The organism is Mesorhizobium sp. M0037, from assembly GCF_040323635.1.
GTDB lineage: Bacteria > Pseudomonadota > Alphaproteobacteria > Rhizobiales > Rhizobiaceae > Mesorhizobium.
Genome location: NZ_JAMYVB010000008.1, coordinates 112,706 through 168,337 on the forward strand (window position 1 = coordinate 112,706; position 55,632 = coordinate 168,337).

At 63.0% G+C, this 55,632-nt stretch carries 54 protein-coding genes, 1 tRNA gene and 2 pseudogenes (2 of these 57 only partly in view); 36 read left to right on the plus strand and 21 right to left on the minus strand.

The features are described 5' to 3' along the window. From NKJ78_RS14530 to NKJ78_RS14550, 5 genes are all read left to right on the plus strand, one after another. Window positions 1-331, plus strand: the 3' portion of a protein-coding gene (locus NKJ78_RS14530; protein WP_023667408.1) for a dihydrofolate reductase. It extends 188 nt beyond the left edge of the window; 331 of the gene's 519 nt are visible here — the last part of the coding sequence; its start codon lies beyond the left edge, outside the window; the stop codon is at window positions 329-331. Between the two features lie 145 nt (window positions 332-476). After that, on the plus strand, window positions 477-1,592 hold the full coding sequence (gene hflK / locus NKJ78_RS14535; protein ID WP_023749643.1) for an FtsH protease activity modulator HflK: 1,116 nt from the start codon (window positions 477-479) through the stop codon (window positions 1,590-1,592). Continuing rightward, window positions 1,592-2,569, plus strand: a complete 978-nt coding sequence (hflC, locus tag NKJ78_RS14540) for a protease modulator HflC (RefSeq protein WP_023668332.1) — start codon at window positions 1,592-1,594, stop codon at window positions 2,567-2,569. The genes hflK and hflC overlap by 1 nt, the downstream gene beginning before the upstream one ends. Before the next feature lie 4 nt (window positions 2,570-2,573). Further along, window positions 2,574-2,759 (plus strand): DUF2065 domain-containing protein, encoded by a 186-nt coding sequence (locus NKJ78_RS14545; RefSeq protein ID WP_023668333.1) that lies wholly within the window; start codon window positions 2,574-2,576, stop codon window positions 2,757-2,759. A 238-nt stretch (window positions 2,760-2,997) separates the two neighbouring features. After that, the gene (locus NKJ78_RS14550; RefSeq protein WP_023682088.1) at window positions 2,998-4,515 is read left to right on the plus strand and encodes a DegQ family serine endoprotease; all 1,518 of its coding nucleotides are present in this window, start codon (window positions 2,998-3,000) and stop codon (window positions 4,513-4,515) included. Between the two features lie 43 nt (window positions 4,516-4,558). Here NKJ78_RS14550 and NKJ78_RS14555 read toward each other — a convergent pair whose 3' ends face one another. Together NKJ78_RS14555 and serB are read right to left on the minus strand one after the other, a co-directional pair. After that, on the minus strand, window positions 4,559-5,131 hold the full coding sequence (locus NKJ78_RS14555; RefSeq protein ID WP_023744631.1) for a GNAT family N-acetyltransferase: 573 nt from the start codon (window positions 5,129-5,131) through the stop codon (window positions 4,559-4,561). Beyond that, complete coding sequence (gene serB, locus NKJ78_RS14560; RefSeq protein WP_352460255.1) at window positions 5,128-6,015, minus strand: phosphoserine phosphatase SerB; 888 nt, start codon at window positions 6,013-6,015, stop codon at window positions 5,128-5,130. Before serB ends, NKJ78_RS14555 begins: the two co-directional genes overlap by 4 nt. Between serB and miaA the strand changes: the two genes are divergently transcribed. Together miaA and NKJ78_RS14570 are read left to right on the plus strand one after the other, a co-directional pair. Then, on the plus strand, window positions 6,005-6,988 hold the full coding sequence (gene miaA, locus NKJ78_RS14565; protein WP_352460256.1) for a tRNA (adenosine(37)-N6)-dimethylallyltransferase MiaA: 984 nt from the start codon (window positions 6,005-6,007) through the stop codon (window positions 6,986-6,988). The two genes, serB and miaA, sit on opposite strands and share 11 nt — an antisense overlap. A gap of 131 nt (window positions 6,989-7,119) precedes the next feature. Continuing rightward, the gene (locus NKJ78_RS14570) at window positions 7,120-7,911 is read left to right on the plus strand and encodes a GGDEF domain-containing protein (RefSeq protein ID WP_023690907.1); all 792 of its coding nucleotides are present in this window, start codon (window positions 7,120-7,122) and stop codon (window positions 7,909-7,911) included. A gap of 277 nt (window positions 7,912-8,188) precedes the next feature. On the opposite strand, the gene NKJ78_RS14575 is transcribed toward NKJ78_RS14570, so the two are convergent. Continuing rightward, complete coding sequence (locus NKJ78_RS14575) at window positions 8,189-10,021, minus strand: ATP-binding protein (RefSeq protein WP_352460257.1); 1,833 nt, start codon at window positions 10,019-10,021, stop codon at window positions 8,189-8,191. A gap of 173 nt (window positions 10,022-10,194) precedes the next feature. On the opposite strand from NKJ78_RS14575, the gene NKJ78_RS14580 reads away from it, so the two are divergent. Continuing rightward, window positions 10,195-10,740, plus strand: coding sequence for a helix-turn-helix domain-containing protein (locus tag NKJ78_RS14580; protein WP_352460258.1), 546 nt, complete (start codon window positions 10,195-10,197; stop codon window positions 10,738-10,740). 326 nt (window positions 10,741-11,066) lie between these two features. Continuing rightward, entirely contained in the window at window positions 11,067-11,588 is a 522-nt protein-coding gene (locus NKJ78_RS14590; RefSeq protein ID WP_352460259.1) for a GNAT family N-acetyltransferase, read from the plus strand. On the opposite strand, the gene NKJ78_RS14595 is transcribed toward NKJ78_RS14590, so the two are convergent. Together NKJ78_RS14595 and NKJ78_RS14600 are read right to left on the minus strand one after the other, a co-directional pair. Next, window positions 11,585-13,387 carry an NAD(P)/FAD-dependent oxidoreductase gene (locus NKJ78_RS14595; RefSeq protein WP_352460260.1) on the minus strand — a complete coding sequence of 601 codons (1,803 nt, stop codon included), beginning with the start codon at window positions 13,385-13,387 and terminating at the stop codon, window positions 11,585-11,587. The two genes, NKJ78_RS14590 and NKJ78_RS14595, sit on opposite strands and share 4 nt — an antisense overlap. A gap of 138 nt (window positions 13,388-13,525) precedes the next feature. After that, the gene (locus NKJ78_RS14600) at window positions 13,526-14,416 is read right to left on the minus strand and encodes a LysR family transcriptional regulator (RefSeq protein WP_352460261.1); all 891 of its coding nucleotides are present in this window, start codon (window positions 14,414-14,416) and stop codon (window positions 13,526-13,528) included. A 122-nt stretch (window positions 14,417-14,538) separates the two neighbouring features. On the opposite strand from NKJ78_RS14600, the gene tmpA reads away from it, so the two are divergent. The 3 genes from tmpA (at window position 14,539) to NKJ78_RS14615 (ending at window position 17,093) form a co-directional block, all read left to right on the plus strand. Continuing rightward, entirely contained in the window at window positions 14,539-15,690 is a 1,152-nt protein-coding gene (gene tmpA / locus NKJ78_RS14605; protein ID WP_352562489.1) for a 2-trimethylaminoethylphosphonate dioxygenase, read from the plus strand. Further along, window positions 15,687-16,271 (plus strand): (R)-1-hydroxy-2-trimethylaminoethylphosphonate oxygenase, encoded by a 585-nt coding sequence (gene tmpB, locus NKJ78_RS14610; RefSeq protein ID WP_023707734.1) that lies wholly within the window; start codon window positions 15,687-15,689, stop codon window positions 16,269-16,271. The genes tmpA and tmpB overlap by 4 nt, the downstream gene beginning before the upstream one ends. A gap of 393 nt (window positions 16,272-16,664) precedes the next feature. Then, entirely contained in the window at window positions 16,665-17,093 is a 429-nt protein-coding gene (locus NKJ78_RS14615; RefSeq protein ID WP_023750905.1) for a hypothetical protein, read from the plus strand. A 49-nt stretch (window positions 17,094-17,142) separates the two neighbouring features. Here the strand turns inward: NKJ78_RS14615 and NKJ78_RS14620 are convergent, their stop codons facing one another. The 3 genes from NKJ78_RS14620 to NKJ78_RS14630 form a co-directional block, all read right to left on the minus strand. After that, window positions 17,143-17,790, minus strand: coding sequence for a LuxR C-terminal-related transcriptional regulator (locus NKJ78_RS14620; RefSeq protein WP_023682079.1), 648 nt, complete (start codon window positions 17,788-17,790; stop codon window positions 17,143-17,145). Then, window positions 17,787-19,178 carry a sensor histidine kinase gene (locus NKJ78_RS14625; RefSeq protein ID WP_023690914.1) on the minus strand — a complete coding sequence of 464 codons (1,392 nt, stop codon included), beginning with the start codon at window positions 19,176-19,178 and terminating at the stop codon, window positions 17,787-17,789. The genes NKJ78_RS14620 and NKJ78_RS14625 overlap by 4 nt, the downstream gene beginning before the upstream one ends. Before the next feature lie 163 nt (window positions 19,179-19,341). Next, a complete protein-coding gene (locus NKJ78_RS14630) occupies window positions 19,342-19,644 on the minus strand; it encodes a DUF1236 domain-containing protein (protein ID WP_023731684.1) in 303 nt (100 codons plus the stop codon). A gap of 582 nt (window positions 19,645-20,226) precedes the next feature. Here NKJ78_RS14630 and NKJ78_RS14635 point away from each other — a divergent pair. The 3 genes from NKJ78_RS14635 to ilvN all read left to right on the plus strand — a co-directional run bounded on the left by NKJ78_RS14635 (window position 20,227) and on the right by ilvN (window position 23,970). Continuing rightward, complete coding sequence (locus tag NKJ78_RS14635; RefSeq protein ID WP_023668350.1) at window positions 20,227-21,189, plus strand: DUF1236 domain-containing protein; 963 nt, start codon at window positions 20,227-20,229, stop codon at window positions 21,187-21,189. A gap of 330 nt (window positions 21,190-21,519) precedes the next feature. Further along, window positions 21,520-23,316: an acetolactate synthase 3 large subunit gene (locus NKJ78_RS14640; protein ID WP_023668351.1), complete on the plus strand. Its 1,797-nt coding sequence runs from the start codon at window positions 21,520-21,522 to the stop codon at window positions 23,314-23,316. 81 nt (window positions 23,317-23,397) lie between these two features. Next, a complete protein-coding gene (gene ilvN / locus NKJ78_RS14645) occupies window positions 23,398-23,970 on the plus strand; it encodes an acetolactate synthase small subunit (RefSeq protein ID WP_023668352.1) in 573 nt (190 codons plus the stop codon). 11 nt (window positions 23,971-23,981) lie between these two features. Here the strand turns inward: ilvN and NKJ78_RS14650 are convergent, their stop codons facing one another. Next, window positions 23,982-24,362, minus strand: coding sequence for a metalloregulator ArsR/SmtB family transcription factor (locus NKJ78_RS14650; protein WP_352460266.1), 381 nt, complete (start codon window positions 24,360-24,362; stop codon window positions 23,982-23,984). Between the two features lie 156 nt (window positions 24,363-24,518). Here NKJ78_RS14650 and NKJ78_RS14655 point away from each other — a divergent pair. From NKJ78_RS14655 to NKJ78_RS14690, 8 genes and pseudogenes are all read left to right on the plus strand, one after another. After that, window positions 24,519-25,476: pseudogene (locus NKJ78_RS14655) on the plus strand (acyl-CoA desaturase). A gap of 122 nt (window positions 25,477-25,598) precedes the next feature. Further along, on the plus strand, window positions 25,599-26,195 hold the full coding sequence (locus NKJ78_RS14660) for a LysE family translocator (RefSeq protein ID WP_352562490.1): 597 nt from the start codon (window positions 25,599-25,601) through the stop codon (window positions 26,193-26,195). Between the two features lie 225 nt (window positions 26,196-26,420). Then, entirely contained in the window at window positions 26,421-27,716 is a 1,296-nt protein-coding gene (locus NKJ78_RS14665; protein WP_352460267.1) for an efflux RND transporter periplasmic adaptor subunit, read from the plus strand. Next, window positions 27,713-30,877: an efflux RND transporter permease subunit gene (locus NKJ78_RS14670; RefSeq protein WP_352460268.1), complete on the plus strand. Its 3,165-nt coding sequence runs from the start codon at window positions 27,713-27,715 to the stop codon at window positions 30,875-30,877. The genes NKJ78_RS14665 and NKJ78_RS14670 overlap by 4 nt, the downstream gene beginning before the upstream one ends. Window positions 30,878-30,941: 64 nt before the next feature. Next, entirely contained in the window at window positions 30,942-31,565 is a 624-nt protein-coding gene (nthA, locus tag NKJ78_RS14675) for a nitrile hydratase subunit alpha (RefSeq protein WP_352460269.1), read from the plus strand. After that, entirely contained in the window at window positions 31,562-32,221 is a 660-nt protein-coding gene (nthB, locus tag NKJ78_RS14680; protein ID WP_352460270.1) for a nitrile hydratase subunit beta, read from the plus strand. The genes nthA and nthB overlap by 4 nt, the downstream gene beginning before the upstream one ends. Further along, window positions 32,208-32,555, plus strand: a complete 348-nt coding sequence (locus NKJ78_RS14685; protein ID WP_023712484.1) for a nitrile hydratase accessory protein — start codon at window positions 32,208-32,210, stop codon at window positions 32,553-32,555. The genes nthB and NKJ78_RS14685 overlap by 14 nt, the downstream gene beginning before the upstream one ends. Before the next feature lie 348 nt (window positions 32,556-32,903). Further along, entirely contained in the window at window positions 32,904-34,031 is a 1,128-nt protein-coding gene (locus tag NKJ78_RS14690; protein ID WP_352562491.1) for an ATP-dependent DNA helicase, read from the plus strand. 34 nt (window positions 34,032-34,065) lie between these two features. Here NKJ78_RS14690 and NKJ78_RS14695 read toward each other — a convergent pair whose 3' ends face one another. Further along, a complete protein-coding gene (locus NKJ78_RS14695; RefSeq protein WP_023682069.1) occupies window positions 34,066-34,485 on the minus strand; it encodes a SpoIIAA family protein in 420 nt (139 codons plus the stop codon). Window positions 34,486-34,597: 112 nt separating this feature from the next. On the opposite strand from NKJ78_RS14695, the gene NKJ78_RS14700 reads away from it, so the two are divergent. The 4 genes from NKJ78_RS14700 (at window position 34,598) to NKJ78_RS14715 (ending at window position 40,465) form a co-directional block, all read left to right on the plus strand. Continuing rightward, window positions 34,598-35,338: a pyridoxine 5'-phosphate synthase gene (locus tag NKJ78_RS14700; RefSeq protein WP_023690926.1), complete on the plus strand. Its 741-nt coding sequence runs from the start codon at window positions 34,598-34,600 to the stop codon at window positions 35,336-35,338. A gap of 76 nt (window positions 35,339-35,414) precedes the next feature. After that, entirely contained in the window at window positions 35,415-37,328 is a 1,914-nt protein-coding gene (locus NKJ78_RS14705) for a potassium transporter Kup (protein ID WP_023823130.1), read from the plus strand. A gap of 141 nt (window positions 37,329-37,469) precedes the next feature. Beyond that, window positions 37,470-39,389 (plus strand): potassium transporter Kup, encoded by a 1,920-nt coding sequence (locus NKJ78_RS14710; RefSeq protein ID WP_286442487.1) that lies wholly within the window; start codon window positions 37,470-37,472, stop codon window positions 39,387-39,389. A 35-nt stretch (window positions 39,390-39,424) separates the two neighbouring features. Then, complete coding sequence (locus NKJ78_RS14715) at window positions 39,425-40,465, plus strand: SDR family oxidoreductase (RefSeq protein WP_023741659.1); 1,041 nt, start codon at window positions 39,425-39,427, stop codon at window positions 40,463-40,465. A 50-nt stretch (window positions 40,466-40,515) separates the two neighbouring features. On the opposite strand, the gene NKJ78_RS14720 is transcribed toward NKJ78_RS14715, so the two are convergent. Further along, entirely contained in the window at window positions 40,516-41,406 is an 891-nt protein-coding gene (locus NKJ78_RS14720; protein ID WP_023741658.1) for an SDR family oxidoreductase, read from the minus strand. Window positions 41,407-41,544: 138 nt separating this feature from the next. Between NKJ78_RS14720 and NKJ78_RS14725 the strand changes: the two genes are divergently transcribed. Then, window positions 41,545-41,952, plus strand: coding sequence for a winged helix-turn-helix transcriptional regulator (locus tag NKJ78_RS14725; protein ID WP_023690335.1), 408 nt, complete (start codon window positions 41,545-41,547; stop codon window positions 41,950-41,952). Between the two features lie 73 nt (window positions 41,953-42,025). Beyond that, window positions 42,026-43,354 carry an FAD-dependent oxidoreductase gene (locus tag NKJ78_RS14730; RefSeq protein ID WP_245270887.1) on the plus strand — a complete coding sequence of 443 codons (1,329 nt, stop codon included), beginning with the start codon at window positions 42,026-42,028 and terminating at the stop codon, window positions 43,352-43,354. Here the strand turns inward: NKJ78_RS14730 and NKJ78_RS14735 are convergent. Together NKJ78_RS14735 and NKJ78_RS14740 are read right to left on the minus strand one after the other, a co-directional pair. After that, window positions 43,248-43,964: pseudogene (locus NKJ78_RS14735) on the minus strand (glutathione S-transferase family protein); the annotation flags it as partial. The gene NKJ78_RS14730 and the pseudogene NKJ78_RS14735 overlap by 107 nt on opposite strands. A 1-nt stretch (window position 43,965) precedes the next feature. Then, on the minus strand, window positions 43,966-44,271 hold the full coding sequence (locus NKJ78_RS14740) for a Rieske (2Fe-2S) protein (RefSeq protein ID WP_023731256.1): 306 nt from the start codon (window positions 44,269-44,271) through the stop codon (window positions 43,966-43,968). Window positions 44,272-44,366: 95 nt separating this feature from the next. On the opposite strand from NKJ78_RS14740, the gene NKJ78_RS14745 reads away from it, so the two are divergent. From NKJ78_RS14745 to ilvC, 3 genes are all read left to right on the plus strand, one after another. Continuing rightward, a complete protein-coding gene (locus tag NKJ78_RS14745; RefSeq protein ID WP_023741655.1) occupies window positions 44,367-44,825 on the plus strand; it encodes a MarR family winged helix-turn-helix transcriptional regulator in 459 nt (152 codons plus the stop codon). A 142-nt stretch (window positions 44,826-44,967) separates the two neighbouring features. Continuing rightward, entirely contained in the window at window positions 44,968-45,633 is a 666-nt protein-coding gene (locus NKJ78_RS14750) for a TetR/AcrR family transcriptional regulator (RefSeq protein ID WP_245260243.1), read from the plus strand. Between the two features lie 23 nt (window positions 45,634-45,656). Continuing rightward, entirely contained in the window at window positions 45,657-46,676 is a 1,020-nt protein-coding gene (gene ilvC / locus NKJ78_RS14755; protein ID WP_013531065.1) for a ketol-acid reductoisomerase, read from the plus strand. 81 nt (window positions 46,677-46,757) lie between these two features. Here the strand turns inward: ilvC and NKJ78_RS14760 are convergent, their stop codons facing one another. Together NKJ78_RS14760 and NKJ78_RS14765 are read right to left on the minus strand one after the other, a co-directional pair. Beyond that, complete coding sequence (locus NKJ78_RS14760; RefSeq protein WP_023685169.1) at window positions 46,758-47,042, minus strand: PilZ domain-containing protein; 285 nt, start codon at window positions 47,040-47,042, stop codon at window positions 46,758-46,760. 169 nt (window positions 47,043-47,211) lie between these two features. Next, window positions 47,212-47,805, minus strand: coding sequence for a BA14K family protein (locus tag NKJ78_RS14765; RefSeq protein ID WP_352460273.1), 594 nt, complete (start codon window positions 47,803-47,805; stop codon window positions 47,212-47,214). 157 nt (window positions 47,806-47,962) lie between these two features. Between NKJ78_RS14765 and NKJ78_RS14770 the strand changes: the two genes are divergently transcribed. After that, window positions 47,963-49,075 (plus strand): endonuclease/exonuclease/phosphatase family protein, encoded by a 1,113-nt coding sequence (locus tag NKJ78_RS14770; RefSeq protein ID WP_023706152.1) that lies wholly within the window; start codon window positions 47,963-47,965, stop codon window positions 49,073-49,075. 5 nt (window positions 49,076-49,080) lie between these two features. Next, window positions 49,081-49,800 (plus strand): NUDIX hydrolase, encoded by a 720-nt coding sequence (locus NKJ78_RS14775; protein ID WP_023668380.1) that lies wholly within the window; start codon window positions 49,081-49,083, stop codon window positions 49,798-49,800. On the opposite strand, the gene NKJ78_RS14780 is transcribed toward NKJ78_RS14775, so the two are convergent. From NKJ78_RS14780 to NKJ78_RS14795, 4 genes are all read right to left on the minus strand, one after another. Further along, the gene (locus NKJ78_RS14780; protein WP_023690325.1) at window positions 49,797-50,039 is read right to left on the minus strand and encodes a hypothetical protein; all 243 of its coding nucleotides are present in this window, start codon (window positions 50,037-50,039) and stop codon (window positions 49,797-49,799) included. The two genes, NKJ78_RS14775 and NKJ78_RS14780, sit on opposite strands and share 4 nt — an antisense overlap. A 129-nt stretch (window positions 50,040-50,168) precedes the next feature. Then, the gene (locus NKJ78_RS14785) at window positions 50,169-51,386 is read right to left on the minus strand and encodes an ABC transporter permease (protein WP_023685173.1); all 1,218 of its coding nucleotides are present in this window, start codon (window positions 51,384-51,386) and stop codon (window positions 50,169-50,171) included. Further along, window positions 51,383-52,087: an ABC transporter ATP-binding protein gene (locus NKJ78_RS14790; RefSeq protein ID WP_352562492.1), complete on the minus strand. Its 705-nt coding sequence runs from the start codon at window positions 52,085-52,087 to the stop codon at window positions 51,383-51,385. Before NKJ78_RS14790 ends, NKJ78_RS14785 begins: the two co-directional genes overlap by 4 nt. A gap of 4 nt (window positions 52,088-52,091) precedes the next feature. Further along, window positions 52,092-53,378 carry an efflux RND transporter periplasmic adaptor subunit gene (locus NKJ78_RS14795; RefSeq protein WP_023685175.1) on the minus strand — a complete coding sequence of 429 codons (1,287 nt, stop codon included), beginning with the start codon at window positions 53,376-53,378 and terminating at the stop codon, window positions 52,092-52,094. A 113-nt stretch (window positions 53,379-53,491) separates the two neighbouring features. Here NKJ78_RS14795 and NKJ78_RS14800 point away from each other — a divergent pair, with 113 nt between their 5' ends. Together NKJ78_RS14800 and NKJ78_RS14805 are read left to right on the plus strand one after the other, a co-directional pair. Then, complete coding sequence (locus tag NKJ78_RS14800; protein ID WP_023685176.1) at window positions 53,492-54,400, plus strand: PhzF family phenazine biosynthesis protein; 909 nt, start codon at window positions 53,492-53,494, stop codon at window positions 54,398-54,400. Between the two features lie 106 nt (window positions 54,401-54,506). Next, window positions 54,507-54,582 (plus strand) — tRNA-Lys (locus tag NKJ78_RS14805). Between the two features lie 169 nt (window positions 54,583-54,751). On the opposite strand, the gene NKJ78_RS14810 is transcribed toward NKJ78_RS14805, so the two are convergent. Next, a complete protein-coding gene (locus tag NKJ78_RS14810) occupies window positions 54,752-55,024 on the minus strand; it encodes a hypothetical protein (RefSeq protein WP_155923538.1) in 273 nt (90 codons plus the stop codon). 250 nt (window positions 55,025-55,274) lie between these two features. Then, window positions 55,275-55,632: the 3' portion of a nicotinate-nucleotide--dimethylbenzimidazole phosphoribosyltransferase gene (cobT, locus tag NKJ78_RS14815; protein WP_023685178.1), read on the minus strand. The gene runs 653 nt beyond the window's last position; the window shows 358 of its 1,011 coding nt (coding positions 654-1,011); its start codon lies beyond the right edge, outside the window — the gene reads right to left on this strand; the stop codon is at window positions 55,275-55,277.

The following is a 55,632-nucleotide window of genomic DNA, read 5'->3' on the forward strand; positions in this document are numbered from 1 at the left end:
GACCCGCGACAAGGCCTGGCGCGCCGAGGGCATCGAGGTAGCGCACTCCCTGGAGGCCGCGATCCAGCTGGCCACGGTGCGCGGGCGTTGCATGGCCGGCGTCGACGAAATCTGCATCATCGGCGGCGGCGAGATCTATGCGCAGGCGCTGCCGCTGGCAGACCGGCTGCACGTCACCCATGTGCTGGCGGCGGTCGATGGCGACGCGCATTTTCCCGACATCGATCCGGATTTGTGGCGCCTTGTCAGCGCTCAGGACGTTCCGGCCGGTGAAAAGGACAGCCATGCGACGCGCTATTCGGTTTACGAGCGACGCCGCGGCGTGCATTGAGACGATAAAAGGGTCGCGAACGTCCAAAACGGACATGCTCGGCAGCGGATCGCGTTGAAAGCGCATCGCGGCATCCCTATAGAAGAACAACTGGATTTTGCGCCGCAACGCCGGCGCCGAGGGAATTCCAAGCGAAAGGACATTCATGCCCTGGAACGACAAGAGCGGCGGTGGCGGCGGCCCATGGAGTGGCGGCGGCGGCAACAATCAGGGACCTTGGGGGCAGGGACCGAAGGGGCCTAGCGGCCCGCCGGGGTCACCTCCCGATCTCGAAGACATCATCCGCCGCGGCCAGGACCGGCTGCGGCGCGCGCTGCCCGGTGGCGGCGGCGCCAGCCCGGCCGTGTTTGCGCTGATCGCAGCGGCTCTGATCGTGCTGTGGGCGTTCAAGGCGGTCTACACCGTGCAGCCGGACGAGGTTGCGGTCGAGCTGCGCTTCGGCAAGCCGAAGGCGGAGCTGTCGCAGCCAGGTCTGCATTTCCATTGGTGGCCCGTCGAAACCGTCGAGACGGCCAACATCGCCGAACAGCTCGTCGATATCGGTGGTGGCGGCGCGACGAGCGGCAACTCGTCGGGGCTGATGCTTACCGGCGACCAGAACATCGTCAACGTCCAGTTTTCGGTGGCCTACCAGGTCTCCGATCCCCGGGCCTATCTGTTCGACGTCTCCGACCCAGAAGGCATGCTGCAGCAGGTCGCAGAGAGCGCCATGCGCGAAGCGGTCGGCCGGCGACCGGCCCAGGACATCTTCCGCGACGACCGTCAGGGCATTGCGGCGTCGGTGCGTGAAATCATCCAGACGACGCTGGACGGCTACAAGGCCGGCCTGAACGTCAACGCAGTTTCGATCGAGGACGCGGCGCCGCCGCGTGAAGTGGCCGACGCGTTCGACGAAGTGCAGCGCGCCGAGCAGGACGAAGACAAGTTCGTCGAGCAGGCCAACCAGTATTCCAACCAGAAGCTCGGCCAGGCGCGTGGCGCCGCGGCGCAGATCCGCGAGGACGCGGCAGCCTACAAGAACCGTGTCGTCCAGGAAGCCGAAGGTGAGGCGCAGCGCTTCATCTCGGTCTATGACGAATACGCCAAGGCGCCCGATGTGACGCGCCGGCGGCTTTATCTGGAAACGATGGAAAAGGTGCTGAAGGAATCCAACAAGGTCATCGTCGAACAGGGCAATGGACAAGGGGTCGTTCCCTATCTGCCGCTGCCGGCACTGCAGCCGAAGGCGCCGCCGCCTGCGACCACGGGAGGAGCCCAGTGATGGCCAATCGTCTTCCCATCATCGCGGTCATCGCGGCCGTGCTTCTGTTCCTGCTCTACTCCTCGGTCTTCGTGGTCAACGCGCGCCAGCAGGCGCTCGTGCTGCGGTTCGGCGAGATCGTCGACGTGAAGAATGAACCCGGCATCTATTTCAAGGCGCCTTTCGCCTTCTTCGACGCCGACAGCGTGCAGTTGATCGAAAACAGGGTGCTGCGCTTCGATCTCGATAACATCCGCGTCCAGGTTTCGGGCGGCAAGTTCTATGAGGTCGACGCTTTCATCGCGTACCGCATCTCGGATCCGCGGGTGTTCCGCTCAGCCGTGTCCGGCCAGATCACACTGGCCGAAGCACGACTGAGGACGCGTCTCGATGCGGCGCTGCGCCGTGTCTACGGTCTGCGCGACTTCGAGGCGGCGCTCTCGGAAGAGCGGGCCGTGATGATGCGAGAAGTGCGCGATCAGCTTCGGCCCGACGCCACCTCGCTCGGCCTGCAGATCGAGGATGTGCGCATCCGCCGAACCGATCTGACGGCTGAGGTTTCGCAGCAGACCTTCGACCGCATGAAGGCCGAACGTTTGGCCGAGGCCGAACGGCTGAGAGCGCGCGGCAAAGAGGCCGCGCAGCGCATTACCGCCCGCGCCGACCGCGAAGTGGTGGAAATCGTCGCCGAGGCGCGCAAGGAATCGGAAATCCTGCGTGGTGAAGGTGAAGCCCAGCGCAGTGCGACCTTTGCCGACGCCTACAAACGCGATCCGGCGTTCTTCGACTTCTACCGGTCGATGAATGCCTATGGCACGGCGCTGGACAACTCCGGGACGACGATGGTGCTTTCGCCGAACTCGGAGTTCTTCCGCTTCTTCCGCAATCCGGACGGTACGGACGCGAAGCCGGCGACACCTGCGGCTCCGGCGACGGCACCTGCCGCGCCGGCGACGGCACCTGCCGCGCCGGCTGCACAACCTGCACCCGCCCAGTAGGGCGGTGCAGGATTTCCTTGCGGCCATAGGCCTGGTCCTCGTTGTCGAGGGCCTGGTCTATGGCGGCTTTCCCGGCCTTGCCAAACGTCTTGCCGGCGAAGTGCTGTCGACGCCGGAAATTGCGCTGCGCATCGTCGGGCTGGTGGCGATCGCCATCGGCGTCGGCATCGTCTGGTTGGTGCGTGGCTGAGGACCGCTGATCTGCAATTCCAGGAAAGTGTGAGCGGTTTTCCGTCCGGAATTGCGTAAAAGCAAAGGGATTGAACTGTTCGCCGTTTCCGCGAAACGGCGAACCGCTCTAAGGTGTAACGGAGGATTTATCCTCCTGATGTGGCCATAGCCGCAAACGTGCCGTATTTCTTGCCAACATGACGCGACGCGGCGTTTTGCCGAAGCGCTTTTTCTTTTCAGATTCCGGGAGGCTTTCGATGACATCCAACACCCTTCTGCGCGCGGCGCGGCGGACGTTCATCGCAGGTGCTGCGGCACTTATGGTCGGCGCGCTTGCCGTTCCCGCTTTCGTGACGCCGACGGTGGCCGCGGACGGACCGGCTTCGGTTGCCGACCTCGCCGAAGGCCTGCTCGGTGCGGTGGTCAACATCTCGACCTCGCAGACCGTGAAGGGCACGGAAGGTCCGGGCGCGGTGCCGATGCCGCAGCTGCCCGAGGGTTCGCCGTTCCAGGATTTCTTCGACGACTTCTTCAAGAACCGTGGCGGCGACAAGGATGGCGGCGCGCAAAAAGTGCAGTCGCTGGGCTCCGGCTTCGTAGTCGACGCCGAGCAAGGCATTGTCGTCACCAACAACCACGTTATCGCCGATGCAGACGATATCGAGGTGAATTTCTCCGACGGCGTGACGCTCAAGGCGACGCTGGTCGGCACCGACACCAAGACCGACGTGGCGGTGCTCAAGGTCGACCCGAAGGGCCACAAGCTGACGGCGGTGAAGTTCGGCGATTCCAACAAGATGCGCGTCGGCGACTGGGTGATGGCGATCGGCAATCCGTTCGGCCTTGGCGGCACGGTGACGGTCGGCATCGTCTCGGCCCGCAACCGCGACATCAATTCCGGCCCCTACGACGACTTCATCCAGACCGACGCCGCCATCAACCGCGGCAATTCCGGCGGGCCGCTGTTCAACAGCCTGGGCGAGGTCATCGGTATCAACACGGCGATCATCTCGCCGTCGGGCGGCTCGATCGGCATCGGTTTCTCCATCCCCTCGCAGCTTGCCTCGGGCGTCGTCGACCAGCTGCGCCAGTTCGGCGAGACCCGTCGCGGCTGGCTCGGCGTGCGCATCCAGCCGGTGACCGACGACATCGCCGAGAGCCTCGGCATGGCGACCGCCAAGGGCGCGCTGGTGGCCGGCGTCATCAAGGGCGGACCGGTCGACAACGGCACAATTCTCGCCGGCGACGTCATCATCAAGTTCGATGGCAAGGACATCCATGAAATGCGCGACCTGCCGCGCGTCGTGGCGGAAAGCCCGGTCGGCAAGGCGGTCGACGTGATCATCGTGCGCAAGGGCGTCGAGCAGACGGTGAAGGTGACGCTCGGCCGGCTTGAGGACGGCGAGAAGGTCGCTGCCGGTGAGGACGGCACTACCGATGAGGACAAGGGCGGCGACAAGGCGCCCGCGGTCTCCACGGCCTCGGTGCTCGGCATGACCGTCGGCGAGCTCAATGACGACACACGGAAAAAATTCGGCATCGCGGCCGACGTCTCCGGCGTCGTCATCACCGACGTCACCAAGGATTCGGCCGCCGCCGAGCGCGGCATCCAGGCCGGCGAGGTGATCACCGAAATCGCCCAGGAATCGGTCGCGACCCCGAAGGACGTGATGGACCGGATCGGCGCGCTGAAGGAGCAGGGCCGCAAGAATGCGCTCTTGATGCTGGCGTCCAAGACAGGCGAGTTGCGCTTCGTGACGATCCGGATGGATTGAGTCCGGAAAGCCCCATAACCGATTGTCTTCAGGGAAAGGGCGGCTAGCGAGCCGCCCTTTTTCGTGCCTGCCAGTCCGTGCGTGACAGTTTGTAGAGGACATGCCGCTTGAGGTGCGGGTGGCTGTCAGGGATGGATGGGTGGTCGAAATCGCGAGCCGGGTCAGGGCTCATGCCAAGACGCTCCATGACGGCCGTCGAGCGGCGGTTGGCTGCGACGGCGAAGGAGACGATCTCGTCGCGGTCAAGCGTTTCGAAGCCAAAGGCGAGCCAGGCTTCGGAGGCCTCCGTGACATAGCCCTTGCGCCAGAATTCCGGCGCCAACCGCCAGCCGATCTCGATCGTATCGGAAGGCAGGGACGGCACGTGATCGGTCTTTAAGAGACCGACGAAGCCGATGCATTCCCCAGTCGCGGCGATCTCGGCGGCGGCAAAACCAAAGCCGTCCTCGGCGATCCAGCCCCGAAACTCGTCCATCTTGGCATCCGTCTCGGCGCGGTCGCGGCGGAACGGAAAGAATTCCATCACCCGCTCGTCCGAATTGATGCGGTGGAAGAGTTCGCGGTCGCGGTCTTCCCAGTTGCGCAGGATGAGGCGCTCGGTGCGCATCGGTTTCATTGGGCGAACTCTTCCTGGCGGTAGCCCTGGAGATAAAGCAGCGCGGTGAGATCGCCATGGTCGATGCGGACCTTGGCTTCGGCAGCAACGGCCGGCTTGGCGTGGAGCGCGACACCGGTGCCGGCCAGGCGGATCATGTCGAGGTCGTTGGCGCCGTCGCCGACCGCAATCGCATCGAATGGCGTCAGGCCGAGGCGGGCCGAGATATCGTTCAGCGCATCGGCCTTGGCGGCGCGGCCGAGGATCGGCTCGGCGACCAGGCCGGCAAAGCGCCCGTTCTCCTCGATCAGGCGGTTGGCACGGTTTTCCTCGAAGCCGAGCATGGCGGCGACACGGCTGGTGAAGACGTCGAAGCCGCCGGAGACAAGCGCCGTCCAGGCGCCATTGGCGCGCATCGTCTGCACCAGGGCGTGGCCGCCCGACGCCAGCGTCAGGCGGTTCGCGATGATGCGGTCGACAACGGCGGCATCGAGGCCTTTCAGCAGCGCCACGCGTTCACGCAGCGCCGGCTCGAAAGCGATCTCGCCGTTCATCGAGCGTGCGGTGATGGCGGCAACGCGGTCCTTGACGCCGATCTCGTCGGCGAGTTCGTCGATGCATTCCTGGTCGATCATGGTTGAATCCATATCGGCAAGCAGGATTGTCTTGCGGCGGCTTTCGGCCTGCTGAACGATCACGTCGACCGGCTCTGAACCAAGTGCTGTGCGCAAGGCCGCACTTGCCTCAGCGGCTTCTGCCCCCTCGGGCAACACCAGATCGCAGGCGACGCCTTCGCCCAGCCAGCGAACAGCGCTTGCACCGACCGACCGTGAGGCCATATTCGCAAGCGAGGCCGACATCGCGCGGCTGAGGGGGTGGGACACAAGCGTGGCAATGAGCGGCATCGAAACTTCCAAGCAGCTAGGCGAGGGCGGGCAGGCGGGCGAGGGCCGCGTGAAGAACGCGATCCTGATAGCCGGGCCGACAGCCAGCGGCAAGTCGGCGCTGGCGCTCGATCTCGCCGAGCGCAAGGGCGGCGTTATCGTCAACACCGATTCCATGCAGGGCTATTCGGTGCTCGATGTGCTGACGGCGCGGCCGAGCGCTGCCGACCTCGCCCGCGCGCCGCACTTTCTCTATGGCCACGTGCATCCCTCGACCGCCTATTCCACCGGCGCCTGGCTGCGGGACGTGATGAAGCTGATCGATAACGGCACGCTCGCCCGACAGCCCGATGACGCCGGCTTTGAACGTCCGGTGATTTTCGTCGGCGGCACCGGGCTCTATTTTCGCGCACTTGCCGAGGGCATTTCGGAAATGCCCGACATTCCGCAGCAGGTACGCGACCGCTGGCGCTACGAGTTAAAGGAGCAAGGCGCAGCCAAGCTGCACCGCATCCTGATGCATGAGGATTCGGCGGTCGCCATGCAGCTGAAGCCGACCGACGGCCAGCGCATCGTGCGGGCGCTGGAGGTGCTCGACGCATCCGGCCGCTCCATCCTCGAATGGCAGGCAGCGCGCGGCCGGCCGCTGATCGACCGCGACAGCGCTCGGTTCTTCGTTATCGAGCCGAACCGCGCCGCCCTTGTCGAGCGGATCGAAACAAGGTTCGACCGCATGCTCGATCTCGGCGCGCTCGATGAGGTCAAACGGCTTGCGGCGCTTGGCCTCGATCCCGACCTGCCGGCGATGAAGGCGATCGGCGTTCGCGAACTTTCGGCCGCGATGGCTGGTGACACCAGCTTTTCCCAGGCCATCGCGCGCTGCAAGGCAGCGACGCGGCAATATGCCAAACGGCAAACGACGTGGTTTCGCCATCAGCTGGGACCGGAATGGCTGAGATTGCAGCCCGGCGACGGCCTGCAAGCCGTGATTTGATTTTCGTGCTGCTAATACAATTAAAGAAACAGAAGTAGGAATGAACATTCCCGCTCCGGTTGTCTGGATTAACCGTCCGTAAGGCGCCGGCATGCCATAGATCCGGGGGGTACTTTTCCAACGGGGAGCAGATGCGTTTCCACAAGGCGGAATCCGCATTTTTCGTCTTTATTTTCGTGATCCTGGCCGCAGGCCTGGTGACGCTTTATGCCTATGGTCAATTGCAGTCCATCGCGGTCGGTCACGATACGACTTCCCGGGTCGAGAGGATCGCCTATCTCAACACGCTGCTGTTTGTCACCGGGGTGCTGCTGGCGACAGCGCTGTTCTTCGGCGTGTTCTTCATCTACCCGCTGATTCGTAGGCAGGCCACGGAAGAGGGCAAGCTGCGCGCCATGACGGTTTCGCTCAGCGCCCGCTCGGAAACGCTGCAACATGCGGCATTGACCGACGGCCTTACCGGCATGCAGAACCGGCGCTATTTCGATGATGCGCTGAAGGAATATCTCGAGGAATTCCGCCGCATCGAAAAGCCCGTCGGGCTCATGATCCTCGACCTCGATCATTTCAAGCAGGTCAACGACACGCATGGCCACGATGTCGGCGACGAGGTGCTTAGGGCAGTCGCCAATTGCCTCAAAGGCATGACGCGCTACCACGATGTGGTGGCGCGGCTTGGGGGCGAGGAGTTCGCCGTCGTTACGCCCAACATGGATGCGGAGTTGTTGGGGAAGTTCGCCGAACGCATCCGCAAAGCGATTGCCAACATGTCGGTGCTGTCGGGCAATGTCCGCCTCAAGATCACCACCAGCGTCGGACTAGCCGTCTGGGATCGGAAGGAAACCGCCGAGGAATTCTACCGCCGCGCCGACCGCCAGCTCTACGAGGCGAAGAGGCAAGGCCGCAACCGCGTCTGCGCCTGAAATCCCGGCATTAAATTCGTGAGGCTGGCCGTTTGATGCCGTCTTCTGCGCTTCCGGCCTTCGCCGGCCGAAGCACTCATGAGGTGGTGGCGGCAGCTATGGCTACGGCCGGCGTAGGCCGGTGCTCACGGACTCAATGTCCGCTCCGCTCCGGTTCTCGAAGTCGACACCGACCGACTCAGCCTGACGAATTTTCTGGCGTGATTTACCCAAGCTGGCTGACGAAGCTGATCTCGGAAGTTGACGCGGCTTGCCGGTGGCCAGAAGGGTGTGCAGGCTAATCGTTCTGCGGGCGCATGCCGAAGGTTGTGGGCTTGAGGCCGTAGCGCAGGTCGAAATCGTCGTCCGGCTGGACGCGCTGGGCGGTCGCCGGCTTGCGGTAATCGGGATCGCCGGCCTGGCGGCCGGAGTCCACGACCTCGGCGAAGGCCATCTGCTGCTGCGGTTTCGGCACGTTGCGCAGCCGCTCGACGATGGCGGCGAGATCGACGTCGTTGCCGTCCTGCGAGAACTCGTCCTGCTCTCGCTTGGCGGTGCCGGGGATCAGGTTCTCCGCCAGTTTCTCGAACTTCAGCCGCATGGTCGTCGCCACGCCTTCACCGAAGGCGATGGCTTCGCGCTGGCCCATGGAGGACAGGAAGGCCAGCGTCGAGGCGGAGGAATCGGCGATCGCCGAGCGGATGATCGCCTGGTCCTGCTCGTTGGCCAGCCGCATGGCGAAGAAAGTCGAGCATTGCGACAGGATGGTCGGATCGAGTTCACCCGGGCGCTGGGTGACGACGCCGAGATAGCAGCCATATTTGCGGCCTTCCTTGGCGATGCGCGACAGTGCATGCCTTGTCGGGGCGAAGCCAAGGCGTGGATCGGCCGGCATATAGCGGTGTGCTTCCTCGCACAGCAGCAAGAGCTTCAGCCGGCCCTCGCTCCACAGCGCAAGGTCGAAGGCGAGCCGAGCCAGCACCGAACAGACGGAGTTGACCACTTCGGACGGCATGCCGGCCATCTCGAAGCAGGTCACCGGGCGGCCATGATGCGGCACACGGAAAATATTGCCGATCGTCTCGTGGATCGTGTCCTCGATCAGCCGCGAATTGAACATGAAGCGATAGCGCGGGTCGGACGCGGCGGACTCGATGCGCGTCTTCAGCGATTTCAGCGTCGGGCGGTCGTTCTTGCTTTCCAAGAGGCCCATGCGCTCGTCGATCTGCTTGATGAGATCGACCATGCGGTAGGGCACCGGCGTGTCGGCGGTCAGCGCATCGCTGCCGCGGCGCACGTAAGAGCCTGAATTGGGATTGCGATAGAGGTTCTTGGCGGCGGGGATCAGGTCGCGCAGGACATCGACTTCTTCCGGCACGACCTCTCGGCCGCGAAACAGCACTTCGGCGAATTCTTCAAGCCTGAACATCCAGAACGGCAGGTCAAGCGTCTTGGAATCGACCCGGACGCAGAACTCAGGCAGCGACGCCGCGAATTCATTGTGCGGATCGAGGATGAGGATTCGCAGATCGGGCCGGGCCGCGATCGATTTGCGCAGCAGCAGCGAGACGGCGGTGGATTTGCCGACGCCGGTTGTGCCGACAACGGCAAAATGGCGCGCCAGCGTGTCGTCGATAGCGATGTTGGCGTCGATCGACTCATCCTGCGACAGGGTACCGATGGTGATCGAATGACGCCCGGCGAGATCGTAGACCGCCTGCAGATCACGGGTACGGATGCGGTGCGCTATGGCGCCGATATGAGGATAGGTGGTGATGCCGCGGTCGAACACCGGTTTGGCCCCCGGTTCGGCGCCGTCGCGCACTTCGCCGATCAGCTCGACGCTGACCTCGATGGGGTTTTGTCCCTCATTGCTCCAGGCGCGATCCGACTTGCCGATCTCGTAGACCAGACCAACGGTGCGCGATGTCCCGAGATTGATGGAGATCATCTTGCCGACGGTCCACAGGCCGGTGACCGCTCCTTCGACGTCGTCGGCATAGGCGCTGATGGTGGCGCGCGCACCGTCGCACTGCACGACGTTGCCGAGAATGCGCTTGTCGCTCTGCTCTGCGCGGCGGCGCTCCTGCGAGGTCGGTTCGCCGACGGAGGCTTCGCGCTCGACAAACATACGATCCGATCCCCATTCCCGTGGAGCCTCGATCCTACACAGACGGGGTTAAGGTGGCGTGATGCGGGATGGTGTAGCAGGGGTTAACCCGTCAGCGAAAATTCAACCGGCCGGCCTCTTCCCGCAATCCGAAGATTCGATATATTGGACGAACGACTGATATAGCGAATGACATGTCGGCTACGATCGGCAGACGGATCCATGCCGAAAGAGCCTTGCGGGACTGGTCGTTGGCCGACCTGGCGAACCGCTCCGGCGTCTCCAAAGCCATGCTCAGCACTATCGAGCGCGGCATGACCAGCCCGACGGCGGCGCTGCTGGTGCGCATCGCCGCTGCCTTTGGCATGACGCTGTCGACGCTGATTGCGCGCGCCGAGCAGCAAGGTGGCGGCCTGCTGCGCGAGAGTGAGCAGCCGGTTTGGCGCGACCCCGGTACGGGCTATGTCCGCCGGCATTTGTCGCCGGTTTCCGACACGCCGCTCGAATTGATCCGGGTGCAGTTGCCGGCGGGCGCCAGTGTGAGCTTCCCGGCGGCGTCCTATGCCTTCATCAAGCAGCAGATGTGGCTGATCTCCGGGCGGCTCGAATTCACCGAGGGTGATATGGTGCATAGTCTCGAGCCCGGCGACTGCCTGGCGCTCGGCGCGCCGTCGGACTGCACGTTCCATGCCGTCGGACCGCAGCCAGCTGAATACCTGGTCGCGCTGGTCAGGGGCTGAAATCGTGGCAAGACGTCCCAAGCGCTCCGACAATGGCGGACCGCCGCTCGATGATTACAAGGGTCCGCCATGGGGCAAGGGCGATCCCTACATCTTCCTGGCCTGGCAGGCAGCGCATGCCAAGGCGTGGAAGGCGCCAAGCCGTGACGTGATGCTGATGCGCATGGAAAAGGCCGAGCGGCTTGGCCTGACCTATGAGGAATACACGCTCGAAATCCTCGAACGCGGGCTGCATCTGCAGCCGAAAGACACCGATCGCATCGCCGCGATCAAGGCGAGACGAAAGGCGCCGCGTCGCGCGTCTGGATTAGGAAGGGAAAGTGCAGGTGAGTCCCATCGAAATCAGGTCGCTGACTGCGGAAACACGCGACATGCTGGCCGACCTCCTGATCGAGACGGTCGCGGCCGGCGGCTCCGTCAGCTTCATGCATCCCTTATCCAGGCAAGCGGCGGAAACCTTCTGGAGCAACTCGTTGATGGCAGCAGAGAGAGGCGAAAGAGCGGTGCTGGGCGCTTGGTATGGCGACGCGTTGGTCGGCACCGTCACCTTGCTGCTCGACTTCCCGGTCAATCAGCCGCACAGGGCCGAGATCGCCAAGCTGATGACCCGCGTCGAACACCGCGGCAAGGGCATAGCGAGCCGGCTGATGCGGGCGGCCGAAACGCTCGCCGTCGAGAAAGGCCGCACGCTTCTGGTGCTGGACACCGCAACCGAGGAGGGCGCTTCCGGCCTTTACGAAAAACTCGGCTTCACGCTCACTGGCGAAATACCGGACTTTGCCCTGAAACCGCATGGCGGGCTGACCGGCACGCTCATCTACTGGAAGCGCATCGGCGGCGCTGCCTAACCCTTGTGATGAACCTCTTGCAGCGCGTAGACCGGCGTCGCGATGCCTTCCATGCGCGCCTTCAGCTGCAGCGCCAGGAACTGGGAGTAATGGCGCGACTGGTGCAAATTGCCGCCATGGAACCACAGCGCCTCCTGCTGCGTCGGCTTCCACATGTTGCGGAGCTCGCCTTCCCAGGGGCCTGGGTCCTTGGTGGTGTTGGAGCCGAGGCCCCAGCATTTGCCGACCTTGTCTGCGACCTCCCGTGAGATCAAATCGGCCGCCCAGCCATTCATCGAACCGTAGCCGGTGGCGTAGACGATGAGATCGGCCGGCAGTTCCGATCCGTCGGAGAGCAGAACGGAGTGCGCCTTGATCTCCTTCACGTCGACACCGCTTTTCAGCTTGATCGACCCGTCGATGATCAGGTCGGATGCGCCGACATCGATGTAATAGCCCGAGCCGCGCCGCAGATATTTCATGAACAGGCCGGAGCCGTCATCGCCCCAGTCAAGCATGAAGCCGGCCTTCTCCAGGCCCTTGTAGAATTTGTCGTCGCGCTTCTTCATCTCGGCATAGGCCGGGATCTGGAATTCGTGCAGGATCTTGTAGGGCAGGGAGGCAAAGACGAGGTCGGCCTTGGCTGTGGTCATACCGCTCGCGACCGCCTTTTCCGAATAGAGCGAGCCCAGGCCGATCTCCATCAGCGTGTCCGACTTGACGACATGCGTGGTCGAGCGCTGCACCATGGTGACGTCGGCGCCGGCCTCCCAAAGGGCTGCTGCAATGTCGTGGGCGGAGTTGTTCGAGCCGATGACGACAGCTTGTCTGCCGACATAGGCATCGGGTCCCGGATGCTTCGAGGAGTGATGCTGGTCGCCCTTGAATGTGTCCATGCCCTTGAAGTTCGGCATGTTGGCCTTGCCGGATTGCCCCGTGGCCAGCACCAATTGTTTCGGCATCAGCGTGATGTCCTTGCCGTCGCGGCGCACCAACACCGTCCATTCCTTCTTCCCTTCGTCATAGACAGCGCTCATGGCCTCGGTCGACGACCAGTAGTTCAGCTCCATTACCTTGGCGTACATTTCCAGCCAGTCGCCGATCTTGTCCTTGGGCGCGAAGACCGGCCAGTTCCTGGGAAAGTCGATATAGGGCAGATGGTCGTACCAGACCGGATCGTGCAGGCAGAGCGATTTGTAGCGCTTGCGCCAGCTGTCGCCGGCCCGTTCGTTCTTCTCGACGATGATGGTCGGCACGCCGAGCTGCCGCAGCCGCGCGCCGAGCGCGATGCCGCCCTGGCCGCCGCCGATGATGAGCGTATAGGGCTGCGTCTTGAAGCCGAGCTCGGCGGCCTCCTTCTCGCGCTCCTCCTTCCAGGTCGGGCGGTTCTTGCCATGGCCGTGCTTGGCGCCGAGCGGGCGGTCGAAACCGGCCGGCTCCTCATGGCCCTTCAGCTCGACCATGGTGGTGAGCAGCGTCCAGATCTTGCCGTCCTTCAGCCGGACGTGGCCGAAGCCGCGCGCCACGGACGTCTCGAAACTGATCCAGCCGTCGAGCACGCCGTCGCTTTCCGTGGCACCCTCGCCCCTGGCGATCGCCCAGTTCGACGGTTTGGTCCTGGCCAACTGGCTGACCAGCATGTCGCGCACCTGATCGCGGCCTTCCATCGTCTTGATGTTCCAGGTGAAGGTAACAAGATCGCGCCAAAAACAATCCTCCTGGAAGCAGGCGACCGCCTTGTCGATGTCGCCGGCGGTGAGTGCCGCGCCGAAGCGATCGAGCAGGTCGGAAAGCTTCTTGTTGGGGGCCTTGTCGAGCATTGAATTTCCTCCGCGATTTTTCCTGGCCGCCTGTAGCGAGCGGAACCCTGCCGAAGCTTGACGTCCGGCCTGTCGCAGTATCGCGGCAAATTATGCGCCGCGTCACGTCGTTCAATAGTTTGCCGCGTATTCAGGGGCTTATCGGGAAATCGGGACGCCGAAGACCGTTGCGAACCAGCGGCGGACCGCTTCCTCGGCCGGGCTCAGATGCGCGCCCGAAGGTGCGGTCAGATAGTGGCCGGAACCGCTCGACAGAGCGAAGCCGGAAAGCGTGACAAGCGATCCTTCGCGCAGTGCCGCGTCGGCCAACGGTCGCGATCCCAGCACCATGCCGGCGCCGTGCTTCGCCGCCTCCAGCGCGGTAACGAAACTGTCGAATTTGTGCGTGGGCCCGAGCGCCGGCTTCATCCGGGCGACGGCGAACCACTCGCCCCACATTTCCCGCGCGCCGACCACTGTAAGTCTCGGCAATCCTGTCCAATCCTTGGCCTTGGCGAGATGTGGCGACGCCATCGGCGTCAAGGTTTCGCGGGTGAGGCGGTCGGCCTGCCGTCCGGCAAAGGAGCCGGAGCCAATGCCGAATCGGATGTCGAGACCCACAAAGCGCTCGCCATAATCGGCCGGTGTGTGGATGGTCTCGATCTGTAGCTGGACGAAGGGCAGGTCCTTGGCCATTTGCGGCAGCTTTGGCGCGATCATCAGCACGGCAAACGAGATCGGCGAGCGTATCGTCACGCTCTGGACGGTCTTGGGCTCAAACAACTCGCGCGTGCTGTTGGCGATCACCGCGAAGGCCGATTGCAGATGCGGCAGGTAGGCGGCACCCTCCGGCGTCAGTTCGACGCCGCGCGCCAAGCGGATGAACAGCGGCTGCTTCAACCGCTCTTCGAGAGAACGGATGTGCTGGCTGACCGCAGCCTGGGTCAGGCCAAGCTCGGCCGCGGCGGCGGTGAAATTCGACAGCCGCGCGGCGGCCTCGAAACTCCGCAGCCAGTCAAGCGGGGGCAAGGGCAGGGTTGTTTCAGTCATAAACCGTTTAGGGCCTTTGGCTGCAAAATGATAATTTGAGTTATGCCTTCGACATCATCACGATTGCAACCGGAAACCCTGCGGAGTTGGCTGCGGGGCGCAGCGGACAGGAACGGATCCCCATGCTTAGCCAGGTGCTGATCGGTGACGAAGGAAGAACGATCGACCTCGGGTGGAAGGACGGCGCGCGCACTCGCTTTCACGCAGTGTGGTTGCGCGACAATGCGCTCGACGACAAGACGCGCAGCGCCGGCAACGGCCAGCGGCTGATCACCATTCTCGACATTCCCGTGCAGACATGGATCGGCGCAGCCGCGATCAAGGGCGATGCGCTTGAAGTCAGTTTCGAACCGGAGGGAAAGACGGTGCGCTTTCCTGCGGCATGGCTGAGCGCCAATGCCTATGACCGCGATGCCGCCCGACAGCCCGGCTGGACAGGCGAGGGCACCGTGCGATGGACCAGGGCCTCTATGCAGAATTCGGTGCCGCGCGCCGGCTATCTCGCTGCCAGCCGCGACCGCGCCGTCTTGCGGCAATGGCTGTCGGCGGTGAAGACCTACGGCTTCGCGGTGATGGACGATCTGCCGGCCGAATCCGGGGCGCTGTGCAAAGTGTCCGATCTGTTCGGCTATATCAGGGAGACCAATTACGGCCGCTGGTTCGAGGTGCGCGCCGAGGTCAATCCAACCAATCTGGCCTACACCAATCTTGGCCTGCAGGCGCACACCGACAACCCCTATCGTGATCCGGTGCCGACCTTGCAGATCCTGTCCTGCATCGAAAACACGGTGGAGGGCGGCGAATCCAGCGTCGTCGATGGTTTTGCCGTGGCGGCCGCGCTGCAGGCCGAAAACCCCGAAGGCTTCCGGCTGTTGAGTTCATACCCGGCGCGCTTCGAATATGCCGGCTCGTCGGGCGTGCGATTGCAGGCCAAGCGGCCGATGATCGAGCTCGGGCCGGATGGCGAACTCATCGCCATCCGCTTCAACAACCGCTCGCTGGCGCCGACCGTCGATGTGCCGTTCGCGGAGATGGAGGCCTACTACGCCGCCTATCGCCGGTTTGCCGAACTGATCGAGGATCCGTCCTTCGAAGTGACCTTCAAGCTCGAGGCGGGCCAGGCCTTCATCGTCGACAACACCCGCGTCATGCATGCCCGCAAGCAGTTCTCCGGCGCCGGCAAGCGCTGGCTGCAGGGCTGCTACGCCGACAAGGATGGCCTTTTGTCGACGCTGTCGGCGATCGAACACGAATTCAAGGAAGCAGCGGAATGAGCAGCCAGGATTTGAACGCGAGCAACATCGTCGAATTCATCGCCGATATTTTCGAACGCCGAGGGGCTGAATCCTATCTCGGCGAACCCGTCACCATGTCGGAGCACATGTTGCAGGGCGCCTGGTTCGCCGAAAAGGACGGCGCGCCCGATGTGCTGGTGGCGGCAGCACTGCTGCACGATATCGGCCACTACACCAGCGAGTTCGGCACCTATTCGCCCGACGATGTCGAGGACAAGCATCATGACGAAGCCGGCGGCGAGGTGCTGGCGCCGTTCTTTCCACCGGTGATCGTCGAATGCGTCAGGCTGCATGTCGCGGCCAAGCGCTACCTCTGCGCTACCGACCCCACCTATTTCGGCAGGCTGTCGCAGGCCTCGGTCCACACGCTGTCGCTGCAAGGCGGGCCGATGAATGCCGAAGAGGTGGCCGAGTTCCGCAAGAACCCGTTCCACGAGGAAGCGGTTCGGGTCCGCATCTGGGACGAGGCCGGCAAGATCGCCAACATGAAGACCCGGGCATTTCGCGACTACATGCCGCTGCTGCAACGGGTTGTCCGCGACTTCGCCAATCGCGCCTGATCATAATCCGGGGGAGGAACGGCATGTGCTACCGCTTCGACGGCGAGCATGCGCAAACTGTATGCCGGAGATCTGCCGCAAGAGTCTGCGTGCCCGCAGGCGCTCGCGCCTCGCTGCCGATCCCTACCGGTGACGAGCCTTGTCACCGCGGATTTTATTGCGACATCCGTCGGCGCGGCCAAGATCAGTAGGTCAGACTTCGGTGTATATTTGACTCAGACGAAGGTCTGAGAATCGAGCTGAAAGCACGAAAGGAGAGTTTCCTCAGCGTTTGTAAGCCGCAATTTTGAGCTGTTCATTCTTGAATACCGTGACACATCATGATGTGATGGTGGCATGAATGGAGAAAGGCAGCCCCTGTTTTCATCCGTGCGTCGCCGGGCGTACTTTAGCTTGCGCGTATTCGCGGCGGTTGCGGTGGCGATGCCGGTGCTTGGTCTGCGGTTGAGCCATGTCGACGGCTACAAGATCGAATTCGCCGCTGCCAGCGCCAAGAGCGGAAACAATGGCAATGGTAACGGTGGTGGCAACGGTAGTGGTAACGGTAATGGCTCAGGCGGCAACGCCGGGAATGGCAACGCCAACGGAAAGGGAAAAAATGGTGCCGGCGACAACGCCCCCGGTAGCCAAGCTCCCAGTAGCCAAGTCAATGCCGCTGGCGACACGGTGACGGTACAGGGCGCCAAAATCCAGGTCGTGCATCGCGATGGATTCAGCGAAAGCATCGAGGCCGGCCGCTTCACTATGAAGGATCCGCTTGGAAGGACAATTGTCGAACGCGCCGTAAGGGCCTCCGACATTGCTCGTCTGAAAGGGCTGTAACTGTTGGTTCGCCAACCAGCATCCGACCTTCAGACAAGCCCCGATCTCCCTATACAAGACCCGTTTTGGGCGCGTGCATAAGAATGGCTGCTTCGGTGCGGTTTCGCACCTTTAGCTTTTGAAATATCCGAGTCATGTGGTGTTTTACCGTTTTCTCCTGAAGGTTGAGACGTTTGGCGACTTCTTTATTGCTCAGTCCTTCGCCTACCAAGGAGATTATCCCAAGCTCGCGTCCCGAGAGATTGGCAACGAGATCGGTTGTGCGCTTTTCCGGCCGGATCAGTTCATTCAAAAGCTGCGCTGACAGGGTCGGCGAAACATATTTTTTTCCTGCGGCTATATAAGTCAGCACCTCGGCCAGCGATGCCGCCCCAATCCCTTTCAGCACATATCCGCGTACGCCCAGCCTGAGCGCCGTTGCCAGATCGGCGTTCGCCTCCGAGACGGTGAGCATGACGATCTTGCAGTCAGGCTGAGTTGCAAGAATATTTTCCGCTGCCGCCAGACCCCCTCCCGGCAAACTGATGTCGAGCAGCAATATGTCGGGATTTGCCAAGGCCGCAAGCTGTTCGGCATCCGCCGCGGTTTCGCCCGCACCAACGACTTCGAAGCCGCCGATTTCGGCGAGGCTGCGAGCCACACCCTCGCGAAACAGCGGATGATCATCAACAATGGCAATCCTTATGGGAGCGGTCATTTCTGGTCCTCGATGTTGAGCGTTATGGTCAGCCGGGTCCCCCTGGGGCTCGAAAAGGTCTCGAAGTGACCTCCGATACTTTCGATACGTTCCCTCATACCGGCGAGTCCAAGTCCTTCACACGATCCCGACTGGAATCCAGGGCCGTGATCAAGCACTTGAATGAGGAGCTTGCCCTGCGTCACTCTCGCCTTGACAGCCTGCCCCTTGCCCAGACCGTGTCGCCAGGCATTGTTTAGCCCCTCCTGCGCGAAGCGAAAGATGCTTATTTTCTCGGACGTCCCCAGGTCGGGCAGGCGAGATGGCAGTGAAAGCGATACGGAAGAGGCTGTACGGCGTTCATGTTCGGCAACCGCAAGCCGCAATATCTCCGCGACTGTCGAAGCTTCGATCTGTGGCAGCACGAGGCCGGTGCAGATGGCGCGGATCTCCCGCATCGCCTCATCCAACGTATGATGGATATCGGCGATCTCGGTCTTGCGGTGGCTTGGGGATGCGGCGGGATCGAGCAGCAGAGGGCTGTCCATGCGCAGCGCAGCCAGTGCGACGAGCTGAGCTGGACCGTCATGCAAATCAGACCCGATGCGACGCAAGTAACGTTCGTTGATTGCCGTTGCGCGGCGCGACGCCTGCTGGACGCGCTCCCGCAAAGCGGAATTCTGCTCCAAAAGCAACTGAAGCTCCGCCACTTGTGTCTCAAGCGCTGAACGCTGCGTTTCGATAGTGCTGCTGCCGCGAAGCACGATTCCCGAGAGCATCGCCAAGGCGACCGCGGTCGCGCCAGCCACGAGCAGCCAGCTCGACCATAGTGCCGAGTTTAAAGTGCCCTGAAGATCGTCGGCTATCTCGTAGAACTCGGAAACGGCCACAACATCGCCCGACCACGGCTCTCGAACCGGATTGTAGATCTCGAGCAGCGAGGCGGTGGGGCTCTTCCGTTCCTTCCTTTCATTTTCGTCCAGATCATTGAATTGCGCCACCACGTTTCCGCCGAACGCATGCAGCAAGTTCGCATTTGGCTCGAAGGTCTGGCCAATAAGAGCCGCGTCTTTGGCGTACAGCACCTTGCCATCACGCCGCCAAAGCACGAACGACGCCAGTTTTTTTCCGAGAGCACCCTGGTCCAGGGTTTCATCGAGTGCCCGTTTAACGGTGTCGCTGAGCTGCTGGCTTTTGCGCATATCCGGCAGGATTGGCGCGATGACACTGTCGACGTAAAGCGCGGTCGTGCTTGCAGAGTTGCGGATCACTCCATCTCGTATTTGCGAGGTGACCCATAGGCCGACGACCAGCATCAGCGACAGCAGCCCAATGCTTCCGACTATGATGAACTGCCAAGCCAACGATAGCCTGTTCCAGTTTTGATAGAGACTATCAATGTAGCGCACGTCTCAACCGACCCCGCGAGCTTTGGCCGTGCCAAAATGCCTAAGCCATCCTACATCTAGAACGGTCGATGGTGCGAGCAAGCGCCAGGTTGAATGCCGGGGAAACCGCAATTTCAAGGCATGATCCCACCGCCACCCGCGGGGAACGGCGGTGGGATCAGCGTTACTGTATGATCTTGACGATCTTCCGCGTGCCGGGGTCGACCAGCACGGTTCGCCCGTCGACCACAACGTAGCGATACTTGACGCTCGGCACTTCATGCAGTTCCACCGTGTCGGGAATGGCGGTCCCCACGTTCAATTCGACACCTGGAATCTTCACCGACGCAAGGGGCTGCTTTTTCACGTATTCGCGCACAACCGTTTCCTGCTCCGGCGCGATGATGACGTCTTGAGCAGCAACTACGCCCGCGCTCGCGAGCAGCAAGAATCCGGCAATTGCGGTCGACTGGTACATGGTCGTCATGATTCTCTCCTTCATGCGAGCAACGCTCATGCATCTTGCGCGAGCTCGATTCCGATACGGGTGGTGTTGATGAGGTTGATGCACACCGGGAGCCGAACGGGCTTTTCGCGGCTGCGTTCCCGTGTGGGGCTTCGGTCCGGGCGTCATCGGGCCAATGGACGATAGGGGGAGGGACCAAAGTCTGGTGCCAGGCTGTAGAGGTCCTAGAGCCTCCTCAGGGCGGAACACAGGGTTCTCGGCATCGTTGAGATCAGCACTTGTGGGAGGCGTTAATGGACAACAGCGTCCATCAGGCACGATGGTTGCTCTTGCCTGTTTTCGGGGTAGCCATCCTGGTCATGACGACGGGAGTATTTCTAAGCTTGTGAGGCTGGTGTCATCGCTATGGGATCGCAAGCTCAGGAAAAAATAAAATGTTGCGTTGCATTAATTGTTTGATGCAATTTGTAGGTGATTGTTGCAAAATTACTGCCAACATTCATTGGTCTTCTTAGAAGCCCGATTTTATTCACAAAATGTGGAACAAAGTATTTTTGGCAGAGTTGGCTAGGCTGAGGGACTGACTCTTTAAGGAGAAAGCAGATGAAACATGTGTTGATCACGAGCATGATTGCGCTTGGCGTCGGGTGCGGCGCCGCGATCGCCCAGACCCAGGCCGTGCAGCCGAGCGGTGGCGACAACTGCGCCGCCGGCGCGGCCGATTGCCAGAAGGGCGGCAAGGCCGGAGAACAGGCGCAAGGCAAGATGAAGTCACAGACCGATCAGAATGCACAGGGCCAGGCCGGCGCCACGACCGATCAGCAGGCTCAGGGCAAAGCCAAGCTCAAGACGGATGAACAGGCACAGGGCAAGGCCGGGACCAGTACCGAGCAGAATGCTCAGGGTCAGGCCGGCGCCACGACCGATCAGCAGGCTCAGGGCAAGGCCAAGCTCAAGACGGATGAACAGGCCCAGGGCAAGGCCGGGACCAGCACCGAGCAGAATGCTCAGGGCCAGACCGGCACCAGCACCGAGAAGCAGGCTCAGGGCAAGGCCAAGCTCAAGACCGATGAACAGGCCCAAGGCAAGGCCGGGACCAGCACCGAGCAGAACGCTCAGGGCCAGACCGGCACCAGCACCGAGAAGCAGGCTCAGGGCAAAGCCGGGACCAGCACCGAGCAGAACGCTCAGGGCCAGACCGGCACCAGCACGGACCAGCAGGCCCAGGGCAAGGCCGGGACCACCACCGAGCAGAACGCTCAGGGCAACACAAACGTTCAGACCGACCAGGGCAATACGGCCTCGATCAACAACGTGACCGTCGAGCAGAAGACGCAGGTCACGCAGATCATCCACGAGACCAGGGTTGAGCCGGTGAAGAACGTCGACTTTGACATTTCGGTCGGCATCGAGGTGCCGCGGCACAAAGTGCGCCTGCACCGTCTGCCGGCGCGCATTGTCAAGATCGTCCCGGCCTACGAATCCTATGAGTACTTCGTGCTGGCCGACGGGCGCATCGTCATCGTCGACCCGGATACGTACAAGATCGTGCTGATCCTGACGTGACACGGCAGTGACTCTTGTTCCCGGCGCGGTGCGATTGAGGGGTATCGTATGCGCCGCGGTGGCCCGCCGACCAGCGGCGGCGGGCCACTTGCTTGTCTTTCGCATCGCGCGTTTTTCCCGTTGACACCTTGCCTTTCACCCTCGTAGTGTCGGCCACGATGAAAAAGGCACTCATTCTCGTAGGAAAGCGCGTGGGCAAGGCGGTGTAACCGCCGGGCGAAAACCTCCCATGCGCAACACACAGGCTCCCATCGGGGGCCTTTTTTATTGCCCGAAACACGACTAAACGACCAGCAATCGCCTCATGGCTAGAAGTACGGGACCAGACCGATGAGCAACGGACAGAACGAACGGCGCGAAATGCCAAACAGGGAAATGACTGGCGCCGAAATGGTGGTGCAGGCGCTGAAGGACAATGGCGTCAAGCATGTCTTCGGTTATCCCGGCGGCGCGGTGCTTCCGATCTATGACGAAATCTTCCAGCAGGACGAGGTCGAGCATATCCTCGTCCGCCACGAGCAAGGCGCAGGGCATGCGGCCGAAGGCTATGCCCGCTCGACCGGCAAGGCCGGCGTCATGCTGGTGACCTCCGGTCCGGGCGCCACCAATGCGGTGACGCCGCTGCAGGATGCGCTGATGGATTCGATCCCGCTGGTCTGCCTGACCGGGCAGGTGCCGACTTCGCTGATCGGCTCCGACGCGTTCCAGGAATGCGACACGGTCGGCATCACGCGCCCCTGCACCAAGCACAACTGGCTGGTGAAGGACGTCAACGAATTGGCCGCCACCATCCATGAGGCCTTCCATGTCGCGACGACCGGCCGCCCCGGCCCGGTGGTGGTCGACATTCCGAAGGATGTGCAGTTCGCCAAAGGCATCTATGTGCCGCCGCAGGCGGCGCCGCGCACCAGCTACCAGCCGAAGGTCCAGGGCGACCTGGAAAAGATCAAGGCCGCCGTCGAACTGATGGCCAGCGCCAAGAAGCCGATCATCTATTCGGGCGGCGGCGTCATCAACTCCGGTCCGGAGGCCAGCCATCTTCTGCGCGAACTGGTCGACCTCACCGGCTTCCCGATCACCTCGACGCTGATGGGCCTCGGCGCGTATCCTGCATCGGGCAAGAACTGGATGGGCATGCTGGGCATGCACGGCACTTACGAAGCCAATATGGCGATGCATGATTGCGACGTGATGATCTGCATCGGCGCGCGCTTCGACGACCGCATCACCGGACGGCTGACCGCCTTCTCGCCCAATTCGAAGAAGATCCACATCGACATCGATCCATCGTCGATCAACAAGAACGTGCACACGGAAGTGCCCATCATCGGCGATGTCGGCCGGGTGCTGGAGGACATGGTGCGGCTGTGGCGGGCGAGCGCCAAGGCCGACAAGAAGGCGCTCCATCCCTGGTGGGAGCAGATCGCCAAATGGCGCGCGCGTGACTCGCTCGCGTTCAAGATGAACCACGATGTGATCATGCCGCAATATGCCATCCAGCGGCTCTACGAACTGACCAAGGACATGGACACCTACATCACCACCGAGGTCGGCCAGCACCAGATGTGGGCGGCGCAGCACTATCATTTCGAGAAGCCGAACCGCTGGATGACGTCGGGCGGGTTGGGCACGATGGGCTACGGCCTGCCGGCGGCGCTCGGCGTGCAGATCGCGCACCCGGATGCGCTTGTCATCGACATCGCAGGCGATGCCTCGGTGCAGATGACGATGCAGGAGATGAGCGCGGCGGTGCAGCACAATGCGCCGATCAAGATCTTCATCCTCAACAACCAGTATATGGGCATGGTGCGCCAGTGGCAGCAACTGCTGCACGGCAACCGTCTGTCGCATTCCTACACCGAAGCGATGCCCGACTTCGTCAAGCTGGCCGACGCATATGGCGGCCATGGCATTCGCTGCGAGAAGCCGGACGAGCTGGACGATGCGATCAAGGAGATGATCGCGGTGAAGAAGCCGGTGCTGTTCGATTGCCGGGTGGCGACGCTCGCCAACTGCTTCCCGATGATCCCGTCGGGCAAGGCGCATAATGAAATGCTCCTGCCCGACGAGGCGACCGACGAAGCCGTGGCCAACGCCATCGACGCCAAGGGCAGGGAACTGGTCTAGGTCCAAGCCGGGGCAGGGCTGTCGCGAGAAGCCGTGCGCAAACAGAGAATTAGCTCAAAGTCTGAAATCGAGATTCATGTCATGAACGCACAGCTTCAACCGACCGGCTCCGCCTATTTCATCGCCAAGGAAACGGAGAAGCCGGAGAACCACACGCTCTCCGTGCTGGTCGACAATGAGCCCGGCGTGCTTGCCCGGGTCATCGGCCTCTTTTCCGGCCGCGGTTATAACATCGAGAGCCTCACCGTCTCCGAGACCGAACACGAGAAGCACCTGTCGCGCATCACCATAGTGACGCGCGGCACGCCGCATGTGCTGGAGCAGATCAAGCATCAGCTCGAACGCATCGTGCCGGTGCACCGCGTCGTCGATCTCACCGTGCGCTCGCACGAGTTCGGCCAGGAGCGGCCGCTGGAACGCGAGCTGGCGCTGGTCAAGGTCGCCGGCACTGGCGAAGCCCGCGTCGAGGCGCTGCGACTTGCAGACGCCTTCCGCGCGTCGGTCATCGACGCCAACACCGAGCACTTCATCTTCGAGATTACCGGCAAGGGTTCGAAGCTCGACCAGTTCATCGCCATCATGAAGCCGCTCGGCCTGGTCGAGATCTGCCGCACCGGCGTGGCGGCGATGAACCGCGGCCCGCAAGGGATGTAGTCTCAGTCCAACTATTTTACCGGCTTGGGATCGACCTTGCCGCTCGCCAGATTCTTACTCTCCCTTTTGATCGGGCGCGATACCGGACAGACGTCCTGGACGAAGCCGTTCAGCGTGTTAACCAGATTGTTCTGGACCAGCGAGTAGCGCATGAATTGTCCCTGCCGCTCCCTGGCGATGAGGCCGGCCGTCTCCAGGATGCTCAGATGCTGCGAGATCGACGGCTTCGACATGTCGAAGCGCGCCGCGATCTCGCCCGCGGTCAGCGAGGAGTGGGCGAGATAGGCGAGGATCTTGCGCCTCGGCTGCGATGACAGCGCCTCGAACACGCGCTGTATGGCGCTGCTTGCCCCGATAGCCGTGTCGCCATCCGCTGCATTGTCTTCGATCACCGCCTGCCTCTGTCGTTTCGCTTCCAGTATTTAGTCTATTGCCTAAATACCTAAATCGGAATAGTAGATAGTTAGCTTATTGCCTAAATAAGCGCCGGCGCGCCGGAAGGCAAGGCTCTTTGGTCCGGAAATGTTTCCTGCAGAGGAGGGATGCCGATGAAGACCATATCCACAGGCAGAATGATCTCGCAGCCCTTGAGCGATGCCGAAGATGGCGAGGTCGTCTGGATGCCGGCCAAGTCGATCTGGGTCGGCGCGATGACGCTGATTGCGTTGGTGTTCGGGCCGCTGACCTTCAGCTGGAGCGCTTTCGCCCTGTTCGTAGCGACGACGGCGGTGACGATCTGCGCCGGACACTCGGTCGGCATGCATCGCCTGCTCATCCATCGCTCGTTCAGGGTTCACATCTGGCTCGAACACGCGCTGGTCTATCTCGGCACGCTCGTCGGCATGGCCGGTCCGTTCGGCATGATCTATGCGCATGACATACGAGACTGGGCGCAGCGCCAGACGGCTTGTCACGACCTGCACGCCCACCGCCGGCCTTTCTTCACCGACGCTTTCTGGCAAATGCATTGCGCCGTGGCGTTGCGCAATCCGCCTGACTTCGTCATCGAGCCGTCGATCAGAAACGACCGCTTCTACAAATTCGTCGAGCGGACCTGGATGCTGCAGCAACTGCCGTGGGCGATCCTTTTTCTTGCTGCTCGGCGGGTGGAGCTGGGTGGTCTGGGGCATTGCGGTGCGTATCTCCGTGTCGCTGACCGGGCATTGGCTGGTCGGGCATTTCGCACATCGCAGCGGGCAGCAGGGCTGGCGCGTCGATGGCGTTGCCGTGCAGGGCTACAACCTGCCGCGTTTCGGCCTGGTGACCTTTGGCGAGAGTTTCCACGGCAATCACCATGCGTTTCCCGAATCCGCAAAGCTCGGCCTGGAACGCGGGCAGATCGATCTCGGCTGGCTCTTCATCCGCATCCTGGCTGCCCTCGGCCTCGCGCATGGCGTGAAGCTTCCCGGGAACACGCCGAGGCGCAAAGGCCTGCGGCGTGTGGCTGGCCGTCAGGAGGCGGCCCCCGCTCCCAGCCTGTTGTCGGCGCGGCCCCACGGCAGGTAGACTGTGCCGGCGTGGCTGGCTCGGATAGACGGATCACGGCGGAGCGCTTTGGACCAATCGAATGAAGTTGCGTCCAACGCCCTGTCGACTTAAGTCAGCATTGCTGACCTTTGTGAGCCGTCATGACCCTCGACGCTTTCCTTGCACTTTTGGTCTACGCCTTCGTGACCTCGATCACGCCGGGGCCGAACAACCTCATGCTCTTGGCGTCGGGCGTGAATTTCGGCCTCGTCAGAACCATTCCGCATATGCTGGGCATCAGCATGGGTTTCCTGGTACTGTTGCTTGCTGTCGGCTTTGGCCTGGGCGCGGTGCTGACGGCGTTTCCGGCCCTGCACACCGGATTGAAGATCGCCGGCGCTGCCTATCTGCTCTATCTCGCCTGGAAGATCGCCATGTCGCGCTCGCTGTCCAGCAAGGGTGAGACGGAGGCACGGCCGATGCGCTTCATCGAGGCAGCCGCATACCAGTGGGTCAATGCGAAAGCCTGGGTGATGGCGATCACCGCCATGGCCGTCTACTCCAATCCGGACCACCCGTTCCTGTCGGTGGCGCTGATCGCGATCGCCTTCACCGTCGTCAACCTGCCGAGCGTCTCGGTGTGGGCCGGCTTCGGCACGGCGCTGCGCGGATTCCTGTCGGATCCGGTGCGGCTGAAATGGTTCAACATCGCCATGGGCGTGCTCTTGGCGGCGACGCTCTGGCCGATGCTGAAATAGACGCATCCGGCCTGAAATCTCAACCGCATCCTGGCTGGTTTTCCGACTGCTGAGCCGGCTGCATAGTCATTGTGCAGTGCACATTAAATCTTCGTAATGCCGTGTTTTGGCCCTTTTCCGACAAATGTGCGTCCTATCTACTTCGGCGAGATCGCGGCAAGGCGCCGTGATTGGGTAGAATGAGACCACCGGGTTCGGCGTGTCGGATCATAGGGCTTTTAGTCGATGCGCGGAAAAGTCGTTCTGGCGGTGGTGGTGGCAGCGGCCTGTGTCGCCGCGGCATGGGTCTATTTTTCGCCGGCGGCAATGAGCAGTCTGCAGCAGATGCTGCCGGGCGCCAGGCAGACGGCAGCAGCGGACAAGCCGGCTGGATCGGACAAGGCTTCGGCCGACAAGGCTGGGGGCAAATCCGGCGCCGGCGGCAATGCCGCCCGTTCGGCCTCGATCGTTTCCGCCACCGCGACGACAGCCGATTTCCCGATCCGCCGCTATGCCATCGGCTTCGTGTCGTCGCCGGCCGTGGTCAACATCAACGCCCGCGTGTCCAGCCAGATCGTATCGATCGACGTCAAGGACGGCGAGATGGTGAAGGCCGGCGACCTGCTGTTCTCGCTCGACGACCGGGCGCTCAAGGCGCAGCTTGCCAAGGATCAGGCGACGCTCGCCAAGGACCAGGCCCTGCTGACCAGTTCGGGCTCCGACCTCCAGCGCGCCAAGGATCTCGTCGCCAAGCAGGCCGGCACGCAGCAGACCTACGATCAGGCGGTGGCGGCGCAAAAGGCTGCCGCGGCGACCGTGGACGCCGACAAGGCGACGATCGACGCCGACAATGTCCAGCTCGGCTTCGCCAGCATCAAGGCGCCGATTGCCGGCCGGCTGGGCGCCGTCAACGTTTCGGTCGGTGACCTGGTCACCTTGAGCAACGGCAACTCGAGCACGGCCACGCCGCTGGTGACGATCACCGAGATGGATCCGCTGCAAGTCAACTTCAACCTGCCGGAGAGCAACCTGGCGCTGCTGCACAAGGCGCTGGCCAACCCGCAGCAAGGCGCGGTGACGCTGACCAAGGATGGCGATCCGACGCCGATCGGCAAGGGCACGCTCGACTTCGTCGATTCCAGCGTCGACACCGCGTCCGGCACCATCGCGACACGGGCGAGCATTCCCAACGCCGATCTTTCACTGTGGCCCGGCCAGTATGTGAATGTCGTGCTCGACGCCGGCATCATGCCGCAGATGACATCCATCCCGACGGTCGCGGTCCAGCCCAGCCAGAAGGGGCCGTTCGTCTATGTCGTGAAACCGGACAATACGGTCGAGATGCGGCCGGTGCAGGTGGCGCTGACCGAAGGCGAAAACAGCGCCATCAGCGAGGGCGTCAAGTCGGGCGAGAAGGTTGTCGTCGAGGGCCAAACCAGGCTGAAGGACGGCGCCAGCGTGCATGAAGGCAAGGCAACTGCCGGCCGTCAGGCAGCGCCCAAGGTGGCGGAAGCCGACAAAGCCGGCGGAGCTGCCCAATGATCTCCGAATTCTGCATAAGAAGGCCTGTCGCGACGCTGCTGATGTCGTTCGCCCTCGTGCTGGGCGGGCTGTTTGCCTACAAGTTCCTGCCGGTTGCGGCGCTGCCGAGCGCCGAATTCCCGGTCGTCAACGTCTCGGCCAACCTGGCCGGCGCTTCGCCTGAAACCATGGCGACATCGGTGGCGACGCCGCTGATCAAGCAGTTCGCCACCATTGCCGGCATCGATTCCATCTCGACCAGCAATTCGCTGGGACGCACGTCCATTGCCATCCAGTTCGTGCTCAACCGGGATATCGACGCGGCGGCCGCCGATGTGCAGGCGGCGATCGCGCGCACGCAGCGGCAGTTGCCGCCGGAGATGACGTCGCCGCCGAGTTATCGCAAGGTCAATCCGGCCGACGCGCCGATCCTTCTGATGTCGCTGGTCAGCGACACGGTTCCGCTCACCGACCTCGACGCCTTCGCCGAAAATGTCATCTCGCCGTCTCTGTCGACCATCGACGGCGTGGCGCAGGTGTCGATCTTCGGCCAGCAGAAATATGCGGTGCGCGTGCAGATCGACCCGACGGCGCTGGCGGCGCGCGGCATTTCGATCGACCAGCTGCAGACGGCAATCGCGTCGGCCAACTCCAACACGCCGCTCGGCGTCTTGCAGAACGACAAGCAGCAGCTGACCATCACGGCCAATACGCAGCTCACCGATGCCGCCGGGTTCTCCAACCTCATCATCGCCACCAAGAACGGCCATCCGGTGCGGCTGGGCGAGGTGACGCGCGTCATCGACTCGGTCGAGACCACGACGACCGCAAGCTGGTATGACGGCACGCGCGCCATCATCCTGGCGGTGCAGCGCCAGCCCGACGCCAACACGGTCGACGTCGTCGACAAGGTCAAGGCGATGCTGCCGTCGTTCAAGGACCAAATGCCGGCCGCCGCCGACATCAAGCTGCTCAACGACCGTTCCACCTCGATCCGCCAGGCCGTCGACGACGTCCAGTTCACGCTGCTTCTGACCATCGCTTTGGTGGTGATGGTGATCTTCGTCTTCCTGCGCCGGGTGACTGCAACCATCATTCCGGCCGTGGCGGTGCCGATCTCGTTGATCGCGACGCTCGGCGCCATGTTCCTGTTCGGCTTCTCCATCGACAACATCTCGCTGATGGGCCTGACGCTCGCAGTCGGCCTCGTCGTCGACGACGCCATCGTCATGCTGGAAAACATCTTTCGCCACATGGAGGAGGACGGTCTCTCGGCCTTCGATGCCTCGCTGAAGGGCGCGCGCGAAATCGGCTTCACCATCATCTCGATCTCGATCTCGCTGGTGGCGGTGTTCATCCCCGTGCTTCTAATGGGCGGCGTCATCGGCCGCATCTTCAACGAATTCGCCGTCGTGGTGACGGTCGCCATCCTGGCTTCGATGTTCGTGTCGCTGACACTGACGCCAATGCTGTGTTCGCGCTTGCTGTCGGTGACCAAGGCCGATCGCGACAAGCATGCCCCCGGCCACAAGCAGGATATCGTCACCCGCGGCTATGACCGGCTTTTGACCTTCTGCCTGCGCCACACTTTTCTGGTGTTCCTCGTCTTCGCCGGCACGGCGGCAGGGTCGGTCTGGCTGATCGAGGTCTCGCCGAAAGGCTTTTTCCCGCAAGAGGATATCGGCCAGATCTCGGTTACGACGATCGCCAGGCAGGACATCTCCTACGACGCCATGGTCAAGCTGCAGAACCAGGCGGCAAGTGTCTTCTCGCATTCGCCCTATGTCTCGCATGTCGCCTGGTCAGCCGGCGGCGGCAACAATGCGCTGAACCAGGGCCAGCTCTATGTGCAGCTGAAGGACAAGAGCCAGCGCCCCGACATCGACAAGGTGCTGTCGGATCTGCGGCGGCAACTGGCCACTGTGCCGGGGATCGATGCCTATATGCAGCCGGTGCAGAACCTGCGGCTTGGCGCGCGTTCTTCCGCCAGCGCCTACCAGCTTGTCGTTCAGGGCCTCGATACCGGTCTGACCGATACATGGGCGCAAAAGCTCAACGACGCGATGGCGGCCGATCATGCGAATTTCACCGACGTCACCAGCGATCTGCAGAATAATTCATTGCAGGCGACGCTGGTGGTCGATCGCGACAAGGCGGCCTCGCTCGGCATCGACACCGACACGCTGCGCTCCAGCCTCTATGGCGGCTTCGGCACGGAGCAGGTTTCGACGATCTTCGGCTCGGCCGACAGCTACGAAGTCATCATGGAGCTCGATCCCAACATCGAATGGTCGCCCGAGCGCATGCTGGCCATCCAGGTCAGGACGGCAAGCGGCAGCCTGGTGCCGCTCGGCGCCTTTGCCAGCGTCGACCGCACCGCCGGCGCGCTGACGGTCAACCAGCTCGGCCAGCTGCCGGCGGTCACCATCTCCTATAATCTGCCGCAAGGCGTGGCGCTGGGCGACAGCACGGCCCGCATCGCCGCGCTGAAGGAGCAGATCGGCATGCCGCCGGCGATTTCGACCAGCTTTGCCGGGACGGCCAAGACCTTCCAGGATTCGCTGGCTAATCAGGGCCTGCTGATCGGCGGCGCCATTCTGACCATCTATATCGTGCTCGGCATCCTCTATGAGAGCTTCATTCATCCGCTGACCATCCTGACCGGCCTGCCGTCGGCTGTGCTGGGCGCGGTGGTGGCGTTGCGCTTTGCCGGCATGGACCTGTCCGTCATCGCGGTGATCGGCATCCTGATGCTGATCGGCATCGTCAAGAAGAACGGCATCATGATGGTCGACGTCGCGCTGGAGCTGCGACGAGAAGGCATGTCGGCCAAGGAGTCCATACACAAGGCGTGCCTGATGCGTTTCAGGCCGATCATGATGACGACGTTGGCGGCGCTGATGGGCACGTTCCCGATCGCGCTCGGCACCGGCGCCAGTGCTGAGCTGCGCCAGCCGCTCGGTGTCGCGGTCGTCGGCGGGCTGCTCGCTTCCCAGGCGCTGACGCTGTTCGTCACCCCTGTCATCTATGTCTATTTCGAGAATTTCTCCGGCTGGCTGGTGAGCTTCTTCTCTTCGAAGAATAACAAGCCGGCGCTGCATGCCGTCGCGAGCGGCGAGCAGGCGTCGCTGTTCGGCCCCGAGGACCGGCTCATCGAACCCCAGAAGGCCGCCGCCGAATAGGGGATAGCCTGTGGCCCAAGCTGTCATGCTTGCGGCCATGGGCTGCCGATCCTAATCTGAGATCATGTCCCATGATCATGACCACGACAATGAGCTCGACCCGTTTGCGGCGCGCGTGCGCGCGCTGGAGACCATCCTCACCGAAAAAGGCCTGATCGATCCGGCCGCAATCGACGTCATCGTCGACACCTATGAGACCAAGATCGGGCCGCGCAACGGCGCCAGGGTGGTGGCGAAAGCCTGGAGCGATCCGGCCTTTGCCGAGTGGCTGAAGCGCGATGCGACTGCGGCGATCACCTCGCTGGGCTACACCGGCCGCCAGGGCGAGCACATGCAGGCGGTGTTCAACACGGACGAGACGCACAACCTCGTCGTCTGCACGCTGTGCTCCTGCTATCCGTGGTCGGTGCTTGGGCTGCCGCCGGTCTGGTACAAGGCGCCGCCCTATCGGTCGCGGGCGGTTATCGATCCGCGCGGCGTGCTGGAGGAGTTCGGGCTGACCTTGCCGGCGGAGAAAAAGATCCGCGTCTGGGATTCGACTGCCGAACTGCGCTATCTCGTGGTGCCGATGCGTCCCGAAGGCACCGAGGGCTGGAGCGAGGACCAGCTCGCCGAACTGGTGAGCCGCGATGCGATGATCGGCACGGCGGTGGCCAAAGAACCCGGGACAAAGAAGGTACCGGCATGAACGGGCCGCAGGATCTAGGCGGACAGATGGGTTTCGGGCCGGTCGCGCCCGAAAAGGACGAGCCTTACTTCCATGCCGACTGGGAGCGGCGGGCGCTGGGCGTGACGCTGACCGCCGGCGCCATGGGCGCCTGGAACATCGACGAGAGCCGGCACGCCAGGGAATCGCTGCATCCGGCCGTCTATTATTCGTCGAGCTACTATCAGATCTGGATCAAGGCGCTGGAGGTGCTGCTGAAGCGCCATGGCTTCGTCAGCGAGCGCGATCTGACGGAAGGTCGGGCGGTCGATCCGGCGGCGACGCCCAAAAGGGTGTTGAAGGCCGAAAACGTGCCGGCGGTACTGGCCAAGGGCAGTCCCTGCGACCGGCCGGTCGAGACGGCGCCGCGCTTCAAGGCCGGCGACCCGGTGCGGACAAGGAATTTCAATCCCACCGGCCACACAAGGCTACCGCATTATGCGCGCGGCAAGCACGGAGTGATCGAGGCCGTGCGTGACGGTTTTGTGTTCCCCGACAGCAACGCGCATGGCAACGGTGAAAACCCGCAATGGGTCTATACCGTGGTCTTCGATGGCTCGGAAATCTGGGGCGAGGGCGCCGACCCGACGCTGACCGTCTCCATCGATGCCTGGGAGAGCTATCTTGAGCCGGCCTGAAGGTGCATTGCCGGCGGGTCTGGACGAACCGGTATTCGCCGAACCCTGGCAGGCCGAAGCCTTCGCCATGACGGTGGCGCTGCATGACAAGGGCCTGTTTTCGTGGAGCGAATGGGCCGATGCGCTGTCGGCGCAAGTGAAGAAGCCGGGCGCCGCAAGCGATGGCCACGATTATTACGAGCATTGGCTGGCGGCGCTGGAAACGCTGCTGGCGGCCAAGGGCGTCGCCGGCAAAAACGATGTCGACACGCTCGCCGCCGCCTGGGAACGCGCCGCGCATGCAACCCCGCACGGCAAGCCGATTTTGTTGGAGAACGATCCCGGGGATTGGTGAGGGATGAAGTCCTCGCGATGTTTGCGCCGCCCCTCACCTGCCTGCCGGCATCCTCTCCCCGTACGACGGGGAGAGGGGTCGCTCGCGTCCATGGTTTCGCCAATCTCAAGCATCTCATGATGGCGCCGAGGCTGCGGCCAGCCTTTTTCTCCCGGTCAGTATACGGGGAGAAATGCCCGGCAGGGCAATGAGGGGCAGCGCTGGCGGTTTGTCATTATCTGAAGCGATTGCCCTCCGTTCTCAATGCTTGTTCCCTTTACGTTCGGTTTCGGCGCTGTTAGCCTGAGCGCCTCCGGCATTGATGGTGGCGGCCTTGTCTTTCCCTTGCGAATCCGGTCTGTCGAACCGATGGAATTCTCCCCCCAACAGGACGAGGCTCTGAAAGCGGTGGCGCGCTGGCTGAAAGAGGGCCGGCCGCAGGTCTTCCGGCTGTTCGGCTATGCCGGCACCGGTAAGACCACGCTGGCGCGCTATTTTGCCGAGCATGTCGATGGGCAGGTGCAGTTCGCCGCCTTCACCGGCAAGGCGGCGCAGGTGCTGCGTTCCAAGGGCGCGGTCAATGCCCGCACCATCCATTCGTTGATCTACCGGCCGAAGGGCGAGGAATCGGTGTCGGACGAGGTGACCGGCAAGACCTCGATGTCGCCGACCTTCTCGCTCAACCGGCAAAGTCCTATTTCACGGGCGAAGCTGGTGGTCATCGACGAATGCTCGATGGTCGACGAGCAGCTTGGCCGCGACCTTCTGAGTTTTGGCACGCCGATCCTGGTGCTTGGCGATCCGGCGCAGCTGCCGCCGATCTCGGGCGGCGGCTTCTTCACCGAGCATGAGCCGGATGTGCTCTTGACCGAAATCCACCGCCAGGCGCGCGACAATCCGATCATCCAGCTGGCGCTCGACGTGCGCGAGGGCCGCGAGTTCATGCGCGGCGACTACGGCACCGCGCAGGTCATCGGCAAGGAGGACGTCACCCAGGAGCTGGTGCTGAAGGCGGACCAGGTGTTGGTCGGCACCAACCGCACACGCCGCCGCTACAATCAGCGCCTGCGCGAGCTGAAGGGGTTCAATGCCGATTATCCGCAGGCCGGCGACAAGCTGGTCTGCCTGCGCAACGACCCCGCCAAGGGCCTGCTCAACGGTTCGCTGTGGAAGGTAATGACCTCGTCGCGCGAGACGGTGAAGCCGGGCATCAACCTTCTGGTCTCGCCCGAGGAGGACGATCCCGACCGCGGCGTCGCCAAGATCAAGCTGCTCAAGTCGGCTTTCGAGGATCCGGACGCCGATATCCCCTGGCAGCAGAAGAAGCGCTTTGACCATTTCGACTACGGCTACGCGCTGACTGTGCACAAGGCGCAGGGTTCGCAGTGGAACGACGTCGTTCTGTTCGACGAGAGCTGGGCATTCAAGGAAACCCGCCAGCGCTGGCTTTATACCGCCATCACGCGGGCGGCAGAGCGGCTGACGATTGTTAGATAACCGGCGTTAGATAACTGGCGTTAGATAGCCGGCGTCAGGTAGCAGCCGGCGCAGCAGGGCTGAGTGGCGTCGCACCCAGCCATTGCCAGGCATCCGCTTCATCCTCGGCCGCGAAGTGCCTGAACTCGATGGGTGGCGAAGCCGGAAGGAAGTTCCGCGCATCCGCTATCCAGTCGGGCTCACCGATCGTCGCGCACCGGGCGATATGCTCTAGCGCATGAACCGTACCTTGTTTCAGCGTCTCGTCGTCCATATCGATCCAGTCGACGCCCTCATGGTCGACCAGCCGCACCAAGACGTCGATCCTCGGGTGCAGCGCGTAGGCAGCCTCCAGCAATCCGAACAGATTTTCGCCGTCGGCGGCCGATACATGGCCGACGACGTCTATGGCGAAAAGGTCCTCACGGTCGGTTTCGAGGCGGCGGATCGCGGGCACGGATTGGAGAAAATTCATTGGCTGGGTTCCCCCTTGCGAGCAGATGTCATCACTGGAACACCCGAAAGCCCCTGTCTGTTCCCATCAAAGGCAGTATAGATGCGCTGCACAAACAGCCGGACCTCACGCCATGCCCGCGAAACTCTCGGTCAATCTCAACGCCATCGCCATGCTGCGCAACCGCCGCGACCTGCCGTGGCCGAGCGTCACCGGGCTCGGCCGCCTGGCGCTGGCGGCCGGCGCGCACGGGCTGACGGTTCATCCGCGGCCCGACGAGCGCCACACCAGGCATTCCGACCTGCCGGAGATCCGGGCGCTGATCGACGACGAGTTTCCCAAGGCGGAATTCAACATCGAGGGCTACCCGACCGAGGATTTTCTGGCGCTTGTGGAAAGGCACCAGCCGGAGCAGGTGACGCTGGTGCCCGACGATCCGGCGCAGGCGACATCGGACCATGGCTGGAACTTTGCCGCGGAGGCGGCGTTCCTTATCCCGATCGTCAAGCGTCTGAAAAAAGGGGGCTTCCGCGTGTCGCTGTTTTCCGATCCGGATCCCACCGGCGTCAATGCCGCGCGCGACACCGGCGCCGACCGCATCGAGCTCTATACCGGGCCCTACGGCAGCTACCATTCCGATTCCGCCAAGGCGCGGAAGGAGCTGGAAAGATTGGGAAAAACCGCGGATGCCGCACTCGCCGCCGGGCTCCAGGTCAATGCCGGGCACGATCTGGTGGTGAACAACCTTCCGGCATTGGCAAAGCGCATTCCGGCATTGGCCGAAGTGTCTATCGGACACGGGTTGACAGCCGATGCATTGGAGTATGGCATGGCCGGCACGGTGGGGCGGTTTCTGAAGGCTTGCGGTTGGTAGCGGTGGAAGGCTCGTGTCGAAGGTGATATCGCATGACAGCAAGCAAGGCGCACCGCACGATATCGGGGAGTAGTCGATGGCTCTTTCCAGCATCGGTAGCGAGGCTGAACCCGTCGAACAACCGAACCACTCCCACACTGAACAGCACAGCACCAAAGTTCTGATGCTGGGCGCGCTTGGCGTCGTCTATGGCGATATCGGCACCAGCCCGATCTATGCCTTCCGCGAGGCGCTTCACGCTTCGCCTGGTACCGACACGCGTATAGATGTCCTGGGCGTGCTGTCGCTGATCGTCTGGGCGCTGACGATTATCGTCACCATAAAATACGTCGCTTTCGTGCTTCGCGCCGACAACAAGGGCGAGGGCGGCACGCTGTCCCTGATGGCGCTGGCGCGCAGCGCCTATCCAAAAGGCGCCAAGCTTATCCTCGGCATCGGACTTTGCGGGGCGTCGCTTTTTTTCGGAGACGCTATCATAACTCCGGCCATTTCCGTGCTGTCGGCAGTTGAGGGCCTGGAAGTGGTGACACCGACGCTGGAGGCCTATGTCGTTCCGATCACCTTGGTCATCCTGGCATTTCTGTTCTCCGTGCAGCGCTTCGGCACGGGGAAGGTGGCGGCAGTATTCGGGCCGGTGACGGCGCTATGGTTCCTGGCCATCGGCGTTTCCGGGCTCTACCACCTGATGGATGATCCTTCGGTGCTGTTGGCGATCAACCCGTATTATGCGATCGCCTACTTAGCCGGCACGCCGACCGCCGCTTTCGTGACCGTTGGTGCAGTGTTCCTGGCGGTAACGGGGGCCGAGGCGCTTTATGTCGACCTTGGACATTTCGGGCGCAAGCCGATCGTGCTCGCGTGGTTTTCCGTGGTGTTTCCTTGCCTGCTGCTCAACTACTTCGGCCAGGGCGCCTTTGTATTGGCGAATGGCGGCAGGCCGACCAATCCATTCTTCGAGATGTTGCCGGATTGGGCGCTGATGCCAATGGTCGGCTTGGCAACGGCCGCCACCGTGATCGCCAGTCAGGCGGTGATCTCGGGTGCTTTTTCGCTGGCACGTCAGGCAGTGCAACTCAACCTGCTGCCCCGCATCGAGGTGCAGCACACGTCCGAAATGCAGAGCGGCCAGATTTATATGCCGCGCGTCAACCTGCTCATCGCCCTGGGAGTGATGCTGCTGGTTGTCGGCTTCGGCAGCTCGAGTTCGCTGGCTTCCGCTTACGGAATTTCGGTAACCGGCGAGATGCTGATGACAACCATTCTGCTGTTCGTTGTCATGCGCAATTTGTGGAAATGGCAGCTTGGGCTCGCCCTGGCATTGGCGCTGCTGTTCGGCACCATCGACATGGGTTTCTTCCTCGCGAATGTCGTCAAGATCGTGGAAGGCGGATGGGTGTCAATATCCGTTGCCTGCCTCATGGGGCTGATCATGACCACCTGGATACGCGGCAGCCGCTATCTGTTCGACAAGACCCGGCGCAACGAAATCCCGCTCGATTTCCTCGCCGGCAATCTGTTGAAGAAGAAGCCGCAGCTGGTGTCCGGCACCGCCGTGTTCCTGACCAGCGATCCGCAAAGCGCGCCGACAGCGCTGATGCACAGCCTGAAGCACTACAAGGTGCTGCACGAGCAGAACGTCATTCTGTCGGTGGTCACCGCACCGCAGCCGCTGGTGCCCGACAGCGAACGGGTCAAGATGGAGACAGTCAACGAGTTGTTCATGCGGGTGACGCTGACCTTCGGCTATATGGAGCAGCCCAACATTCCGCGCGCGCTGGCGATCTGCCGCAAGCAGGGCTGGAAGTTCGACATCATGACGACTTCGTTCTTCCTGTCGCGGCGCTCGCTCAAGGCATCGCCCAATTCCGGCATGCCGGTGTGGCAGGACAAGCTGTTCATCGGGCTCGCCCGCTCGGCGGCCGATGCGACGGAGTATTTCCAGATCCCGACCGGACGTGTGGTCGAGATCGGCACGCAGGTGGCGATCTGAGGTTTCCGGCAGCCTTTGACGCCACGCACCGGTCATTGCGGGGCAAGCCCTGCGCTGGGAACATGGTAGCCCTACCGTCACGGCACTTGATATTGCATCGCAGCAAGCGTAGAGCACCGCGCGCTTATCGGAGTGTCGTCCATGGCCCTTACCAATGCTGGTATTGAGGCAGAACCCGTCGAACAATCGAGCCATCCCGAAATCGAACAGCACAGCACCAAAGTTCTGATGCTGGGCGCGCTCGGTGTGGTCTATGGCGACATCGGCACCAGCCCGATCTACGCCTTCCGGGAAGCGCTTGTTGCGTCCTCCGGCGGCGAAATCGCCGAGCGCGGCGATATTCTGGGCGTGCTGTCGCTGATCATCTGGTCGTTGACGATTATCGTCACCATCAAATACATCATGTTCGTGCTCAGAGCCGACAACCGAGGCGAGGGCGGCGTGCTGTCGCTGATGGCGCTGGCGCGCGGCAGTTTCCCGACCCGCTCGGCGATCATCCTGGCCATCGGTATTGTCGGCGCGTCATTGTTCTTCGGTGACGCCGTCATCACGCCGGCAATCTCGGTGCTTTCGGCGGTTGAAGGCATGAATGTCGTTACCCCGACCTTCCAGCCCTACGTCGTGCCGCTGACGCTGGTCATCCTGGCGATCCTGTTTTCGGTGCAGCGCTTCGGGACCGGCGGTGTGGCGCTGATCTTTGGCCCGATCACGGCGGTCTGGTTCCTGGCTATCGGTCTTTCGGGCTTGAACCACATCATCGCCGATCCCGAAATCCTGTGGGCGGTCAGCCCGCACTACATCGTCGCCTTCCTGATCAATTCGCCCGATGTCGCCTTCGTCACCATCGGCGCCATCTTCCTCGCCGTCACCGGCGCCGAAGCGCTTTATGCCGATCTCGGCCATTTCGGCCGCAAGCCCATCGTGCTCGCCTGGCTGGCCATCGTGTTTCCCTGCCTGCTGCTCAACTATGCCGGGCAGGGCGCTTTCGTGCTGGCGAAGAACGGTCACGTCGGCCATCCATTCTTCGAGATGAACGAAGGCTGGACGCTGATCCCGATGGTGGTATTGGCAACCGCGGCGACGGTCATCGCCAGCCAGGCGGTCATATCGGGCGCCTTCTCGCTGACCAGGCAGGCGGTGCAGCTCAATATGCTGCCGCGCCTCGAAATCCTGCACACGTCGGAACGGCAGTCGGGCCAGATCTACATGCCGCGCGTCAATGTTTTGCTGGCTTTGGCGGTGATGTTGCTGGTCGTCGGTTTCGGCGAATCGAGCAAGCTCGCCTCCGCCTATGGCATCTCGGTGACCGGCAACATGTTGGTGACGACGGTGCTGCTGTTCGTCGTCATGACACGCATCTGGAAATGGCGGCTGTGGGTGGCGGTGGCGATGACGGCGGTGTTCGCGTTCATCGACATCGGCTTCTTTGCCTCCAACATCGTCAAGGTGTTCGAGGGCGGCTGGGCGTCGCTTGCGGTGGCCTTCACCATCGTTCTGGCGATGTGGACCTGGGTGCGCGGCAGCCGCTATCTGTTCGACAAGACCCGGCGCAACGAAATCCCGCTCGATTTCCTCGCCGGCAATCTGTTGAAGAAGAAGCCGCAGCTGGTGTCCGGCACCGCCGTGTTCCTGACCAGCGATCCGCAAAGCGCGCCGACAGCGCTGATGCACAGCCTGAAGCACTACAAGGTGCTGCACGAGCAGAACGTCATTCTGTCGGTGGTCACCGCACCGCAGCCGCTGGTGCCCGACAGCGAGCGGGTCAAGATGGAGACAGTCAACGAGTTGTTCATGCGGGTGACGCTGACCTTCGGCTATATGGAGCAGCCCAACATTCCGCGCGCGCTGGCGATCTGCCGCAAGCAGGGCTGGAAGTTCGACATCATGACGACGTCGTTCTTCCTGTCGCGGCGCTCGCTCAAGGCATCGCCCAATTCCGGCATGCCGGTGTGGCAGGACAAGCTGTTCATCGGGCTCGCCCGCTCGGCGGCCGATGCGACGGAGTATTTCCAGATCCCGACCGGACGTGTGGTCGAGATCGGCACGCAGGTGGCGATCTGAGGGTCTCGAACGGATAAATCGTCGAGGAGGCTAATATGAGCGGCGAATTGGTGCTGGTCACCGGCGGGTCCGGCTTCCTCGGCGCTCACTGCATCCTCGAACTGTTGAAGGCCGGCTACCGCGTCCGCACCTCCGTGCGATCGGCCAGGCGCGAAGCCGATGTGCTCGCCATGCTCAAGGCAGGTGGCACGGAGCCCGGTGACGCCCTTTCATTCGCCCATGCCGATCTGATGGCCGACGCAGGCTGGCCGGCGGCGGTGGCCGGCTGCGATTACGTGCTGCATGTCGCATCACCTTTTCCGCCCGGCGTGCCCACGCATGAGGATGACCTGATCCTTCCGGCACGCGAGGGCGCGTTGCGCGTGCTGCGGGCGGCGCGGGATACCGGGGTCAGGCGCGTCGTGCTCACCTCATCCTTCGCGGCCGTCGGCTATGGCAAGATGCGCGCGGATGGGCAGCCTTTCAACGAGGAAAACTGGACCGATCCGGCAGGCAAGGTCAGCGCCTATGTGAAGTCCAAGACGCTCGCCGAGCGCGCGGCCTGGGATTTCATCGCCGAGCAGGGCGGCGCGCTGGAACTTGCGGTCGTCAATCCCGTTGGCATCTTTGGACCGGTGCTCGGCGCCGACCATTCGACCTCGACCGAATTTGTCCAGCGCATGCTGAACTGCGCCGTGCCTGGGCTGCCGCGCCTGTCCTTCGGCGTCGTCGACGCGCGCGACGTGGCGGATCTGCATGTTCGCGCCATGACCCACCCCGCCGCCAAGGGCGAACGGTTCCTCGCTGTCGCCGGCGATTTCATGACGGTGCGCGAGATCGCGCAGACCCTGAAGACGCGGCTCGGGCCGGCGGCGTCGCGCGTCTCGACGCGGGAGTTTCCCGATTGGCTGGTGCGCATCATCGGGCTGTTCAATCCGGAAGCGGCACAGCTCGCAACGGAACTGGGCAAGATCAAGAACGCCACCAACGCCAAGGCGGTGCGCGTGCTCGGCTGGGCGCCACGCTCGCGCGAAGATGCTTTGATTGCCACGGGCGAAAGCCTGATCCGGCTGGGACTGGTCAAGCGACGTAAGTAATTGTGCGGGAGGCCGAATCGTAAGGGCTCGGCGTCCCGCAACGGCAGCTTTCAGCCGGCCAGTGCAGCCTTGTTCGTCTCCAGAAACTGCTTCAGCGGCACCGACTTTCGGCCGGAGAGTTTTTCGACCGCGTCGGTCACCATGCCGAGGTCACCTGCGCGGGCGGCAGCGTCGAACGACACCAGCACCTTTGCGAAGGGTTCAGGCAGGCCGGCCGACTTCATTCCCTCGGTCAGGGCTTCGTCGGAAAGCTGGATGACCTGGATCGGCTTGCTGGTGACTTCGGTGACCAACGCCGCCACTTCGGCAGCCGTATACGCACTGGGGCCGGTCAGCGTGTAAGTCGCGCTTTCGCTGCTGTCCGAGGCGAGCCCCGCTGCGATCGCCGCCGCGAAATCGTCGCGCGTGCCGTAGGAAATGGCGCCGTCGCCGGCGGAGGTGTACCACTGACCCGATGCCAGAACCTGCGGCAACGCCATGAACAGGTTCTCGTTATACCAGCCATTGCGGAAGATCGTGTAGGGGATGCCGCTCGCCTTGATCGCCTGTTCGGTGTCGTAGTGGTCGGGCGCGAAAACAACCGGCGAACCAGGCTCGGGGTTGGGCATCGAGGTGTACAGCAGGTGGCCGACGCCAGCCTGTTTGGCCGCGGTCACCGCCGCAAGCTGCTGCTCGCGCCGCTTCCCCTGTACCTCAAGTTCGTTGGTCGAGATGACGAGTGCCCGGTCGGCTCCCGCGAAGGCCTCGGCAAGCGATTGCGGGTCGTTGAAGTCAGCGGCTCTGACGACGACGCCGCGCGCCGCCAGATCGGCAAGGTTGGCGGGTGTACGGGTGGTGGCGATGATGCGGTTTGCGGGGACCTTTAATGTGTCCAGCAGGTGGTTGATGACGCCGCGGCCAAGCTGGCCGGAAGCGCCGGTGACGAGAAGGGTTGCGGTCATGGGGGATCCTGAAATTGCGCCGGGTGGCGGGTGCTTCTGACAGTCTCAAAAAGAGACCAGCACTAAAATAAGAATTGACCGGCCACCGTAAAGAAGGCAGTTTTTAGGGAGGTAGGCACCGCCAGGGAACCAGCAGCCATGGACGGCAAGGTCGTCAATCTGAGAACCAAGCTCAATATATTCAAAGCCACCAGCGATGGCGCAAACATTGCCGATTGCCCGGTTCGCGACGTGATGCAGGGTGTGAACGGCAAATGGAGTTCGCTGCTGATGGCGGCGCTCGCCGAGCAGCCCTATCGTTTCGGCGAGTTGCGGCGCCTGGTGCCCGACATCTCGCAGCGCATGCTGACCCAGACGCTCCACGATCTGCAGCGCGACGGCTTTGTTCATCGCGAAGTGTTCCCGACCAAGCCGCCAAGCGTCGAATACAGCCTGACCGATCTCGGCCGTTCGATGTTCGGCGCCTTGCATCAACTGATCCTGTGGGCCGAACTCAACCATGGTGCGGTGCGCAAGGCGCGCGCTGCCTTCGACGCCGGTGGCTGATATTTTGGTCCATGCAGCAATGGCTTGATTTGACAATGGCGCTGAAGGATTGTCCCGCCAGTGGTTGGGCGCAATGGAAAAATCTCTAGACATCGCGATTGCGGGCGCCGGCCCGGCGGGGCTCGCCACCGCGCTCTTTCTCAAGCGTGCGGGCCATAACGTCACCATCTTCGAACGTTTCGAGGAGCCCAAGCCCGTCGGCTCCGGACTGATCCTGCAGCCGACCGGGCTGAGCGTGGTTGCCGATCTCGGCCTGCTCGACGACATTCTGGCGCTCGGCAGCCGCATCGAGCGTCTGCATGGCGCCGATGCCTCGACCGGCCGCACCGTGCTCGCCGTGCGCTACGACGCGCAGCCTGGCGGCCGCTTCGGGCTGGCGGTGCACCGGGCGGCGCTGTTCAACGTGTTGTTCCGCGCCGCGCAGTGCCAAGGCATCGCCATCGAAACCGGTGTCGAGATCGAGGCGCTGGACGTCGGTGAGCGGGCAAGCCTGATCTTCGACAAGAGCCGAACGGTGGGGGGCCGCAGGGCAGGGCCGTTCGACCTCGTCGTCGACGCCAGCGGCTCGCGTTCGAAGCTGCGCCGGTGCCTCAACGATCCGGCCGAGCCGCGGCAGCTCACTTACGGCGCGTTCTGGGCCTCGCTCGGCTGGCGCCAAGGCTTCGACGAAAATGCGCTGCTGCAGCGCTACGACAAGGCCAGCGTGATGATCGGCGTCCTGCCGATCGGCCGACCGGAACCGGGCGCGGAAAAGATGGCGGCGTTCTTCTGGAGCCTGAAGCCGGCGGATGCCGAAAACGTGCGCGCGGCAGGGCTCGACGCCTGGAAGGCGAGACTGGTCTCGCTGTGGCCACAGTGCGAGGCGTTCACCAGCCAGATCGACAGCTTCGACCAGCTGTCGCTGGCGCGCTACGGCCACCACACGATGAAGCTGCCGGCCGGCCGCAGGCTGGCCGTCATCGGCGATGCCGCGCATTCGACCAGCCCGCAGCTCGGGCAAGGCGCCAACATGGCGCTGCTCGACGCGGCAGCACTCAGCCATGCCTTGGCACAAACGGGCAACGTCGAGGCAGCGCTGGAAAGCTACGCCCGGGCGCGGCGATGGCATGTCCGAATCTTCCAGCTGCTGTCGCTGGCGCTGACGCCGTTCTACCAGTCGGACGGCACGATGCTGCCCTTCTTCCGCGACAGGCTGGTGGCAACCATCGCCAAAATCCCGCCAGTGCCAAGCGTGCTTGCCTCGATGGTGGCCGGCACGCTGATCGATCCGTTCAGGCGGATCGGGCTAGAGGAGGTGCACTGGCCAGATCATCCGGCGGGATCAGGGTCGAGAGAAACGAATTTCTCGCACGCAGGAATAGACGCAGCCGCTGCGGATAGTCCGGCGCCACGGCACCCTTGATCGAGGCGCGTTCGCTCAACGCCTTGCGCCAGGCCTGGACCCGCAGCTTCCCGTCCAGCAGGCCGAAATTGCCGATCCGGTCGAAGGCGTCGAGATAGCGGAAGACCGGGCCGTAGACGGCGTCGACGAGGCAAAAGCGCTGGCCGCTGAACCACGGTCCGGCCTGGTCGGCCAATTCGTTCTCGACACGATCGAACATGGCTGACAGCGCTGCGGATTCCGCCAGGAAGGCGGCCTCCGTCGATGCCGAGTAGAACCGGCCGATGGTGTTCAATGTCGCCGAGCCGAACTCGATCCAGGCGCGATGCCGGGCACGGGCGTAGGCGTCGGCCGGATGCAGAGGATTGGCTTGCGTCTCCTCGAGGAATTCGAGAATGACGGCGGATTCGAAGATCACCGTCTCCTCGCCATTTGCCTGGAGGATCAGCAGCGGCACCTTGCCCAGCGGCGAAATCGCCTTGAACCAGTCCGGCTTGTTGGCGAGGTCGATGGTGACACGCTCAAACGGCACGCCTTTCTCGGCCAGCGAGATAGCCGCGCGCTGCACATAGGGGCACAGATGATGGCTGACGAGAATGAGCTTGCCAGGCATTTCATTCTTCTCAGGCATGTCACTCTCCCCAGACATAGTTCAACGCGCCGTCGTCGACGCGCGTCGACAGGAACATCAGTCGCGACGCTTTTGGCGCCGGACCTTCAAGCCGATCGCCGCTTTCCATATCGAAGGCGGCACCGTGCCATTGGCAGACCAGCTTGCCGTCCTTGCAGTCGAGCGGCCCGCCGAAATGCAGGCAGACATTGGCGGCGGCACGGACACGCTCGCCGCTGCGCCAGACATGGACCTCGCGGCCGAAGAACGGTGCGATCAGGCTGCCCGTCTGTGGGACGTCGGCGACTTTGCAAATTTCGTGTTTCATGGATCTTTCCCGGATCGATGCAGTTGCATGCATATAGATGCAAGTGCATTGACCGTCAAGCTTGATGCAACTGCATCTACCGCCTAGGATGGGTCATGACCAAAACAACCACGCCTTCGCCGGAAGCCGTCAAGGCCTGGGCCCGCCTAATGCGGGTTTCGCGCCAGCTCATCGAAATGGCGGAAGAGGCTTTGAAGACTAGCGGCTTGCCGCCGCTCGACTGGTATGACGTGCTGCATGAACTCGCCGAGGCGGGTGAGGGCGGGCTGCGGCCATTCCAGCTGACCGAGCGCACACTGTTTGCGCAGTATAACATCTCGCGGCTTCTGGCGCGCCTCGAGGCAGACGGACTGGTCGAGAAGCTCAGGGCTGCCGATGACGGCCGCGGCCAGACCATCCGCATCTCGGCCAAGGGCCGTCAGACGCGGCGACGGATGTGGGCTGTCTATGGACGGTCGATAGCGGAATTGGTCGGCGCAAAACTCTCCGCGGAGGAGCTGAAGATACTGGCGAGCCTGCTTGGAGAGCTGCGCCATCCGCCCGCCGATGATTGATCCGTCAGAATCTCGTGGTTGCTCGGCGGCTCTCACGTCGACGATTTTTCTACCTGACCCCTTGCGTCGAGCATAGGATTGCGCAATATGCCGAACCGTAACGTACGGTACGCAGTTTGAGGCGGCCCGGCGACCTCATCGAATGGGCAGGAAATTGTTGCAGGCAAGGGCCGAGATCGATACCAGCGAAGTGCTGACAGAGCGGCAAAAGGTCGTCCTGGACGCGGCTTTGCGGCTGCTGGTCGAGGAGGGCGACAATCTGACCATGACGGCGGTGGCGCGCCGCGCCAGCTGCTCCAAGGAAACGCTCTACAAATGGTTCGGCGACCGCGACGGACTGCTGACGGCGACCGTGCAGTGGCAGGCATCGAAAGTGCGCGTGGTGCCGGTCGACGGTGAGCGGCTCGATCTTGCCTCGCTGACGGCAAGCCTGGAAGGCTTCGCCTCGGACTGGCTAAAGGTGATTTCGAGCGATACCTCGATCGCGCTGAACCGCGTCGCGGTCGGCCATGCCGGATCCGGAAAGGACGATCTCGGCGCCATCGTGCTGGAGAATGGCCGTTTCGCGCTGGCCAGACGCCTGAAGCCGGTGCTGCTTGCCGGCAAGCATGCCGGGCTGCTCGACTTTACGGATGCCGAAATGGCGTTCCGGACCTTTTTCGGGCTGGTCGCCCGCGACGTGCAGATCCGTCTCCTGCTCGGCGACAGGCTGGAATTGACTGAAGCGGCGATCGGCGGCGATGCCGTCCGGGCAACGCAGCAGTTTCTCGCTCTTTATGGAGCAAAAACCGGGCCGCAAGGCCTCTAATCTCTACGGGAAGGAAGCAAAAGATGCGTGTCTATTACGATCGCGACGCCGATCTCAATCTGATCAAGGGCAAGAAGGTCGCCATCATCGGCTATGGCAGCCAAGGCCGGGCGCATGCGCTCAACCTCAAGGATTCGGGCGCCAAGGAAATCGCCATCGGCCTCAAGGCGGGATCGGCGACGGCCAAGAAGGTCGAGGCCGACGGGCTCAAGGTGATGAGCGTGGCGGACGCTGCCAAATGGGCCGATTTGATGATGATGGCGACGCCTGACGAATTGCAGGCCGACATCTACAAAAACGAAATCGCGCCAAACATACGTGACGGCGCCGCGATTGCCTTCGCGCACGGCCTCAACGTGCATTTCGGCCTCATCGAGCCGAAGTCGACCGTCGATGTCGTCATGATCGCGCCGAAAGGCCCCGGCCACACGGTGCGCGGCGAATACCAGAAGGGCGGCGGCGTGCCGTGCCTGGTCGCCGTCAACCAGGATGCTTCCGGCAACGCGCTCGATCTTGCTCTGTCCTACGCCTGCGGCGTCGGCGGCGGCCGTTCGGGCATCATCGAGACCAATTTCCGCGAGGAATGCGAGACCGATCTGTTCGGCGAGCAGGTCGTGCTCTGCGGCGGCCTGGTCGAACTGATCCGCGCCGGTTTTGAGACGCTGGTGGAAGCCGGCTATGCGCCCGAAATGGCCTATTTCGAGTGCCTGCACGAGGTCAAGCTGATCGTCGACCTGATCTATGAAGGGGGCATCGCCAACATGAACTACTCGATCTCGAACACCGCCGAATGGGGTGAATATGTCTCAGGCCCGCGCATCATTACCGCCGAGACCAAGGCCGAGATGAAGCGCGTGCTGAAAGACATCCAGACCGGAAAATTCACCTCGGAGTGGATGCAGGAATACCGCGCCGGCATGTCGCGCTTCAAGGGCATCCGCCGCAACAATGACAGCCACCAGATCGAGGAAGTCGGCGCCAAGCTGCGCGCCATGATGCCCTGGATTTCCAAGAACAAGCTGGTCGACAAGGCCAAGAACTAACCCGCAGTCGTCAGGATTGGGAGCAAAGAGCCGGCGGAGCGATCCGCCGGCTCTTTCATGCCGGTTTATCGATCAGGACGCTCAGCCATAGTGCCAATGCGGCTTCGGCTCGGTGCCGGTGAACTCTACGCCGATGCGGTCGTCGCGGCGCCAGCGCACGATGGCCTTGTAGCCGATGCCGTCGACCGGCACATAGAGCAGGAACTCGTCCGGCACGCGCGCGTCAATAGACACTTTCAGCTCGGCGCCGCCGGCATGCATGTTGCGCACCGTGCACTTGACCTCGGAATTGGTGAGGCCGGTCAGAATCGTCGCGCCTTTCAGCACGCGCTGCCGGTGTTTGTTTCGCAATTCGTTGTCGGCCATGACGGCACGTCCTTCGCGACCGGATCGGCGCGATCGTCAGATGGGGCACGATATCACGGATAGGCTGAGCCGATAAACATATGGTTAGCGGTGACCGAGACCAGCCGTCTTTCCCAAATGAAAACGGCGCCGCGATGGGGCGGCGCCGTCGTGTATTGTCGTTTATAGTTCAGCTGTAGGGCGACCAGCATTGCTGGCGCGGGCCACCATAGGGCTGGAACGTGTTGTCCCAGGCCCGGTAGGACCGATAGCGGTCGTAGCACCACTGGACATGGGCGCTGGACAGACGCTGCGTGCGGTAATAGCGGCGGGGCGCCGGCTGCACGTAGTAGCCGTCATTGTAATAGCCGTTATTGTAGTAGCCGTTGTTGTAGATGCTGCCGAGGCCGAGACCCAGGCCGAGGCCGAGAACTGCTGCGGCGCCGGTGTCAAAATCACGGCCGCGATGGTGACGGTGATGGCGCCAGCGCCAGTTGTCGCCGCCGTTCCAGTTGCCGCCATTCCAGTTGCCGTTGTTCCAGTTGCCTGACCGGGCAAAGCGACGGCCGTCGTGGCGGCGCCACTGCCAATCGTTGAAGGAGCGGCGGTCATTGCCGCCAGCCCAGCTGTCGCGAACCGGTGTGATGTCAGACAATGCGGTGCTTGTCGGCACCGCCAGGTTTGGCTGCAGGATCGGGCCCGCGGCGGATGGCGCCGTGAGACCCGAAAAAAGACCGAGCGCTAACAGCCCGGATTTGACGGTGGACGAAAAGAGCGAGCTCATTGCACTCTCCAAGTGATACAGGCCCCACGCCCGGATACCCCAGGGAAGTGGCCTATTGATGGACCTTTGCGTCTGAACGGAGGATGAACGGAAAGGTTCCATCCGCCATGACGAGCAGCCCTTGTTTTCATGGGCGCTTGCAGGCAAAGGTCAGCCCATGTCGCTGCGCCTCGCCACTTTCAATGTCGAAAACCTGATGAACAGGTTCGATTTCTCGGGCTTCCGCAACCAGCTCAACGAAGACCGCACGCTGGCGCTTTTCGACATCCAGAGCGAAGCCGAATACCGGATGCTGGAGCAGGCGCGCGCCATCGCGCAGTCCGACGATACGCGCCAGTTGACCGCGCTCGCCATCGCCGCCACCCGCGCCGACATCATCTGCATGCAGGAGGTTGACAACATCGAGGCGCTGAAGGCGTTCGAGTATGGCTATCTCTTCAAGATGGTGGGCGAGGGTTACCGGCAGAAATACACCACCGCCGGCAATGATTCGCGCGGCATCGACGTTGCCCTGATGATGCGCAACGAGACAGCGCAAGGTCAGCCGATCGAATTCGTGCGCATGACCAGCCATGCCTATGTCACGTTCGAGCAGTTCGGATTGCACACGCCTGAACTCGAGGCGCTCGGCAACCTGGCCAATGAACGCATCTTCCGGCGCGATTGCCTGGAGGTCGACATCAAGGTCGGCGGCGTGCCGCTGACGCTTTACCTCGTCCATTTCAAATCGATGGGCTCGCCGCGCAATGGGCTCGACGGCCGCGAGGCGACGATGCCGGTGCGCATCGCCGAGGCGCAAGCCGTGCGCCGCATCATCGAGGAGCGCTTCGGCAAAGAGCACGCAGCCGATAAAAACTGGGCGATCTGCGGCGACATGAACGACTACCGCCAGCGGGTGAAGATCGAGGGCGACGCTATCGACGGCTACCGCTTCCAGGTGATCGACGAGAGCCAGTCCTGTATCGATGTGCTCACCGCCGGCGGCTTTTGCGAGAATGTCGTCGAGCGGCGGCCGGAGATGGACCGCTGGAGTTTCTACCACACGCGCGGGCCGAAGGAGCGGCATCTGTGCCAGCTCGACTACATCCTGCTGTCGAAAGGGCTGGCGGCGAAGAATGCGACGGCGGTTCCCGACATCATCCGCAACGGCCAGCCCTGGCGCACCATCTTTCCGGCGGGACAGGCGGTGGAGCGCTTTCCGCGCGCCGGCTGGGACCGGCCGAAGGCGTCGGACCATTGTCCCGTCGCAATTACCCTGGACATGGCTTGAGCACGGTGAGCTTCGACCTGCCGCGCAACGTCATCCTGCCCGTCGACGAAATCGACGTCCGGCTCGACCCCGGCCCGCATCCGTTCGAGCGCGACAACGCGCAGGCGATCACTGACAACTGGCGGCGCGAGGTTACGGCCAATCCGGCGCTGTTCGACGGCACGGTGGTGCTGCTCTCAGCGCTCGCCTGGCGCGACAACCGGATCGTCGGGCGTTGTCACGCGGTGAAGTACTCTACCTTCCTGCTGTGGCGAAAGAACCGGCAGGGGACGGGCGCCGAGCATGCCTATGGTCACGCCATGCTGGTCGCCGGCGACAACGCCCTGGTGGCGATCCGCATGGGCGCGCACACGGTCCCGGCCGGCAGTGTCTACTTCGCTGCCGGCTCGTTCGAGCCGATCGATTTTCGCGATGGCCGCGTCGATGTCGATTTCAACATGATCCGTGAAGTGCGCGAGGAGACCGGGCTTGACCTGACAGGCGCTGCGCGCGGCAAGCGCTACCATGCGCTGTCGACTTCGACCGGCACGGTCCTCTTCCGCCGCTACCACGTCGATGCGCCGGCCGACGAGATTGCGCGGCGCATCGGCGCCTTCGTCGCGACCGAGACCGAGCCGGAGATCGAGGGGCCGGTGATCATCCGCCACGCCGCCGACCTGCCGGAAGGGCTGGCACCGCATATGAAGCCGCTGGTCGAGTGGCATTTTGGCGGTGGCGGGGGCTAACGGCGCGGATTGTTCTGCGCCGCCTTGCGGTCGTTGCGGGCGGCGACGAGGAACAGGATAACGCCGATGCCCAGCAATCCACCCATGACCATGCCCATCGTCTGGCCGACGACTGCTTGAAAATCGGCGGTGACACGATCGGGATTGGCCATGCCGTAGCGGGCGAGATACCACCAAAGTCCTGCAAGGGCGCCTTCGATGATCACCATCGTCAGAATCAGCCGCGCCTTCTTGCTCATTGCCACTCCTTGACCAGATGCTTTGCTCTAAAATTAGCATCGCAGACCGGACGACAACAAGTATTGCCGATGTCGACAAGCACCCATCCTTGTGGATAGCGGTTGGTTGCGGTGGAGCTGATCTGGCGCTTATTCGTGGCGCAGCGCGTCGATCGGGTCGAGCCTGGCGCCGCGCAGCGCCGGGAAGAAGCCGAACACCATGCCGATCAGCGCCGAAAAACCGACGGCGAGCAGGATGACCGCCGGGCTCGGCGCAAACGGTATGGCCAGCGTTGCCGAGGCGAGGCCGGCCAGCGCCAGGCCGATCAGGATACCGATAATGCCGCCGAGCAGCGACAGCACCGTCGCCTCGACCAGGAACTGGATGAGGATGTGCTTTTCATGCGCGCCGATGGCGAGCCTGATGCCGATCTCGCGGGTGCGCTCAGTGACCGAGACCAGCATGATGTTCATGATCCCGATGCCGCCGACCAGCAGGCTGACGCCCGCGACGGCGCCCAGCATGCCGGTCATGGTGGTGGTGGCGCTGGCCATGGCGTCGGCGATCTGGGTCATGTCGCGGATCGAGAAATCGTCTTCGCGGTCCGGCGTGATGCGGCGGGTGTCGCGCAAAATGTCCTCGACTCGCGGCTGCAATTCGGTGGTCGGGGTGCGGTCGTCGGCGGCGACGTAGATGTTGTCGATGTCGCGGTTGCCGGCGATGCGGCGCTGATAGGCGGCAAGCGGCATCAAGACGACATTGTCCTGGTCCTGGCCGAAGCCGGTATAGCCCTTGGGTTCGAGCAGGCCGATGATCTTGCACGAGGTGCGGTTGACGCGGATGATCTCGCCCTCGGGTTCGCCGGCGCCGAAGAATTGCTGGCGCACCGTTTCGCCGATCAGGCAGACGCCGGTGCCGGAGCGTGTTTCCGAATCCGAGAACGGGCGGCCCGACACCAGCTTCCAGTCGCGGGCGTCGAGATAGGCGCTGTCGGTGCCGGTGACGCCCGAGGTCAGGCTCTCGGTGCCGAAAATGACGCGGACTTGTTTCTGCGACGCCGGCGCAATGGCGCGCGCTCCGGTCAGGTGGGCTACGAGGGCGGCTACATCCTTGTCGGCCAGAGGCCGTACCGCCTGGTCGAGCCCGCCTGGTCCGCCGGTGCCTGCCGGGCGGCCGGAACGGACGACGAGCAGGTTCGAGCCGAGCTTGGCGATGTCCGACTTGACCTTGGCCGTGGTGCCCGAACCGATGGTCAGCATGGCGATGACGGCGGCGACACCGATGACGATGCCGAGCAGCGTCAGGAACGAGCGCAGCACATTGCGGCGGATGGAGCGCAGAGAGAGGCGGACGGTTTCCCAGATCATGACGCCAACTCCGACTTGGCCGTGTCGGACGCGACGTGGCCGTCGAGGAAGCGGATGGTGCGCTCGGCATAATCGGCGACATCGGCCTCGTGGGTGACCATGGCGATGGTCAAGCCGAGCTCCCGGTTCAGCCGCGTCAACAACTCCATGATCTCATGCGTGCGGGCGGTGTCGAGATTGCCGGTCGGCTCGTCGGCGACGAGCAGCGTAGGCCTGGTGACGATGGCGCGCGCGATCGCCACGCGCTGCTGCTGGCCGCCGGAGAGTTCGGCCGGCGTGTGGTGTTCGCGCCCGACCAGGCCGACCTCCGCCAGCGCCTGCATGGCAAGATCGCGGCGCTCGCGGGCCGGCGCGCCGCGATAGATCAGCGGCAGCTCGACATTTTCCGCCGCCGTGGTGCGCGGCAACAGATTGTAACCCTGGAAGACGAAGCCGATATAGAGATTGCGCAGAAGCGCCCGGCGGATGCGGTCGAGCCGCCCGGCGTCGATGCCCATGAAGGAGTAGGTTCCGGCCGTCGGCGTGTCGAGGCAACCGATGATGTTCATCGCGGTCGATTTGCCCGAACCGGACGGGCCCATGATGGCGACGAATTCGCCACGCTGGATGGCGAGGTCGACGCCGGCCAGCGCATGGACCTTGGCTTCGCCCTGGCCATAGCTCTTCCAGACCGTGTCGAAACCGATGAGGCCCGCGGCCATGGCGTCAGCTCCGCAGCTGCGAGGTCGTGATAACCTCTGCACCTGCATCCAGCCCGGAGGTGATCTCGGTCAGTTCGCCGTCGGTGGAGCCGATCTTCACGTTGACCGGGTGCGGCCGGCCGTTCTCCAGCACATAGAGCGTGCGTGAGCCGTCGGTGGGCGCCTTCACCGGCTGGCGGCGGTTGCCGCCACGGCCCATGCGGCCGGTGAACAGATCGCTGAGGCTCCACGCGCGGGCAGCAGGTGCCGATGGCCGATAGCGAAACGCTGTTGAAGGCACGGTGAGCACGCTCTTGGCCTGCCTGGTGACGACCGAAACCGTGGCGGTCATGCCGGGCCGCAGCAAAAGCTCGTTATTGTTGACTTCCAACCGTGCATTGTAGGTGACGACGCCGTCGGTGGTGACCGAGGCGTAGGAGATGTCGCGGATCTCGGCGTCGAACGGCCGCTCGGGAAAGGCATCGACGGTGAAGCGTGCATGCTGGCCTGGTTTGACCGCGCCGATATCGGCCTCGTCGACCGCCGCCACCAATTCCATGTTCCTCAAATCGGCGGCGATGATGAACAGAACCGGCGCCTGCAGCGAGGAGGCGACCGTCTGGCCGGGGTCGACGGAACGCGTCAAGACGATGCCGTCGATCGGCGCATAGATGGTGCTCTTGGCAAGGTCGGTCTGCTGCGCCTTGAGATCGGCCTGGGCGATGGCGAGATTGGCCTGCGCACTATCGAGCGCCGCCTTGGAGCGGTCGCGCGTGGCAGTCGCCGCCTCGAGCGACTGATCGGTCGCCATGCCACGCCTGGTCAGTTCGGCCGCGCGGGTGAGGGCGCTTTCGTTCTCCTTCAGGGTTACCGTGGCGTCCTCGACATTGGCGGCAGCGGCCTTGGCCGAGGCTTCGGCGCGTTCGATCTGGACCTCGAGTTTCACCGTGTCGAGCGTCCCCAGCACGTCGCCCTTCTTGACCTGCTGGTTCTCTTCGGCCGAGACCGAGCGGATGATACCGGACAGCTCGCTTGAAATGTCGACCTGGGTGAGGGGCTGCAGCGTGCCGGTCGCCGAAACCGCGACGGTGAGGTCGGCAATGGTAGCCGGCGTGGTGGTGTAGTCGATCTTGGCCGGGGAGCCGGCAAACCACTGGTAGCCAGCCAACCCGGCGGCAAGTGCGATCAGCGCCAGCAGCGCGTAAAGCCAGCCCCGGCGGCGCGTCTTGCGCACACCACTCTGGTCAAGCCCAAGCGCCGCCTCGATGGCGGAATCCGATTCCGTCTTTGGCAGATTGACAAGCTGGTCCACGCCGGACCCCTATGAAAGCGTAATGTCCCTAGTTGTGCACAGATCAGGCTTGGTGGTTCGAATATCAAATTAAATTTCGGCCATGTTCGGATTGAGGCGGAAGGTTTTTCAAGATGCAGACCCGCAATTACTTGCTCTACGATGTGTTTACGACGGAGCGGCTGGCCGGCAATCCGCTGGCTGTCGTGCTCGACAGCCAAGGGCTGGATACAGCCGCCATGCAGGCCATTGCGCGCGAGTTCAACCTGTCCGAATCGGTCTTCGTACTGCCGCCGGACAATCCAAAACATCGCAACCGCATCCGCATTTTCACGCCCGACTATGAGATGCCGTTCGCCGGACATCCGACAGTTGGCGCCGCGATCGCGCTGGCCGAACTGACAGGCGAGGGCGAAGCCGGCATCTTCGTGCTGGAGGAGAATATCGGCCCGGTGCGCTGCGCCGTCAGCCGGCACGATGGCGCCACCTTTGCCGAGTTCGACCTGGCGAAGCTGCCGGAGCCGCTGAAGCTCGATGCCGACCCGGAGGCGATCGGCGCCGCCCTCGGGCTGGCGCCGCACGAGATCGGCTTCGAGAATCACCTGGTGTCGTTCTGGTCGGCAGGCGTGCCTTACGTCACCATTCCGGTTGCCAATCTGGAGGCTGCCGGCCGGATCAAGCTCGACAACCAGGCCTGGTCGGAACTGGCGCCGCGCAAGAGCGAATGGGCCTTCGCCAGCCCGTATGTCTATTGCCGCCAGACGGTGAACCATGACAGCGCTTTCCATGTCCGCATGATCGTGCCGGGCACGCCGTCCTATGAAGACCCGGCGACCGGGTCGGCGGCGGCGGCCTTTGCCGGCGCCATCATGCATTTCGATGCGCCCACCGACGGCATTTCGCAGCTGTGGATCGAGCAGGGGCTGGAGATGGGCCGCCCGTCACGTATCCGCTTGGAACTCACTGTCGAAGGCGGAAAACTGGCCTCCGCGCGCATCGGCGGCCATGCCATCAAGGTGGCGGAAGGCAGGCTGTTCGTGTGACCGCCTGCGGCAGTTCAGCGATTTGTCGGGAAATGATTCCGGCAGGGCTGGACAGGACCGGTATCGGCGGCTATATGCCCGCCAACGCCGGTTTTACCGGTCGAGTGGGTGCGTAGCTCAGTTGGTAGAGCAGCTGACTCTTAATCAGCGGGTCCACAGTTCAATCCTGTGCGCACCCACCAAATTTCTAGAAGAGTTGGTGGAAGACCTTGGAATGCCGGACGCGTTGACGCGCCTCGACATGCTGGGGCAGGTTTGCCTTAAACTCGGCGGCCGGTAAGCCGGTGCGCTATTTGGCGAAGGAGTGAAGGCCGCGCTGGATTAAGAAAAGCCCGGAAGCCGAAGCCGCCATCAATTAAAGCCAGTTTGAAACCACGGACTGGTGTCATACCCTAAGCGCGGATTATAATGATCCAGGAAGTTTTCGGCCCTATTTGACGGTCGCGCAACCACGGTGCCTGTCGATTTGCAATCCGGTTTCGCGGTCGGCTTGCTGCCAGCCTTCTTATGAGCTGTAGAACACGAGGTTGTAGCCTGAGCGGTGGCCACCTTTTTCTTCTCTTTCGCAGCAGCTGCTCCGGTAGCGGCCAATACTATTGCTACGCCAAAGACAACGAGTTTCATTGAAAACGCCCTCACCCTGCCCAATCCGTAATGATTGCGCCTGGTCACCGTTACGTCAATCACATTTTGTCGGCAACGGCGGCGAATAGTGCCAGTAAAAAGAGCCCACCACAGAAGCAGCGGGCCAACCCCCAGGTGGGGAATCTTTCAGCGGCCGTGCTGTTCGAGCCACCAGCCCGGAATGCCAGTGATCGGCCCGACGATGGTCAGTGAAGGTTCGGGCCGGCGCCCTCCCGTCAAATCGCTCTAGCTACTTCTCCGAAACACCAGCCTCGGCAAAGCTCGCCATGCCCGTGTGGCACTCCAGCGCCGAGCGGACGATGTTGACGGCTAGGCAGGCGCCGGAGCCTTCGCCGAGCCGCATGCCGAGGTCGAGTAGCGGCGGCAGGCCGAGCACTTCGAGCAGGCGGCGGTGGCCGGATTCGGCCGAGACATGGGCGGCGATGGTGTGGGCGAGGCCAGACGGGTGCAGCCGCGCCAAGGGCGCTGCCGCCGCCGTGCAGACGAAGCCATCGAGCAGCACCGGGACATTGTTGCGGCGGGCGGCGAGCGTGGCGCCGAAGGTGGCGGCGAGTTCTCGTCCGCCAAGGGCGGCGGCGATCTTCAGC

What these genes read in the sequence shown, in the direction of transcription:
- hflC (WP_023668332.1), top strand. Translation starts at nt 1,592, where the DNA reads ATGGCCAATCGTCTTCCCATCATCGCGGTCATCGCGGCCGTGCTTCTG.
- miaA (WP_352460256.1), top strand. Translation starts at nt 6,005, where the DNA reads ATGAGCGGCATCGAAACTTCCAAGCAGCTAGGCGAGGGCGGGCAGGCG.
- NKJ78_RS14570 (WP_023690907.1), top strand. Translation starts at nt 7,120, where the DNA reads ATGCGTTTCCACAAGGCGGAATCCGCATTTTTCGTCTTTATTTTCGTG.
- NKJ78_RS14595 (WP_352460260.1), bottom strand. Translation starts at nt 13,387, where the DNA reads ATGCTCGACAAGGCCCCCAACAAGAAGCTTTCCGACCTGCTCGATCGC.
- NKJ78_RS14785 (WP_023685173.1), bottom strand. Translation starts at nt 51,386, where the DNA reads ATGATCTGGGAAACCGTCCGCCTCTCTCTGCGCTCCATCCGCCGCAAT.
- NKJ78_RS14745 (WP_023741655.1), top strand. Translation starts at nt 44,367, where the DNA reads ATGACCAAAACAACCACGCCTTCGCCGGAAGCCGTCAAGGCCTGGGCC.
- serB (WP_352460255.1), bottom strand. Translation starts at nt 6,015, where the DNA reads ATGCCGCTCATTGCCACGCTTGTGTCCCACCCCCTCAGCCGCGCGATG.
- NKJ78_RS14730 (WP_245270887.1), top strand. Translation starts at nt 42,026, where the DNA reads ATGGAAAAATCTCTAGACATCGCGATTGCGGGCGCCGGCCCGGCGGGG.
- NKJ78_RS14765 (WP_352460273.1), bottom strand. Translation starts at nt 47,805, where the DNA reads ATGAGCTCGCTCTTTTCGTCCACCGTCAAATCCGGGCTGTTAGCGCTC.
- NKJ78_RS14695 (WP_023682069.1), bottom strand. Translation starts at nt 34,485, where the DNA reads ATGAATTTTCTCCAATCCGTGCCCGCGATCCGCCGCCTCGAAACCGAC.
- NKJ78_RS14760 (WP_023685169.1), bottom strand. Translation starts at nt 47,042, where the DNA reads ATGGCCGACAACGAATTGCGAAACAAACACCGGCAGCGCGTGCTGAAA.
- NKJ78_RS14620 (WP_023682079.1), bottom strand. Translation starts at nt 17,790, where the DNA reads ATGACCGCTCCCATAAGGATTGCCATTGTTGATGATCATCCGCTGTTT.
- NKJ78_RS14740 (WP_023731256.1), bottom strand. Translation starts at nt 44,271, where the DNA reads ATGAAACACGAAATTTGCAAAGTCGCCGACGTCCCACAGACGGGCAGC.
- tmpA (WP_352562489.1), top strand. Translation starts at nt 14,539, where the DNA reads ATGCTTAGCCAGGTGCTGATCGGTGACGAAGGAAGAACGATCGACCTC.
- NKJ78_RS14665 (WP_352460267.1), top strand. Translation starts at nt 26,421, where the DNA reads ATGCGCGGAAAAGTCGTTCTGGCGGTGGTGGTGGCAGCGGCCTGTGTC.
- NKJ78_RS14780 (WP_023690325.1), bottom strand. Translation starts at nt 50,039, where the DNA reads ATGAGCAAGAAGGCGCGGCTGATTCTGACGATGGTGATCATCGAAGGC.
- NKJ78_RS14750 (WP_245260243.1), top strand. Translation starts at nt 44,968, where the DNA reads ATGGGCAGGAAATTGTTGCAGGCAAGGGCCGAGATCGATACCAGCGAA.
- NKJ78_RS14600 (WP_352460261.1), bottom strand. Translation starts at nt 14,416, where the DNA reads ATGACTGAAACAACCCTGCCCTTGCCCCCGCTTGACTGGCTGCGGAGT.
- NKJ78_RS14555 (WP_023744631.1), bottom strand. Translation starts at nt 5,131, where the DNA reads ATGAAACCGATGCGCACCGAGCGCCTCATCCTGCGCAACTGGGAAGAC.
- NKJ78_RS14770 (WP_023706152.1), top strand. Translation starts at nt 47,963, where the DNA reads ATGTCGCTGCGCCTCGCCACTTTCAATGTCGAAAACCTGATGAACAGG.
- nthA (WP_352460269.1), top strand. Translation starts at nt 30,942, where the DNA reads ATGTCCCATGATCATGACCACGACAATGAGCTCGACCCGTTTGCGGCG.
- hflK (WP_023749643.1), top strand. Translation starts at nt 477, where the DNA reads ATGCCCTGGAACGACAAGAGCGGCGGTGGCGGCGGCCCATGGAGTGGC.
- NKJ78_RS14660 (WP_352562490.1), top strand. Translation starts at nt 25,599, where the DNA reads ATGACCCTCGACGCTTTCCTTGCACTTTTGGTCTACGCCTTCGTGACC.
- NKJ78_RS14640 (WP_023668351.1), top strand. Translation starts at nt 21,520, where the DNA reads ATGAGCAACGGACAGAACGAACGGCGCGAAATGCCAAACAGGGAAATG.
- ilvC (WP_013531065.1), top strand. Translation starts at nt 45,657, where the DNA reads ATGCGTGTCTATTACGATCGCGACGCCGATCTCAATCTGATCAAGGGC.
- NKJ78_RS14690 (WP_352562491.1), top strand. Translation starts at nt 32,904, where the DNA reads ATGGAATTCTCCCCCCAACAGGACGAGGCTCTGAAAGCGGTGGCGCGC.
- nthB (WP_352460270.1), top strand. Translation starts at nt 31,562, where the DNA reads ATGAACGGGCCGCAGGATCTAGGCGGACAGATGGGTTTCGGGCCGGTC.
- tmpB (WP_023707734.1), top strand. Translation starts at nt 15,687, where the DNA reads ATGAGCAGCCAGGATTTGAACGCGAGCAACATCGTCGAATTCATCGCC.
- NKJ78_RS14725 (WP_023690335.1), top strand. Translation starts at nt 41,545, where the DNA reads ATGGACGGCAAGGTCGTCAATCTGAGAACCAAGCTCAATATATTCAAA.
- NKJ78_RS14700 (WP_023690926.1), top strand. Translation starts at nt 34,598, where the DNA reads ATGCCCGCGAAACTCTCGGTCAATCTCAACGCCATCGCCATGCTGCGC.
- NKJ78_RS14550 (WP_023682088.1), top strand. Translation starts at nt 2,998, where the DNA reads ATGACATCCAACACCCTTCTGCGCGCGGCGCGGCGGACGTTCATCGCA.
- NKJ78_RS14630 (WP_023731684.1), bottom strand. Translation starts at nt 19,644, where the DNA reads ATGACGACCATGTACCAGTCGACCGCAATTGCCGGATTCTTGCTGCTC.
- ilvN (WP_023668352.1), top strand. Translation starts at nt 23,398, where the DNA reads ATGAACGCACAGCTTCAACCGACCGGCTCCGCCTATTTCATCGCCAAG.
- NKJ78_RS14670 (WP_352460268.1), top strand. Translation starts at nt 27,713, where the DNA reads ATGATCTCCGAATTCTGCATAAGAAGGCCTGTCGCGACGCTGCTGATG.
- NKJ78_RS14635 (WP_023668350.1), top strand. Translation starts at nt 20,227, where the DNA reads ATGAAACATGTGTTGATCACGAGCATGATTGCGCTTGGCGTCGGGTGC.
- NKJ78_RS14580 (WP_352460258.1), top strand. Translation starts at nt 10,195, where the DNA reads ATGTCGGCTACGATCGGCAGACGGATCCATGCCGAAAGAGCCTTGCGG.
- NKJ78_RS14790 (WP_352562492.1), bottom strand. Translation starts at nt 52,087, where the DNA reads ATGGCCGCGGGCCTCATCGGTTTCGACACGGTCTGGAAGAGCTATGGC.
- NKJ78_RS14720 (WP_023741658.1), bottom strand. Translation starts at nt 41,406, where the DNA reads ATGACCGCAACCCTTCTCGTCACCGGCGCTTCCGGCCAGCTTGGCCGC.
- NKJ78_RS14810 (WP_155923538.1), bottom strand. Translation starts at nt 55,024, where the DNA reads ATGAAACTCGTTGTCTTTGGCGTAGCAATAGTATTGGCCGCTACCGGA.
- NKJ78_RS14710 (WP_286442487.1), top strand. Translation starts at nt 37,470, where the DNA reads ATGGCCCTTACCAATGCTGGTATTGAGGCAGAACCCGTCGAACAATCG.
- NKJ78_RS14715 (WP_023741659.1), top strand. Translation starts at nt 39,425, where the DNA reads ATGAGCGGCGAATTGGTGCTGGTCACCGGCGGGTCCGGCTTCCTCGGC.
- NKJ78_RS14705 (WP_023823130.1), top strand. Translation starts at nt 35,415, where the DNA reads ATGGCTCTTTCCAGCATCGGTAGCGAGGCTGAACCCGTCGAACAACCG.
- NKJ78_RS14575 (WP_352460257.1), bottom strand. Translation starts at nt 10,021, where the DNA reads ATGTTTGTCGAGCGCGAAGCCTCCGTCGGCGAACCGACCTCGCAGGAG.
- NKJ78_RS14800 (WP_023685176.1), top strand. Translation starts at nt 53,492, where the DNA reads ATGCAGACCCGCAATTACTTGCTCTACGATGTGTTTACGACGGAGCGG.